49 protein-coding genes and 1 pseudogene are annotated in these 55,441 nt (G+C 70.4%); 27 read left to right on the forward strand and 23 right to left on the reverse strand.

Annotation, left to right across the window (positions count from 1 at the left end):
• Positions 1-226 precede the first annotated feature (226 nt).
• Positions 227-685 carry a hypothetical protein gene (locus tag VEB62_RS07975; RefSeq protein WP_324797782.1) on the reverse strand — a complete coding sequence of 153 codons (459 nt, stop codon included), beginning with the start codon at positions 683-685 and terminating at the stop codon, positions 227-229.
• 54 nt (positions 686-739) lie between these two features.
• On the reverse strand, positions 740-1,609 hold the full coding sequence (locus VEB62_RS07980; RefSeq protein ID WP_324797785.1) for a 50S ribosomal protein L11 methyltransferase: 870 nt from the start codon (positions 1,607-1,609) through the stop codon (positions 740-742).
• Positions 1,610-1,652: 43 nt separating this feature from the next.
• Here VEB62_RS07980 and VEB62_RS07985 point away from each other — a divergent pair, with 43 nt between their 5' ends.
• Positions 1,653-2,213 (forward strand): hypothetical protein, encoded by a 561-nt coding sequence (locus VEB62_RS07985; protein ID WP_324797788.1) that lies wholly within the window; start codon positions 1,653-1,655, stop codon positions 2,211-2,213.
• A gap of 85 nt (positions 2,214-2,298) precedes the next feature.
• Here VEB62_RS07985 and VEB62_RS07990 read toward each other — a convergent pair whose 3' ends face one another.
• The 3 genes from VEB62_RS07990 to VEB62_RS08000 all read right to left on the reverse strand — a co-directional run bounded on the left by VEB62_RS07990 (position 2,299) and on the right by VEB62_RS08000 (position 4,075).
• A complete protein-coding gene (locus VEB62_RS07990) occupies positions 2,299-2,511 on the reverse strand; it encodes a DUF3126 family protein (protein WP_298743451.1) in 213 nt (70 codons plus the stop codon).
• A 71-nt stretch (positions 2,512-2,582) separates the two neighbouring features.
• The gene (gene cysE / locus VEB62_RS07995) at positions 2,583-3,404 is read right to left on the reverse strand and encodes a serine O-acetyltransferase (protein ID WP_324797792.1); all 822 of its coding nucleotides are present in this window, start codon (positions 3,402-3,404) and stop codon (positions 2,583-2,585) included.
• 20 nt (positions 3,405-3,424) lie between these two features.
• Entirely contained in the window at positions 3,425-4,075 is a 651-nt protein-coding gene (locus VEB62_RS08000) for an NUDIX domain-containing protein (protein ID WP_324797795.1), read from the reverse strand.
• A gap of 45 nt (positions 4,076-4,120) precedes the next feature.
• On the opposite strand from VEB62_RS08000, the gene VEB62_RS08005 reads away from it, so the two are divergent.
• Positions 4,121-4,720, forward strand: coding sequence for a nitroreductase family protein (locus VEB62_RS08005; RefSeq protein WP_324797798.1), 600 nt, complete (start codon positions 4,121-4,123; stop codon positions 4,718-4,720).
• Between the two features lie 142 nt (positions 4,721-4,862).
• Here VEB62_RS08005 and hutI read toward each other — a convergent pair whose 3' ends face one another.
• Genes hutI through VEB62_RS08020 form a run of 3 tightly spaced genes read right to left on the reverse strand, consistent with a single transcriptional unit; the run spans position 4,863 to position 8,163 of the window.
• Complete coding sequence (gene hutI, locus VEB62_RS08010) at positions 4,863-6,077, reverse strand: imidazolonepropionase (RefSeq protein WP_324797801.1); 1,215 nt, start codon at positions 6,075-6,077, stop codon at positions 4,863-4,865.
• Positions 6,074-6,778, reverse strand: coding sequence for a histidine utilization transcriptional repressor HutC (hutC, locus tag VEB62_RS08015; RefSeq protein WP_324797804.1), 705 nt, complete (start codon positions 6,776-6,778; stop codon positions 6,074-6,076). The genes hutI and hutC overlap by 4 nt, the downstream gene beginning before the upstream one ends.
• The gene (locus VEB62_RS08020; RefSeq protein ID WP_324797807.1) at positions 6,775-8,163 is read right to left on the reverse strand and encodes a formimidoylglutamate deiminase; all 1,389 of its coding nucleotides are present in this window, start codon (positions 8,161-8,163) and stop codon (positions 6,775-6,777) included. Before VEB62_RS08020 ends, hutC begins: the two co-directional genes overlap by 4 nt.
• A gap of 76 nt (positions 8,164-8,239) precedes the next feature.
• Between VEB62_RS08020 and hutG the strand changes: the two genes are divergently transcribed.
• From hutG to hutH, 4 genes are read left to right on the forward strand one after another with little or no spacing between them, the layout of a single operon-like run.
• On the forward strand, positions 8,240-9,058 hold the full coding sequence (gene hutG / locus VEB62_RS08025) for an N-formylglutamate deformylase (RefSeq protein WP_324797808.1): 819 nt from the start codon (positions 8,240-8,242) through the stop codon (positions 9,056-9,058).
• A 2-nt stretch (positions 9,059-9,060) separates the two neighbouring features.
• Entirely contained in the window at positions 9,061-10,722 is a 1,662-nt protein-coding gene (gene hutU, locus VEB62_RS08030; RefSeq protein WP_324797811.1) for a urocanate hydratase, read from the forward strand.
• On the forward strand, positions 10,719-11,150 hold the full coding sequence (locus VEB62_RS08035; RefSeq protein WP_324797813.1) for a hypothetical protein: 432 nt from the start codon (positions 10,719-10,721) through the stop codon (positions 11,148-11,150). Before hutU ends, VEB62_RS08035 begins: the two co-directional genes overlap by 4 nt.
• Positions 11,147-12,676 (forward strand): histidine ammonia-lyase, encoded by a 1,530-nt coding sequence (hutH, locus tag VEB62_RS08040; RefSeq protein ID WP_324797816.1) that lies wholly within the window; start codon positions 11,147-11,149, stop codon positions 12,674-12,676. Before VEB62_RS08035 ends, hutH begins: the two co-directional genes overlap by 4 nt.
• On the opposite strand, the gene fni is transcribed toward hutH, so the two are convergent.
• Together fni and VEB62_RS08050 are read right to left on the reverse strand one after the other, a co-directional pair.
• Positions 12,637-13,695 carry a type 2 isopentenyl-diphosphate Delta-isomerase gene (gene fni / locus VEB62_RS08045; protein WP_324797819.1) on the reverse strand — a complete coding sequence of 353 codons (1,059 nt, stop codon included), beginning with the start codon at positions 13,693-13,695 and terminating at the stop codon, positions 12,637-12,639. The two genes, hutH and fni, sit on opposite strands and share 40 nt — an antisense overlap.
• A 27-nt stretch (positions 13,696-13,722) precedes the next feature.
• On the reverse strand, positions 13,723-15,552 hold the full coding sequence (locus VEB62_RS08050) for a PPC domain-containing protein (RefSeq protein ID WP_324797821.1): 1,830 nt from the start codon (positions 15,550-15,552) through the stop codon (positions 13,723-13,725).
• A gap of 96 nt (positions 15,553-15,648) precedes the next feature.
• On the opposite strand from VEB62_RS08050, the gene VEB62_RS08055 reads away from it, so the two are divergent.
• The 5 genes from VEB62_RS08055 (at position 15,649) to VEB62_RS08075 (ending at position 19,642) form a co-directional block, all read left to right on the forward strand.
• Entirely contained in the window at positions 15,649-16,572 is a 924-nt protein-coding gene (locus VEB62_RS08055) for a bifunctional methylenetetrahydrofolate dehydrogenase/methenyltetrahydrofolate cyclohydrolase (protein ID WP_324797823.1), read from the forward strand.
• A 61-nt stretch (positions 16,573-16,633) separates the two neighbouring features.
• Positions 16,634-17,305 carry a LemA family protein gene (locus VEB62_RS08060; RefSeq protein ID WP_324797826.1) on the forward strand — a complete coding sequence of 224 codons (672 nt, stop codon included), beginning with the start codon at positions 16,634-16,636 and terminating at the stop codon, positions 17,303-17,305.
• A gap of 38 nt (positions 17,306-17,343) precedes the next feature.
• Positions 17,344-18,126 carry a TPM domain-containing protein gene (locus VEB62_RS08065; RefSeq protein WP_324797829.1) on the forward strand — a complete coding sequence of 261 codons (783 nt, stop codon included), beginning with the start codon at positions 17,344-17,346 and terminating at the stop codon, positions 18,124-18,126.
• Positions 18,120-18,812 (forward strand): TPM domain-containing protein, encoded by a 693-nt coding sequence (locus tag VEB62_RS08070; protein WP_324797832.1) that lies wholly within the window; start codon positions 18,120-18,122, stop codon positions 18,810-18,812. Before VEB62_RS08065 ends, VEB62_RS08070 begins: the two co-directional genes overlap by 7 nt.
• A gap of 95 nt (positions 18,813-18,907) precedes the next feature.
• Complete coding sequence (locus tag VEB62_RS08075; RefSeq protein WP_324797835.1) at positions 18,908-19,642, forward strand: endonuclease/exonuclease/phosphatase family protein; 735 nt, start codon at positions 18,908-18,910, stop codon at positions 19,640-19,642.
• Here VEB62_RS08075 and VEB62_RS08080 read toward each other — a convergent pair.
• Positions 19,632-21,095 (reverse strand): phospholipase D-like domain-containing protein, encoded by a 1,464-nt coding sequence (locus VEB62_RS08080; protein WP_324797838.1) that lies wholly within the window; start codon positions 21,093-21,095, stop codon positions 19,632-19,634. The two genes, VEB62_RS08075 and VEB62_RS08080, sit on opposite strands and share 11 nt — an antisense overlap.
• Positions 21,096-21,274: 179 nt before the next feature.
• On the opposite strand from VEB62_RS08080, the gene VEB62_RS08085 reads away from it, so the two are divergent.
• The 3 genes from VEB62_RS08085 to VEB62_RS08095 all read left to right on the forward strand — a co-directional run bounded on the left by VEB62_RS08085 (position 21,275) and on the right by VEB62_RS08095 (position 24,806).
• Entirely contained in the window at positions 21,275-21,460 is a 186-nt protein-coding gene (locus tag VEB62_RS08085) for a hypothetical protein (protein ID WP_324797841.1), read from the forward strand.
• Positions 21,461-21,576: 116 nt separating this feature from the next.
• Positions 21,577-24,120, forward strand: coding sequence for a tipN (locus VEB62_RS08090; protein ID WP_324797844.1), 2,544 nt, complete (start codon positions 21,577-21,579; stop codon positions 24,118-24,120).
• 86 nt (positions 24,121-24,206) lie between these two features.
• Positions 24,207-24,806: a hypothetical protein gene (locus VEB62_RS08095; RefSeq protein WP_324797847.1), complete on the forward strand. Its 600-nt coding sequence runs from the start codon at positions 24,207-24,209 to the stop codon at positions 24,804-24,806.
• On the opposite strand, the gene VEB62_RS08100 is transcribed toward VEB62_RS08095, so the two are convergent.
• A complete protein-coding gene (locus VEB62_RS08100; protein ID WP_324797850.1) occupies positions 24,792-25,964 on the reverse strand; it encodes an MFS transporter in 1,173 nt (390 codons plus the stop codon). The two genes, VEB62_RS08095 and VEB62_RS08100, sit on opposite strands and share 15 nt — an antisense overlap.
• Before the next feature lie 145 nt (positions 25,965-26,109).
• Here VEB62_RS08100 and pip point away from each other — a divergent pair, with 145 nt between their 5' ends.
• Positions 26,110-27,084, forward strand: a complete 975-nt coding sequence (gene pip, locus VEB62_RS08105; protein ID WP_324797853.1) for a prolyl aminopeptidase — start codon at positions 26,110-26,112, stop codon at positions 27,082-27,084.
• Between the two features lie 92 nt (positions 27,085-27,176).
• On the forward strand, positions 27,177-27,626 hold the full coding sequence (locus VEB62_RS08110; RefSeq protein ID WP_324797856.1) for a cupin domain-containing protein: 450 nt from the start codon (positions 27,177-27,179) through the stop codon (positions 27,624-27,626).
• A 27-nt stretch (positions 27,627-27,653) separates the two neighbouring features.
• Here the strand turns inward: VEB62_RS08110 and VEB62_RS08115 are convergent, their stop codons facing one another.
• From VEB62_RS08115 to VEB62_RS08145, 7 genes are all read right to left on the reverse strand, one after another.
• Positions 27,654-28,148, reverse strand: a complete 495-nt coding sequence (locus tag VEB62_RS08115; RefSeq protein ID WP_324797859.1) for a DUF6173 family protein — start codon at positions 28,146-28,148, stop codon at positions 27,654-27,656.
• Positions 28,149-28,176: 28 nt separating this feature from the next.
• Positions 28,177-29,334 (reverse strand): rod shape-determining protein RodA, encoded by a 1,158-nt coding sequence (rodA, locus tag VEB62_RS08120; protein ID WP_324797862.1) that lies wholly within the window; start codon positions 29,332-29,334, stop codon positions 28,177-28,179.
• A complete protein-coding gene (gene mrdA, locus VEB62_RS08125; protein WP_324797865.1) occupies positions 29,331-31,406 on the reverse strand; it encodes a penicillin-binding protein 2 in 2,076 nt (691 codons plus the stop codon). The genes rodA and mrdA overlap by 4 nt, the downstream gene beginning before the upstream one ends.
• Positions 31,403-31,921, reverse strand: coding sequence for a hypothetical protein (locus VEB62_RS08130; protein WP_324797868.1), 519 nt, complete (start codon positions 31,919-31,921; stop codon positions 31,403-31,405). The genes mrdA and VEB62_RS08130 overlap by 4 nt, the downstream gene beginning before the upstream one ends.
• On the reverse strand, positions 31,918-32,970 hold the full coding sequence (gene mreC / locus VEB62_RS08135; protein WP_324797871.1) for a rod shape-determining protein MreC: 1,053 nt from the start codon (positions 32,968-32,970) through the stop codon (positions 31,918-31,920). The genes VEB62_RS08130 and mreC overlap by 4 nt, the downstream gene beginning before the upstream one ends.
• A 148-nt stretch (positions 32,971-33,118) precedes the next feature.
• Positions 33,119-34,159, reverse strand: coding sequence for a rod shape-determining protein (locus VEB62_RS08140; protein WP_056450471.1), 1,041 nt, complete (start codon positions 34,157-34,159; stop codon positions 33,119-33,121).
• A gap of 237 nt (positions 34,160-34,396) precedes the next feature.
• Complete coding sequence (locus VEB62_RS08145; RefSeq protein WP_324797876.1) at positions 34,397-35,116, reverse strand: TVP38/TMEM64 family protein; 720 nt, start codon at positions 35,114-35,116, stop codon at positions 34,397-34,399.
• Positions 35,117-35,319: 203 nt separating this feature from the next.
• Here VEB62_RS08145 and VEB62_RS08150 point away from each other — a divergent pair, with 203 nt between their 5' ends.
• The 3 genes from VEB62_RS08150 to VEB62_RS08160 all read left to right on the forward strand — a co-directional run bounded on the left by VEB62_RS08150 (position 35,320) and on the right by VEB62_RS08160 (position 39,247).
• Complete coding sequence (locus VEB62_RS08150; protein WP_324797878.1) at positions 35,320-35,772, forward strand: DUF2231 domain-containing protein; 453 nt, start codon at positions 35,320-35,322, stop codon at positions 35,770-35,772.
• A gap of 119 nt (positions 35,773-35,891) precedes the next feature.
• Positions 35,892-38,120 (forward strand): amylo-alpha-1,6-glucosidase, encoded by a 2,229-nt coding sequence (locus tag VEB62_RS08155; protein ID WP_324797881.1) that lies wholly within the window; start codon positions 35,892-35,894, stop codon positions 38,118-38,120.
• On the forward strand, positions 38,120-39,247 hold the full coding sequence (locus VEB62_RS08160; RefSeq protein ID WP_324797883.1) for an SDR family oxidoreductase: 1,128 nt from the start codon (positions 38,120-38,122) through the stop codon (positions 39,245-39,247). Before VEB62_RS08155 ends, VEB62_RS08160 begins: the two co-directional genes overlap by 1 nt.
• Positions 39,248-39,995: 748 nt before the next feature.
• Here VEB62_RS08160 and VEB62_RS08165 read toward each other — a convergent pair.
• A pseudogene (locus VEB62_RS08165) lies at positions 39,996-40,280 on the reverse strand (winged helix-turn-helix domain-containing protein); the annotation flags it as partial.
• Between the two features lie 270 nt (positions 40,281-40,550).
• On the opposite strand from VEB62_RS08165, the gene VEB62_RS08170 reads away from it, so the two are divergent.
• The gene (locus VEB62_RS08170) at positions 40,551-41,756 is read left to right on the forward strand and encodes a pyridoxal phosphate-dependent aminotransferase (RefSeq protein WP_324797885.1); all 1,206 of its coding nucleotides are present in this window, start codon (positions 40,551-40,553) and stop codon (positions 41,754-41,756) included.
• Here the strand turns inward: VEB62_RS08170 and VEB62_RS08175 are convergent.
• Complete coding sequence (locus tag VEB62_RS08175; RefSeq protein ID WP_414642001.1) at positions 41,753-42,769, reverse strand: polyprenyl synthetase family protein; 1,017 nt, start codon at positions 42,767-42,769, stop codon at positions 41,753-41,755. The two genes, VEB62_RS08170 and VEB62_RS08175, sit on opposite strands and share 4 nt — an antisense overlap.
• A gap of 114 nt (positions 42,770-42,883) precedes the next feature.
• Between VEB62_RS08175 and VEB62_RS08180 the strand changes: the two genes are divergently transcribed.
• Both VEB62_RS08180 and VEB62_RS08185 read left to right on the forward strand, forming a co-directional pair.
• Entirely contained in the window at positions 42,884-43,642 is a 759-nt protein-coding gene (locus tag VEB62_RS08180; RefSeq protein ID WP_324797887.1) for a tRNA1(Val) (adenine(37)-N6)-methyltransferase, read from the forward strand.
• 29 nt (positions 43,643-43,671) lie between these two features.
• Entirely contained in the window at positions 43,672-44,283 is a 612-nt protein-coding gene (locus tag VEB62_RS08185; RefSeq protein WP_324797889.1) for a TIGR02466 family protein, read from the forward strand.
• Positions 44,284-44,315: 32 nt separating this feature from the next.
• Here VEB62_RS08185 and VEB62_RS08190 read toward each other — a convergent pair whose 3' ends face one another.
• Positions 44,316-44,765, reverse strand: a complete 450-nt coding sequence (locus tag VEB62_RS08190) for a PA2169 family four-helix-bundle protein (RefSeq protein WP_324797893.1) — start codon at positions 44,763-44,765, stop codon at positions 44,316-44,318.
• Positions 44,766-44,988: 223 nt separating this feature from the next.
• Here VEB62_RS08190 and VEB62_RS08195 point away from each other — a divergent pair, with 223 nt between their 5' ends.
• Complete coding sequence (locus VEB62_RS08195; protein ID WP_324797896.1) at positions 44,989-47,589, forward strand: glucokinase; 2,601 nt, start codon at positions 44,989-44,991, stop codon at positions 47,587-47,589.
• A 104-nt stretch (positions 47,590-47,693) separates the two neighbouring features.
• The gene (locus VEB62_RS08200) at positions 47,694-48,599 is read left to right on the forward strand and encodes an alpha/beta hydrolase (protein WP_324797899.1); all 906 of its coding nucleotides are present in this window, start codon (positions 47,694-47,696) and stop codon (positions 48,597-48,599) included.
• A 17-nt stretch (positions 48,600-48,616) separates the two neighbouring features.
• On the opposite strand, the gene VEB62_RS08205 is transcribed toward VEB62_RS08200, so the two are convergent.
• A complete protein-coding gene (locus tag VEB62_RS08205; RefSeq protein WP_324797901.1) occupies positions 48,617-49,225 on the reverse strand; it encodes a TetR/AcrR family transcriptional regulator in 609 nt (202 codons plus the stop codon).
• Positions 49,226-49,335: 110 nt separating this feature from the next.
• On the opposite strand from VEB62_RS08205, the gene VEB62_RS08210 reads away from it, so the two are divergent.
• The 3 genes from VEB62_RS08210 to VEB62_RS08220 form a co-directional block, all read left to right on the forward strand.
• Complete coding sequence (locus tag VEB62_RS08210) at positions 49,336-50,085, forward strand: SDR family oxidoreductase (RefSeq protein WP_324797903.1); 750 nt, start codon at positions 49,336-49,338, stop codon at positions 50,083-50,085.
• A gap of 118 nt (positions 50,086-50,203) precedes the next feature.
• Complete coding sequence (ettA, locus tag VEB62_RS08215; protein WP_324797905.1) at positions 50,204-51,871, forward strand: energy-dependent translational throttle protein EttA; 1,668 nt, start codon at positions 50,204-50,206, stop codon at positions 51,869-51,871.
• Positions 51,872-52,129: 258 nt separating this feature from the next.
• Positions 52,130-55,441: beta strand repeat-containing protein (locus tag VEB62_RS08220; RefSeq protein ID WP_324797907.1), on the forward strand; the 3,312-nt coding region annotated here is incomplete at its 3' end.

Consider the following 55,441-nt stretch of genomic DNA (forward strand, 5'->3'; position numbering starts at 1 on the left):
ATGGGGAGGTGAGGACGGGTTTCACCTCCCCACCCCGTGGGGAGGTGGCCGGGCCGCGATCAGCGGGCCGGACGGAGGGGGCGGCGCGGGCGTCGACAAGCTGTTTGCTCATCACTTCCGGCCGGCGCCGCCCCCTCCACCACGCTTCGCGCGGTCCCCCTCCCCATCTGCGATGGGGAGGTGAGCGGCCTCTCCGGGGGCGACGCGGCCAGTCGAACCCGGAGACCTAGTTCTGCGGCGAGGTCGGCGACACCACCGGCGCGTCAGGCGACGGCGCGGGAACCTGGCGCTCGATCACCACCGGCGTCGAGGCCCGGGCCTCGGCCGCGCGGGCCTCGCTGGCGGCGCGGACCGCCTCGGCCTGCGACCGGGCCGCGTCGGCGCGGGCGATGTCGACGCTGGCCTGGGCTCCGGCGACCTGGCCCTGGACCAGGGCGGCGTCAGCCTGGGCCTGGGCCTCGGCGGCGTCGAGGCGGGCGTCGAGAATCTCCTCGTCGGTCTGCGCCCCGCCGCGGGCGAACAGGATCCACAGCACCGCCAGCAGCACCAGGCCGCCGAGAATGCCGGCGATCCACCAGCCGGAGTTGGATTCGCGCACCACCACGGTTTCGGTGGTGGTCTCGGTGTAGGTCGGTTCACCCGGACGCGGTCGGCTCGGATCGGTGTTCGGATCGTACTGGGTCACGGGCAGTCCTCCATTGAACTGCCGCAACGGTTGCGCCCGGCGTCCGTTCCGCCGTTAACCCACCCGGCGCAGCACCAGCGCGCTCCAGGCGTCGCGGCGGATGCGGCGCTCCAGCACGAATCCGCGCGACAGATAGGCGGCGGTCACGCGGCGTTCCTGGGTGCGCAGCAGGCCGGACAGGATGGCGACGCCGTCCAGCTTGAGCGCCTCCTTGATGTCCTGTGACAGGCTGACCAGCGGCGGGGCGAGAATGTTGGCGAACACGAGGTCGTAAGGCCCCTGTCCCCGCACCTTGCGGTCGTTGAGGCCGAAGGCGTGGACGAAGCGGGCGTCGGCCATGTTCAGCTTGGCGTTCTCGTTGGCGATACGCACCGAGGGCGCGTCGATGTCGGTGCCGAGCGCCACTCTCGATCCGGTCTTGGCCGCCGCGATCGCCAGCACGCCGGTGCCGCAGCCGACGTCCAGCACCCGCTCGAACCGCTCGCGCTTGAGCAGTTCGTCGAAGGCCAGCAGGCAGCCGACCGTGGTGCCGTGGTGGCCGGTGCCGAAGGCCGCGCCGGCGTCGATCTTCAGATTGACGGTGTTCCTCGGCACCACGCCCTGGTCGTGCGCGCCGTAGATGAAGAAGCGGCCCGCCCGCACCGGCGGCAGGCCGGACAGGGACATGGCCAGCCAGTCGGCGTCGGCCAGCTTCTCGACGAGGACGGTCAGACCCTCGTGCGCCCTGAGCCGCGCCTCGATGCCCCGGGCGTCGTCTTCATCATTGGGAAAGGCGTCGATCCGCCATATACCCCGGTCCTCGTCTTCCTCGAGGATCGAATAGGTGGCGCCCTCCAGCAGCGGGTCGGAATCCAGACACATCGCGGCGGCCTCCGCGATCGCGCGCGGGCCTCTCGCGATTATTTGAACTGCGGACTCGGACATTTCTCAAACACCGCTATCATGACGAATCGAGACACGCGCTGGCGTGCGCTCCACCGCCAGCATCAACCAACTGAACCGAGGGGTCGGGGAAACCATGGCTAAAGCACCGTCCAAGCCGAGTACCGCCAAACCGAAGGCGGCGTCCGCCGCTTCCAAGCCGAAACCGGCGGCAAAGTCGAGCGCCGCGAAGGCCGCGACGGCCAAGCCGGTGGTGAAGGCCGCCGCGCCGAAGCCGGCCGCCAAGCCCGCGGCCGCGAAGAAGCCCGCCGCCAAGGCCGCGGCTCCGAAGGCCGCCGCGTCCAAGGCCGCCCCGAAGGCCGCTCCGAAGGCCGCCGCCAAACCGGCCGCCAGGGCTGCCGCTCCGAAGGCCGCCGCCGCGAAGAAACCCGCCGCCGCGAAGAAGTCCGCCGCCAAGGCGGCGCCGAAGGCCGCGGCTCCGAAGGCCGCCCCGGCTGCGAAGCCGACCGCCGCCGCCGCGGCTCCGAAGCCCGCCGCCCCGGCTCCGGCCGCCGCTCCGGCCGCTGCCGCGCCCGCGGCCAAGCCCGCCGAGAAGAAGGGGTTCCTGACCGGACTCCTCGACGCGATCTTCGGCAAGACCAACTGATCGCCGCCAGAAACGCGGCCTGAAACGACGAAGCGCCGGAGGGGCGATCCTCCGGCGCTTTTTCGTGCGCGCTCGCTGACGCGGATCAGGCTTCCGGCAGGTCTTCCGCCAGGATGGCCATCTCGAACATGAAGCTCCCGGCCTCGTCCTCGTCCTCGAAGACCACGCCGATGAACTCGTCGCCGACATAGACCTCGGCCGAGTCGCTGGGCTTGCCGCGTGGCTTCAGAATGATGCCGCCGGTGTTGAAGGTGCGCTTCAGGTGCGTCTCGACGCGCTTCATGTCGGCGGTGTTCATGGTCGGCCTCAGGTCAGTCGTGAAGCGGCGGACCCTAGAGAAAGGCCCGCCGAAGGGAAACCCTCAACGCTTCAGATCACGAAGTCATAGACGATGTCGGCCAGCGTATGGTCCATGGTCCGGGCCGGCGCCGCCTCGGTGGGGCAGTTGACCAGCCGGGCCGGCACGCCCGCGACGGTGCAGCCCGGCGGCACCGGTTTCAGCACCACCGAACCGGACGCCACCTTGGCGTAGTCGCCGACGGTGATGTTGCCCAGCACCTTGGCCCCGGCCCCGAGCAGCACGCCCCGGCCGATCTTGGGGTGGCGGTCGCCGCGCTCGGCCCCGGTGCCGCCCAGGGTCACCGCGTGCAGCATCGACACCTCATCGCCGACCACCGCCGTCTCGCCGATGACGATGCCCGTGCCGTGATCGAGGAACAGGCCCGAGCCCAGCCGCGCGGCCGGGTGGATGTCGACCTGGAAGAGTTCGGACATGCGGCTCTGGAAATGGAAGGCCAGCGAGTCGCGGCCCTGCCTCCACAGCCAGTGCGCCACCCGGTGGCCCTGCAGCGCCTGGAAGCCCTTGAAATAGAGGAAGGGCTGCAACAGCGTCTTGATGGCGGGATCGCGCTCGGCCACGGCGCGCAGGTCGGCCTCGGCCGCCTCGACGATGCCCGGATCGGCCTCGAAGGCGTCGCGGCAGATCTCGCGCACCGACATCGGACCCAGCTCGGCGTCGCCGAGCTTGCGCGCGATCTGGAAGCCCAGCGCCGCGGCGAGGTTGGTGTGCGACAGGATCACCGCGTTCATCTGCGAGGCCAGGTGCGGCTCGGCGCGCGCGGTCTCGTCGGCGGCGAGGCGCAGCTGCGCCCAGGTGTCCGGACGGGCGGCGACGACTTCGAGCTTGGGCATCCGGGTCTCCTTCGGGAGCATCATACGCTCGCCAGCATGGCCTTCGCCAGTTCGGGCGGCAGATCGCCCTCGCGGGCCATATGGTAGGCCCTGAGCGTGGTCGCCACCGTGAACATGTCGCGCACCGAGCCGCGCCCGATCTCACGCAGCAGGTCGCCGAACGGCGCGCGGGCGACGCGGATGACCTCGGTCGGGTCCGGTTCCGACGGCACAGGCGACAGGTCCCAGGCGATCCACGCCAGCGCCCGCTCGTCGGTGATGGAGTTGGACATCTCGACCTTCAGCGCCTCGCGCCAGCAGGCCGCCCGCAGCCCCGCCTCCTCGGCCAGTTCGCGCCGCGCCCCCTCGATCGGGTCCTCGTCGAACGGGGCGCCGCCCTCGGGCATCTCCCACGACCAGTTCATCAGGGCGAAGCGCTGCTGGCCGACCAGGGTCACCGTCCCGTCCTCGTGGACCGGCAGCACCCCGACCGACAGGTTCCGCGGGCGCATCACCACATAGTCGCATTCCATCCCGGTCGGCGCCGTCGCCGGGTGCCGGGTCAGCCGCATCCACGGATTGTCGAAGATCACGCTCTCGCCGTCGCTGCGCCAGGGCGGCGGCCGTCCGGCCCCGTCGTCCCAGGCCGGGGTCGGACGGTCGGAGTCGAAGGGATCGCGCGAGTCTGTCATCGTCCGCATATGGCGCAGAGCCGCGCGGACGACTAGTCAGGCCGCATGACCGACGCCGACCTGGGCCAGCCCCTCCCCCTCCCCACGCCCTCGCCCGAATTTCAGGCCCGTCTGGCCACGCGCCGCTCCGCTCCGGCCCAGGCGCTCGCCGCCCCGGGCCCGTCCCGCGACGAGATCGGGCGCATCCTGACGCTGGGGGCTCGCTCGCCGGATCACGGCGCGCTGTTCCCGTGGCGCTTCGTGGTCATGGGGCCGCAAAGCCGCGCGGCCCTCGCCGACGCCCTGCTGCCGCACGCCGACCGCCAGCCCGATCCGGGCAAGGCCCGCAAGGTGCTGGCCAAGCTGACCGCCGCGCCCGTATCGATTCTGGTGGTCTCGGCGCCGGCGCCCAGCGCCAAGCCGGTCTGGGAGCAGCAGCTCTCGGCGGGGGCGGTGTGCATGAACCTCGAACACGCCGCCAACGCGCTCGGATATTCCAGCAGCTGGATCACGGACTGGTACAGCTATGACTCGCAAACGCTTGAACTATTGGGCGTAACGGAAGACGAACGGGTCGCCGGCTTCGTCCACATCGGCACGCTGGCCGAGCCGCCGCTGGAGCGCCAGCGGCCGGACCTGTCGCAGAAGGTAGTCTATCGATCCTAGGCGAAGGCCGCCTGGATCGAGAAGCCGACGGCCACGGCGAACAGCAGGGTCACCACGACCAGGGCGACGATCATCAGGTCTTCGGTGCGGTCGCGGGCGGGGCGCATGCCCGGAGACTGACGGGATTCGGCTGTCCGGACGATTACCCGCGCATGATCCCGCCCACATACCGCCGCGCCAGCAGGGGCTTGCCCAGCCAGTAGCAGAGCTCGGCCGGCCGCTCGATGTCCCACACCGCCAGATCGGCGGCCTTGTCGGCCTCGAGGGTACCGATCTCGTCCGCCAGGCCCACCGCCCTGGCCGCCACGCGGGTGGCCCCGGCCAAGGCCTCCTCCGGGGTCAGGCGGAATTGCACGCAGGCCAGGTTCAGCGCCGCCGTCATCGAGGCCACGGGCGAGGTGCCGGGATTGCAGTCCGTCGCCACCGCCATGGCCACCCCGTGCCGCCGGAACAGGTCTATCGGCGGCGGCGTGGTCTCGCGCAGCATCAGGAAGGCGCCGGGCAGCAGCACGGCCACCACACCCGCTTCGGCCATGGCGCGCACGCCCGCCTCACCGGTGTGCTCGACATGGTCCGCCGACAGCGCCCCGTAGCGCGAGGCCAGCGCCGCCCCGCCGCCGTCCGACAGCTGGTCGGCGTGCAGCTTGACCGGCAGGCCGAGGGCGCGGGCCTTTTCGAACAGCCGGGCCACCTCGTCGGCGGAGAAGGCGATGGGCTCGCAATAGGCGTCGACTGCGTCGACGAGACCTTCGGCGTGGGCGGCGGGCAGGATTTCATCCACAGCCTTGTCCACATAGACGGCCCGGTCCGCCCGATGCTCCGGCGGCACGGCGTGCAGGCCGAGATAGCTGGTCCGCACCCTCACGCCCGCCTCGCGCCCGATCCGCCGGGCGACGCGCAGCATCTTCAGCTCGCTGTCGCGGTCGAGGCCGTAGCCGGACTTGATCTCGATGGTGGTGACGCCGGTGGCGGTGAGACCCGCGAGGCGCGTCAGGGCGCTGGCGTAGAGGTCATCTTCCGACGCCGCCCGCGTCGCCGCGACCGACGAGACGATGCCGCCGCCAGCGCGGGCGATCTCCTCATAGGTGGCGCCGCCCAGCCGCTGTTCGAACTCGCCCGACCGGTCGCCGCCGAAGACCAGGTGGGTGTGGCAGTCGATCAGTCCCGGCGTGACCCAGCGGCCGTCCAGCCGGTCCGTTTCCGCCGCCTCGTGCGTCGGCAAAGCCGTGCGAGGCCCGGCCCAGACGATGCGGCCGTCGGCGATCAGGATCGCCCCGTCATCAATGGCCCCGTAGGGCTCGCCGCCCTCCACCATGGTCGCGAGGCGGCAGTCGATCAGAAGACGGTCGACGGTCATCGGGCCTCCGGACGGGCGGGCGAGAAGCGGGCGACCAGATCATAGACCTGACCCGGAAAGGTCTGCCATGCCCAGGTCACGCCCCGCCCGTCGGCCCAGGTGCGCCGTTCCAGCTTGAGGCAGGCCTCGCCCGGCGCCAGGTCCAGCCGCAGCGCCGTCTCGCGGTCGGCGGCCACGGCGGCGATCCTGTGCTCGGCCTCGGTCCACGGCGCCCGCTTCAGCAGCCAGCCCCCGGGTGAGACCTCGGTGAAGGGCTCGTCCGCCGCTTCGGGCGTGGCCGCCAGCCCGATCAGCCGCCGTTCCAGCGCGAACGGCGCCCCGTCGGCCCGATGCAGGCAGACGACCGACAGGACCCCCTGGTCGCCCAGCCACGCTTCGTCATCGGTCGCGTCGCGCACCCCCCGCTCGATCAGTTCATAGCCATAGGCCATCCCCCGCGCCGCGATCTCGGCGGCGATGTCGGGGATGTCGAGCACGGCGGAATGCACCGGCGGCCGCGCCACCACCGACCCCGCCCGCCGACGCCGCACGATCAGCCCCCGCGCGGACAGGTCCGTCAGCGCCCTGGACACCGTCATCCGTGCGCAGTCGTATTGGGTGGTCAGCTCGGCCTCCGTCGGCACCCGCGCTCCGGGCGGCCACTCTCCGGACAGGATGCGCCGCTCGATGTCCGCGCCGATCCGGCGGTGCAGCGAGCTCATCCGCCCAACACGGCGTCCAGCGCCGCACGATAGCGCGCCTCGATCGCGGCCCGGTGCACATGACGCCCGTTCTCGACGACCACCCGCCCGCGCCGCCAGACCGTCCGGATCGCCCGCTTCGGCCCGGCGAACACCAGGCTGTCCAGCAGGGCGTCGTCGCGACGGCCCGCATAGGCCAGGTCGTCGGTCTCCAGCGCCACCAGATCCGCCGCCTCCCCCACGGCGATGCCGGTCGTTCCACCGGTCGCCCGCGCGCCGCCCGCCAGCGCGCGCCGGTACAGCGTCCCGCCCGTGGAGGCGCCGGCGTCCGCCAGCACGGCCCGACCCCGACGCGTCAGCCGCTGACTGTATTCCAGCGCTCTCAGCTCACCGGCCGCATCGATCAGCACATTGGAGTCCGTGCCCACGCCGAAGGCCCCGCCCGCGCCCAGGAACTCCACCGCCGGAAAGACGCCGTCGCCCAGATTGGCCTCGGTCACCGGGCACAGCCCCGCCACCGCCCCGCTCGCCGCCATCCGCGCGGTCTCGTCCGGCGTCAGGTGGGTGGCGTGGATCAGGCACCAGCGCCGATCCAGCGCCGCGTTGTCCAGCAGCCACTGCACCGGCCGGGCGCCCGACCAGTCGAGGCAGTCCTGAACCTCTTTCGTCTGCTCGGCGGCGTGGATGTGCACCGGCCCGTCGCCGGCCATCGGGACGACCGCGGCCAGTTCCTCCGGCGTCACCGCCCGCAGGCTGTGCGGGGCCACGCCCACCACGGCGTCCGGCAGGGCCGCGGCGAGCCGCCGGCTCTCCTCCATCAGGCGCGAAAACCGGTCCACGTCGTTGATGAAGCGGCGCTGTCCCTGCGCCGGCGGCTGCCCTCCGAACCCGGCGTGGGCGTAGAAGACCGGCAGTAGCGTCAGGCCGATCCCGGTCCCGGCCGCCGCCGCCGCGATCCGCCCGGCCAGTTCGCCGGGATCGGCGTAGGGCCGGCCATCCGGGTCGTTATGCAGGTAGTGGAACTCCCCTACCCGGGTGAAGCCGCCCTCCAACATCTCGGCGAACGCCAGGGCGGTGATCGCCTCGATCTCATCAGGCCCGCCCCGGTCCAGAAAGCGGTACATCAACGCGCGCCAGGACCAGAAGTCGTCCCCGGCGGTCGGCCCGCGCTCCTCGGTGAGGCCGGCCATCGCGCGCTGAAAGGCGTGGCTGTGCACGTTGGACAGGCCCGGCAGGGCGACGCCCAGATCGGCCTCGCCCGCCCCGCGCGCGACGCCCGTCTCGACCTTCGCCAGCCGGCCGTCCGCGACGGTGATCCGCACGTCGCCCGCCCACCCGCCGGGCAGCAGGGCGCGGGCGAAGAACAGGCTGTGTGCGGCGGCTTCGGGCACTGGACAAACCTCCATCGGCCTGAATATGTCTATACATAATCGGCAGGCTGGCAAGACGGGCAGGCCAGGGCGGATGGTGAGGGAGGCGGTGATGACGGACTGGCTGACGGTGACGCCCGGCGACGCCCCGCTGATCGTCGCCATCCCCCATGCCGGCACCGACATTCCCGCCGCCATCGAGGCGCGCCTGGCCGACCCGTGGCGGGCCCGCAAGGACGCCGACTGGTGGATCGACCGCCTCTACGCCTTCGCCGGGGCGCTGGGGGCCACCACCGTCCGCACCGCCATCTCCCGCAGCGTCATCGACGTGAACCGCGACCCGTCGGGCCAGTCCCTCTATCCCGGCATGACCACCACCGGCCTGTGCCCCCTCGAGACCTTCGACGGCGAGCCCCTGTATCACCCCGGCGAAGAGCCCGGGGCGGTCGAGATCGAGGCCCGCCGCGCCGAATTCTTCGATCCCTATCACGCCGCCCTGACCGGCCAGATCGAGCGGCTGGCGGCCAACGGCCCGGTCGTCGTCTACGACGCCCACTCGATCCGCTCGCATGTGCCGCGCCTGTTCGACGGCCAGTTGCCGCAGTTCAACATCGGCGACAACGGCGGCGTCACCTGCGCCCCCGCCCTGACCGCCGCGGTCGAGGCGGCCTGCGTCGCCTCGGGCGACAGCCACGTCGTCAACGGCCGCTTCAAGGGCGGCTGGACCACGAGGCGTTACGGCCGGCCGGAGACGGGGGTTCACGCCATCCAGATGGAGTTGGCGGCCCGGGGCTATATCGACGAGCCGGCGACCGCGACCGCCGCGACCTGGCCCACGCCCTTCGACCCGGCCCGCGCCGCGCCGATCACGCGCACCCTGCGCGACGTCCTCACCGCCGCCCGCGACTTCGCACTCAGCCAGCGAGCCTGATCATGACCGCCTCCAACGCCCGCGTCGTCCGCGCCCCCCGCGGCCTCGAGATGACCGCGAAGACCTGGGCCGCCGAGGCCGCCCTGCGGATGCTGATGAACAACCTCGATCCCGAGGTGGCCGAGCGGCCCGAGGACCTGGTGGTCTACGGCGGCATCGGCAAGGCCGCGCGCGACTGGCCGTCGTTCGACCGCATCGTCGACGAATTGCGCGCGCTCGAGCCCGACCAGACGCTGCTGGTCCAGTCCGGCAAGCCGGTCGGCGTCTTCCGCACCCACGCCGACGCCCCGCGCGTGCTGATCGCCAACTCCAATCTCGTACCGAAGTGGGCGACCTGGGAGCATTTCAACGAGCTCGATCGCAAGGGCCTGATGATGTACGGCCAGATGACCGCCGGCTCGTGGATCTACATCGGCACCCAGGGCATCGTTCAGGGCACCTGGGAGACCTTCATGGAGGCCGGGCGCCAGCACCATGGCGGCGACTGGTCGGGCAAGTGGATCCTCACCGCCGGCCTCGGCGGCATGGGCGGGGCGCAACCCCTGGCCGCGACCATGGCCGGGGCGTCGTGCCTGGCTGTGGAATGCCAGCGAAGCCGGATCGAGATGCGGCTCAAGACCCGCTACCTCGACGTCATGGCCGAGACGCTGGACGAGGCCCTGACCCTGATCGAGAAAGCCAAGACGGACAAAAAACCGATATCCGTCGGCCTGTTGGGCAATGCGGCGGATGTATTGCCTGAACTGGTGAAGCGCGGCGTCCGGCCCGATCTGGTCACCGACCAGACCAGCGCCCACGACCTGGTCAACGGCTATCTGCCGCAGGGCTGGACGGTCGCGGAATGGGAGGACCGGCGCGTGTCCGATCCCGAGGCGGTGAAGGAGGCGGCGCGCCAGTCCTGCGCGGTCCACGTCCGGGCCATGCTCGATTTCCAGAAGGCAGGGGTTCCGGTCACCGACTACGGCAACAACATCCGCCAGGTCGCCTTCGACGAGGGGGTGACGAACGCCTTCGACTTCCCGGGATTCGTGCCAGCCTACATCCGCCCGCTATTCTGCCGCGGCGTGGGTCCGTTCCGCTGGGCCGCCCTGACCGGCGATCCGGACGACATCCGAAAGACCGACGCGGCGATGAAAAAGCTGTTCCCCGACAACGCCGGCCTGCACCGCTGGCTCGACATGGCCGGCGAGCGCATCGCCTTCCAGGGCCTGCCCGCCCGCATCTGCTGGATCGGCCTCGGCGACCGCCACCGCGCCGGCCTGATGTTCAACGACATGGTCGCCTCGGGCGAACTGTCGGGTCCGATCGTCATCGGCCGCGACCACCTCGACTCCGGCTCGGTGGCCAGCCCCAACCGCGAGACCGAGGCGATGATGGACGGCTCCGACGCCGTCTCCGACTGGCCGCTGCTCAACGCCCTGCTCAACACCGCCTCGGGCGCCAGCTGGGTGTCGCTGCACCACGGCGGCGGGGTCGGCATGGGCTATTCCCAGCACTCCGGCGTGGTCATCGTGGCGGACGGCACGCCGGAGGCGGCGAAACGGCTGGAGCGGGTGCTGTGGAACGACCCCGCCACCGGCGTCATGCGCCACGCCGACGCCGGCTATGAGATCGCGAAGGAGGCGGCCCGAGAGCACGGCCTCAACTTGCCGAGCCTGAAATGACCGCTAGAGATCTCCCGATCATCGCCGGCGCCCTGGTCGTCCTGTCGGCCTGCGCATCCCTGCCCGTCATCGCGAATCGGCCGCCACTGGACCTGAGCGTCGAACCCGGCGAAACCGCCTTCCGTCTCTCGCTCGCGAACCCCTCAGGCTACGACCGCTGCATCGCCTCGGACCTCTGGCCGACACGCGGGGGCCAGCTGGATTTTGCGTCGGAGCGAGTCTACGTCGAGGACGACGGCAGGCGTTTCTCGATCCGCGATGAGAACACCGGCTACTGCCCGGGCTGCCAGGTTCGAGTACCAGCCAACTCCAGCATTACAGCGGCGCTGCCCTATTCGGAGTTCCCGGGGCTGACGGAGTCTCCTCCCGGACCCCACGCCACCCTGACCTTACCGATCGCTGAAACGCCTTGCCGAGCCACAGCATGACCCATCTCACCCTCGGCCAATCTCCCCTCACTCTCGCCCAGCTGCGCGCGGTCCTCGACGCGCCCTGCACGGTCGAACTCGCCCCCGCCTCGTGGACCGCCGTCGACAAGGGCGCGGCCGTGGTCGCCGCCATCGTGGCCGAGGGCCGGACCGTCTATGGCGTCAACACCGGCTTCGGCCTGCTGGCCAACACCTCGATCGCCACCGCCGACCTCGAGACCCTGCAGAAGAACCTCGTGCTGAGCCACGCCTGCGGCGTCGGGCCACTGCTGGACGACCGCGTCGTCCGCCTGCTGATGGTGCTCAAGATCGCCTCGCTGTCGAAGGGCGCCTCGGGCATCCGCCGCGAGACGCTCCAGGCCCTGATCGCCATGGTCAACGGCGGCGTCCTGCCCTGCATCCCGTCCAAGGGCTCGGTCGGGGCCTCGGGCGACCTCGCCCCGCTGGCGCATATGAGCTGCGTCCTGATCGGCGTCGGCGAGGCGCGCGTGGGCGGCGAGACCCTGCCGGCCGAGGCCGCCCTCGCCACCGTGGGGCTGAAGCCCATCGTGCTGGGCCCGAAGGAAGGCCTCGCCCTGCTCAACGGCACCCAGTGCTCGACCGCGCTGGCGCTGGCCGGCCTGTTCGCCGCCGAGGCCGCCTTCGCGGCCGGCATCGCCGCCGGGGCGCTGTCCGTCGATGCGCTCAAGGGCTCCGACGCGCCGTTCGACCCGCGCATCCACGCCCTGCGCGGCCAGCCGGGCCAGATCGCCGTCGCCGCCCGCCTGCGCGAGTTGATGAGCGGTTCGGCCATCCGCGAGAGCCACCGCCACGACTGCGCCAAGGTGCAGGACCCGTATTCCCTGCGCTGCCAGCCGCAGGTCATGGGCGCGGTGCTCGACGTGCTCAACAACGCCGCCGCCACGCTGGCGCGGGAGGCCAACGCCGTGACCGATAATCCGCTGGTCTTCATCGACGAGGGCGACGTCATCTCGGGCGGAAACTTCCACGCCGAACCCGTGGCGTTCGCGGCGGATATGATCGCGATGGCGCTGTGCGAGATCGGCAATATCTCGGAGCGCCGGACCTCGATCCTCGTCGATCCGAAGATGAGCGACCTGCCCGCCTTCCTGGTGAAGGAAAGCGGACTGAACTCGGGCTTCATGATCGCCCAGGTCACCGCCGCCGCCCTCGTGGCCGAGAACCGGATGGTGGCGCACCCGTGCAGCATCGACACGGTGCCGACCAGCGCCAACCAGGAAGACCACGTCTCCATGGCCACCCATGGCGCGCGCCGCCTGCTCGACATGGCCGAGAACACCGCCGCCGTCGTGGCCATCGAACTGCTGGCGGCGGCGCAGGGGATCGAGTTCCACCGGCCGCTGACCTCATCGCCGGTGCTGGAACAGGTCTTCGCCGTGGTGCGCGAGGCGGCGGCGGCCTATGGCAGCGACCACTATTTCGCGCCGGACATCGCGCGGGCGACGGACGGGGTCAGAAGCGGTCGCTACCGCGCCTTCGCCGGAGACCTGCTCCCGTCGGCCTGATCCTGCAGCGGCGCGCGGCGCAGGGCGGTGAGGTTCGCCGAGCCGGTGCAGAAGCAGACGGTGCGCAGCTGGCGGATCACGGTCTGGAAATGCTCGACCACGGCTTCGGTCGAGACGGTGGCGGCGGCCAGCACGCCCGCCGCCTGACCGACCATGTCGGCGCCCAGCCGGATGGCTTTAGCGGCGTCGACGCCGTCGGCCACCCCGCCCGAGCCGATGATCGTCGTCTTTGGACAGGCGGCCCGGACCTCGGCGATGGCCCGCGCCGTCGGAATGCCCCAGTCGGCGAAGGCGGCGGCGTGGGCCTTGTCGCCGGCGTCCGTGGCCCGCTCGCCCTCGACGGTCGCCCAGTTCGAGCCGCCGGCCCCGGCCACGTCGATGCCCGCGACGCCCATCTCGACCAGCCGCTTCGCCGTCGCGGCGGAGATGCCGGCGCCGGTTTCCTTGACCAGCACCGGGGCGTCCAGCGCCTTGACCAGCGCCTCCAGCGCCGCCCCGACGCCCCACCAGTCGCGGTCGCCCTCGGGCTGGCAGGCCTCCTGCAGCGGGTTCAGATGCACGATCAGGGCGTCGGCGGCGATCATGTCCAGCACCCGCCGGGCCTCGTCGACGCCGAAGCCGCGGGTCAGCTGGGCCGCGCCGATATTGGCCAGGATGGGGGTGTCCGGCGCCTTGAGCCGCAGCGCCATGTCCAGCCCCGGCGTCGCGCCCTCCGTCTCCAGCGCCGCGCGCTGCGACCCGACCGCCAGGGCGATGCCGAGATGCTGCGCCGCCTCGGCCAGCCGGGCGTTGATGGCCTCGGCGCGGCTCGGCCCGCCGGTCATCGAACTGATCAGCAGGGGCGCCTTGAGCCGCCGGCCGAGGAAGTCCGCGCCGAGGTCGATCTTGCCGTGGTCGAGATCCGGCAGGGCCTCGTGCACGAACCGGATGTCGGCGAAACCGCTGTCCCGCCCGTGCCGGGCCTTCCCCGCCAGGATCACGTCGAGGTGCTGGTCCTTGCGGGCGGTGATGTCGGTCAAACGCTTACTCCGCCGGTCGCGGTGGGATCAGGGCTGTTTCTCGACCGTCAGGGCGTAGGCGCCCGTCTGGCCCTGCTGGTAGGCCCCGGCGCGGATCTCGAAGGTCCCGTCTTCCGGCGCGGTCCATTCCAGCTTGGCGTGGGTGTCGGTCAGGCCGTCGTCGTCGGACCCCAGCACCTCGAACTCGCCGTCCTCCTTCTCGCGCCCGACGGTCAGGAAGCTGTCGACGTCGTTCGAGACCATGGTGATGAGCAGCTTCTCGTCCTCGCGCAGGGTGACGCGGTAGGCGTCGTAGTGGCTGTTGCTGTCGGTGGTCGCGTCGGTCTCCGTCAGGGCGCCCCAGGCCGTCGCGCCGACCAAGACGCTGCCCGGCTGCGGCTGCGGACCGCGGTCGATCAGTTCGAGCGCGTAGAGCCCCTTCGCGTCCGACCCCAGGGGCGAAGCCCGCAACACATAGTCGCCGTCTTCCGGCAGGGTGAAGTTCAGGCGCGAGTCCGTGCCCTCCATCAGGCCGTCGTCGTCCGACGCCAGGGCGGAGAACTCGCCGTCGGCCTTGCCGACCTGCAGGAAGGTGTCGAAGTCGCCGGACCGCATGATCGCCTGGATCCTCTGGCCCTCGCGGCCGGAGAAGGTGAAGGCGTCGTAGCCGCGGTCCTCATCGTCGCGCGGGTCGCTCTCGCCGATCTCGCCCTGCAGGCTGGCGCCGAAGGGGATGCTGTCCGGCGCGCGGTCCGGCTCGACCTCCGTGATCGACAGGCTGTAGTCGCCCGTAGCCTCCGAGAAGGCCCGCGCCTCGACGATGTACGAGCCGGTGCGCGGCAGGGTGAAGGTCAGACGCGAATCCGTGCCTTCCGGCCCGCCGTCGTCGTCCTCGTCCAGGCTAACGCGGTTCTCGTCGAACAGCTCGACATAGGTGTCGAAATCCTCCGAGGTCATGTCGATGCGCACGCGCTGTCCTTCGCGGCCCTCGAACCGGTACGCGTCGGCCGGGGTGTCGCTCTCGCTCTTGCCGTCGCTCTCGGTCAGTTCGCCTTCGACGGTCGCTCCGACCGCGATCGACTGGGCCGCGACGGGCGGCGGTCCTTCCTGCAGGCCGAGGCTGTAGGCGCCGGCGTCGGCCGCATTGAGCGGCGTCACCCGGATCAGGTATTCGCCGTTGTCGGGCGCGGTGAAGATCAGCCGCGAGTTAAGGCCGCTGTCGGAGCCGTCATCGTTCTCCGCCAGCTGGACGAAGGCGCCGTCCTCCATCCGTCCGACGCGGAGCACCGGATCGAACGCCTCGCTGTCCAGGGCCATGGCGATGCGATCGCCCTGCCCGGCCCTGAAACTGAAGGCGTCGTACGGGAGCCCGTCGTCGGTTTCCGGATCGCGGTTCGACAGCTCCCCGTGCAGCGTCTGTCCGACGCGGATGCCGGACGGACGCGGGGCGCGGGGCGGCGGCGGCCGCTCAGCCAGGCTCAGGGTGTAGGCGCCGCCTTCCAGCCCGGAAAGCGGCCGGGCGCGCAGGATATAGGTTCCCGCCGTCGGGGCGGTGAAGCGGAGGCGGGAGTCCGTGCCCTCCCCCAGGCCGTCGTCGTCCGAGGCCAGGGCCTCCGCCGTCGCATCTTCGGGAAACACCTCCAGATAGGCGTCGAACGCCCCGGACCGCAGAATGGCCTCGAGCCGCTGACCAGCCCGGGCCCTGATCGCGTAGTCGTCGTAGCGCCAGGAGTCCTCGGCCTCGGTCAGGTCGCCCTCCCCGATCGATCCCTCGACCGTGGCGCCCACGGCCAGCGGCGCGGCCGACTGCGCCAGCGCGGGGCCGGCGGCCAGGACGAGCGCCAGACTGCTGGCGGCGAGAATGGTGTGACGGCGCATGCGGTCCCCCTGATTGCGGCCACGATCATAGACGCCGAACCGCGCCGTCTGTAAATCGCGCTCACCGCACGATTCCTGACGACCGGAGCCGAAACCATGACGGCCGAACCCGCCCGCGCGACCCTGATCGACGGCAAGGCCTTCGCGGCCGGCCTGGTGGAGCGCGTCGCCGCCGCGTCGGCCCGCCTTGAGGCGGCGCACCGGGTCAAGCCCGGCCTCGCCGTGGTCATCGTGGGCGACGATCCCGCCAGCCAGATCTACGTGCGCAACAAGGGCGAGACCACCCTGCGGGCCGGGCTGCGATCCGACACCCATCGCCTGCCCGCTGACACGGACCAGGAGACGCTGCTTGAGCTGATCGCCGCGCTGAACGCCGACACGGGCATCCACGGCATCCTCGTCCAGCTGCCCCTGCCCCGCCATATCGACGCCGCGGCGGTGCTCGGGGCCATCGACCCGGACAAGGACGTCGACGGCTTCCACGTCGTCAACGCCGGGCGGCTGGCGGTCGGCCTGCCGGGCCTCGTCCCCTGCACGCCGCTGGGCTGCCTGATGCTGCTGAAGCATGAGCTGGGCGACCTGTCCGGCCTCAACGCGGTCATCGTCGGGCGCTCCAACATCGTCGGCAAGCCGATGGCGCAACTGCTGCTGGGCGAGAGCTGCACGGTGACCATCGCCCATTCGCGCACCCGCGACCTGCCGGCCCTGTGCCGCACCGCCGACATCCTCGTCGCCGCCGTGGGCCGCCCCGAAATGATCCGCGGCGACTGGATCCGTCCCGGCGCGACGGTGATCGACGTCGGCATCAATCGGGTTCCGTCGCGCGATCCGGTGAAGGCGGCCGAGGGCAAGACCCGGGTCGTCGGCGACGTGGCGTTCGACGAGGCCGCGGCGGTGGCCGGACGCATCACCCCGGTGCCGGGCGGCGTCGGACCCATGACCATCGCCTGCCTGCTGGCCAACACCTACACCGCGGCCTGCCGCGCCGCCGGCGTGCCGCCGGAACCGCTGGACGCTTGAACGGCAGGGCCTAACCCCTGATAGTCATCCATTCAGGGCCGCAGCCTGTCAGGAGACGTCGATGATTCCCTTGAACCCCCGCATGGCGGCCATCGCGGCCGTGGTGGTCCTGGCCCCGGCCGCCGCCGGCTGCGGCGTCAACGCCATCCCGACCAAGGAAGAGACCGCCCAGGCCCGCTGGGCCGACGTGCAGTCGCAATACCAGCGCCGCTCGGACCTGATCCCCAACCTCGTCGCCACGGTGCAGGGCGCGGCGATCGCCGAGCGCACCACCCTGACCCAGGTCATCGAGGCCCGGGCCCGCGCCACCGGCGTCACGGTGACGCCCGAGACCCTCAACGATCCCGCCGCCTTCCAGCGCTACCAAGCCGCCCAGGGCGAACTGAGCCAGGCCCTGTCGCGCCTGATGCTGGTGGTCGAGCGCTATCCGGAAGTCCGGTCGAACCAGAATTTCATCGCCCTGCAATCGCAGCTGGAGGGCACCGAGAACCGCATCGCGGTGGCCCGGCGCGACTACAATGAGGCGGTGCGGGACTACAACACCTCGCTGCGCACCTTCCCGACGGTGATCTGGGCCAAGACGATCCACGCGGGGTCCGACCCGATGCAGCTGTTCACGGCGACGGAAGCCGCCCAGACCGCGCCCACCGTGAATTTCGACGCCATCAACCCGGCCCGGCCCGGCGGCGCCGCCGCGCCGACGACGCCCGGCGCGGCTCCGCCCGCGCAGTGAATTCGTCCACGTCCCCCTGGCCAGGCCGTCTTGCGGCGTTGCTGGTCGCCCTGCTGACCGGCGTCTGGCTGGCTTCCGCACAGATCGCGGTCGCTCAATCAGCGCGGGGGCCTGAATTCCCGACCCTGACCGGGCGGGTCGTCGACCAGGCGAGGCTTCTGACGCCCGAAAAGGAAGCGGCGCTGACCGCGAAGCTGGAAGCCCTCGAGCGGGATACCTCCGACCAGCTGGTCGTGGTGACGGTCAACAGCCTCGATGGCCGCGAAATCGAGGACTATGGCTATCAGCTCGGACGGGCCTGGGGCATCGGCCAGGCGGACGACGACAACGGCGTCCTGCTGATCATCGCGCCCGAGGAACGCAAGGTGCGGATCGAGGTCGGCTATGGCCTGGAGCCCGTGCTGACGGACGCGCTGTCGGCGCTGATCATCCACAACGAGATCCTTCCGTCCTTCCGCGAAGGCTATTTCGAGCGCGGCATCGAGCAGGGCGTTGACGCCATCGACCGGCAGCTGCGGCTCGATCCGGCGGAAGCGCAGGCGCGGGCCGCCGCCGCCGCCAGACCGAAGGCCGGCGTCCCGGCCGGGCCCGTGATCTTCATCGGCGTCATCTTCGGCCTGATGTTCATCTCCATGATCGGGGGACTGGCCCGGGGCGGTCGTCGCCGGCGCGGTTCCGGCCTGGCGCCGATCCTGATCTGGGCGGCGGCCGAAGCGATGCGCGGCGGCGGTCGCGGGGGCGGCGGTTTCGGGGGAGGCGGCGGCGGCTTCGGCGGCGGCGGCGGCAGCTTTGGCGGCGGGGGCGCGTCCGGCGGATGGTGACCGATCTCACACGTGAAGCCCATGACCGGATCGCGGCCGCCATCGCGGCGGCGGAAGCCCGCACATCGGGCGAAATCTTCTGCGTGCTGGCGCGGCGCGTGTCGTCGTATCGCGACGTCTCGCTGGGCTGGGCCGCGGCGGCGGCGCTGATCCTGCCGCTCGGCCTGATCCCCGTCGGCTTCGATCCGGCGTGGATACCCGGAATGGCCGACAGCTGGGAAGCGGCCCATCTGGCGGCGCGCGACGTCTCGGTCGGACAGGCCCTGGGCGCCTATGCCGTGATCCAGGCCGTCCTGTTCCTGGGCGTCTATCTGATCACCCGGCTGCCGGCGGTCACACGGTGGATCACGCCCCGCGCCATCCGGCGGGCTCGCGTCCGGGAGGCCGCCGTGCAGCAGTTTCTCGCCCATGGCCTGCACGTCACCGAGGCGCGCACCGGCGTGCTGATCTTCGCCGCTCTCGCCGACCATCAGGTGGAGGTCGTCGCCGACAAGGGCATTCACGACAAGGTGGATCAGTCGGTCTGGGGGGACGCGGCCGCGGCGCTTTCCCAGGGACTCAAGCGCGACGATCCGGCGGCCGGCTTCGAGGCCGCGATCGGGCTGTGCGGGGCGGTCCTGGCGGAGCATTTCCCCCCGCATCCCGCCAATCCCAACGAGGTTCCGGACCGGCTGGTCGTGATCTGACAGGCGACCGGAACGCGGTCCATGGGGGTCGCATTCCTGATTGAAATGGCCTAGCCCGACCGCCTCAGAGCGTTTCGGCCCGTTCCCAGGACCTCATGCCCCGCCTGCTGACCTACAATGTGCACCGTTGCGTCGGCGTCGACCGGAGGCTGGATGTCGGGCGGATCGCCGCGGTCATCGCCGAGCACGAACCGGATATCGTCTGCCTGCAGGAGCTCGACGTCGGCCGCGCCCGGACGGGGCTCGTGGACCAGGCCCGGGCGATCGCCGACCGCCTGGCCATGACCTTTCACTTTCACGCCGCCATGAAGGTCGAGGCCGAACAGTATGGCGACGCCATCCTGACATTGCGGCCGGAGCGGCTGGTGAAGTCGGGGGCGCTGCCGACGATCCGCGGCGTGCCGGGGCTGGAGCCGCGGGGCGCGCTGTGGGCGGCCATCGATTTCGACGGAGTGAACCTCAACGTCATCAACACCCATCTGGGCCTCGTGCCGCGCGAACAGCGGCTGCAGGCCGCCGCCCTGCTGGGCGAGGGGTGGCTGGGTCATCCGTCGTGCGTCGGCCCCACCCTGCTGACCGGCGACTTCAACGCCACCTCGATCACCCGGCCCTATCAGGCGCTGGCCCGGCGGCTGTCCGACTGTCAGCGCGCGCTGGGTCTGCGGCCCTCGGTGAAGACCTTCCCCTCCAGCTTTCCCGCCATCCGCATCGACCACTGCTTCACCAGCCCGGAGCTGGTGGTGACGGGCGTGATGGCGCCGTTCTCGCCCCTCGCCCGCATGGCGTCGGATCACCTGCCCCTGGTCGTGGACTTCGAGATCAGGAGCTGATCCGCGGCCGGTTTCGCTGCGACGGACTGCGCCGCTTCCACGGCCGGAAGGCGTCGGCGGGCGAGGTCGGGTCCCCAAGCTGGAACTCGGCGATGAACCGCTCGACCGCGGACGGAGGCGTCGCGCCCAGGGTCCGCATCCGGCCGGTGTCGAAGCGATGTATGGCCTCCCCGACCGATCCGACCAGGGCCTCGGCCGCCGCGAATTCCGCGGCGCTTTCGCCGATCCAGTGGCCGATGGTGCGGTGGCGGAACCGCCGGATGGCCGCGCGCCCCGCCTCGGTCCCCGGCGCGGCCGCCACGTCGCATTCGGTGTCGAAGCCGAAGGAGCGGTTGTTCAGATTGGTCGAGCCGATCCGCAGCACCTCGTCGTCATAGATCGACACCTTGGCGTGCACGATGATCCGCTCGCCGCCCCGCGTGTGCGGCGCGAAGGCGAAGAAGCGGTTGTTGGTGTCCGCCTGTTCCAGCCGGAACAGGACCTCCGAGCGCGCGGTGTCCATGGTGATCTGGTCGAACCAGCTGGGGCTGCCCCCGGTCGAGACCAGCACGACCTCGGGGCTGTCAGGCCCGGACAGGCGCTCGGCCAGGGCCGCCGCGATCCTCGGCGAGGTGAAATACTGGTTCTCCAGATAGATCAGGTGACGCGCCCGGCGAATGGCGTCGAGGTGCAGGGTCTCGTTCTCGCGCACCTCGGCCCGTCCGGCCCAGGCCGGTTCGGTTCGGGCGATGGCGACCGGCGTGTCGAACAGATCGGGCTCCACGCCCTCCGGCCACGGGTCTTCCCCGGGCTCGTCCGCGACGATCCGCTCGGACGTCGCGCGGAACCAGCGCTCCCGCGCCAGATCGCCCAGGGCGCGGGCCGCCGGCCCGTCCATGACGCACATGACCTCGTGCCGCGGCGACGGGATCAGGCCCGACGGCTGGCAGCGACGCGGGTCGCCGTCCAGATGCTCGGCGGAATCCCAGCGGTCCGTGGCGATGTCGCCCCCGCCGCAGAACGCCACCGCGTCGTCGATGATGACCACCTTCTGATGGTGGCAGGCGCCCGGGGGGCCGGGATTGTCGAGACGAAACTCCACCGTCCGCCTGCGGAACCAGCTCTGGGCCCGATGGGGATAGAAGCCCTGCGACGCGGCGATGAGCAGCGGCGATTTCCAGATCAGCAGCCTGACGTCCAGCTCCGGCCGGGATTTCACCAGCATGCGCAACTGGTGTCCGACCTGGGCCTGATGGTCGTCGGGGAGGGTTTCCGGGTCCAGCCGCGTGCGGGGATCGAACTGCCAGCCCAGCATGACGACCGAACGCCGCGCCTTGCCCAGGGCGGAGCGGAGCGCCTCGAAATAGGCGGCGTTCTCCATCAGCACGGCGAACCGGCCGGCGGTTTCCACCCGCCAGCAGTTCCGCCCCGGCGTCAGCCAGGGCCCGATCCGTTCGTCCGCCGAAAGGCTCATGACACCAGCCTGACCGATTCGCATGACGGCGGCATGCGCCCCAAGCTTTACAGGACGCGCACCGGCGTGTTCCGTTCCATGCTCATCCATGCCGACCCGCCGCGTAATACGCTCCCGATTGCCGGAACACCGTTTCGGGGGCATAAGGCACCGGTAACTCTGGATGGGGGAGGTCGGCGATGCAGGCGCTGATCGAAATGATCATCGGCTTCGTCGCCATGCTCGCCGCCGCGGCGCTGTCGCAGTTCGGCCTGCAGCTCGACGCCCCGCAGGAATCCCAGCGGGAGATCCACCGCGTCCGCGACTGCGACGAGACACCGGCCGCCACGGCGTTCACCGCGACCGAACACAAGCAGGACTGCTGACGCTTGCGCCGGATTTGTCCGTGCTCGCCTTTGCGCGCCGCGAATGAGCCGCTAGGGTCCTGACGGGTCGCGCGCCCCGGCTGCGCGACGTCGCATCCTGACGAGATCGCCGCCTCATGAAGTCCCGCCAACGGCCGCCGCTGAACCTGACCGACCCCGAACCGGAGGCCGCGGCCCTGGCCGAGTTCGAAGCCGTGCCGGACCTCCCGCCCGAACCCATGCCCGAGCCAGCGCCGGCGCCGGCGCCCGAGCCGGCGGCCGAGCGCCCCATGTCCGAACGCCGTCGCCGCCGCCTCGCCGAGGAGCGCCGCCAGGCCGAGCAGCGGGCCGCCGAGGCGGCAAGGCGCGAGGCCGTCGTACTGGCCCCCGCCCTCACGCCCGAACCGGGCCAGTCCGCGGATGCGCCGCCGGTCGCCTATGATCCGCCCCCGGCGCCCGCGCCGCCCCGGCGCCCGGCCGAACCGGCGCCGTCCGGGCGACACGCCTATCTGCTGGCCGGCGTCTCGGCGGCTCTGTGGATCGGCGGCGTGGCGGCGTGGCTGGCCTTCGAAGTCGGTTCGGGCGCGGTCAATCTCGACCCTCTGCGCATAGCGGTCTACGCCCTGATCGCCTTGGCCCCGGCCGGCCTCGCCATCATGCTGGCCCACGCGGTGCGGCTGGGCGCCGGGCTGGCGGCGGAAACCCGCCGGGCGCGGAGCCTTTCCGAGGCGCTGATCGCCCCGACGGCGCTGGCGGCCCAGCAGACCGGCGAGGTCCTGCATTCGCTGCGCAACGACATCGACCAGGCCTCGCTCGCCGCCGAGCGGGCGCGGAACGACATGACGCTGCTGCGCGAGGCCTTGGCGCAGGAGACCACGCGACTGAACGAGGCCGCTGAAACGGCCGGCCGCACGGCGCGCCGGCTGACCGAACAGCTCGGTCACGAACGCGATCAGATGCAGACGCTGGGCGTCCAGCTGGACAGCCAGGCCAGCGGCGTGATCGACGCGGTCGAACGGCAGTCGCGCATGGTGGTCGACGCCTCCGACCTGGCCCAGACGCAGCTGCGCGAGGCCGAGGCCGCCCTCGCCGCCCGCGCCGCCGACCTGGCCGCCGCCGCCGGCGAGGCCCAGGACGCGGCCCGCGTCGCCGCCGACGATCTGGCCCGCCAGACCCTGCGGCTGGAGAACGCCGGCTCCGGCGTCGCCGAACAGATCCAGTCGGTCGAGGAAGGCCTCGGCCAGCAGCGCGCCGCCCTCGTCACCGCCGCCTACGCCCTGCGCACCGATCAGGAGGACTTCTCGGCCCAGGTCGAGAGCCAGCGCGCCCAGCTGACCGAGCAGCTGTCCGCCACCCGCGCCGTCACCGACGAACTGGGCCAGACCTCGGCCCGGACGACCGAAAGCATCAAGGACCTCGTCGAGGCCGCCACCGACCAGTTCCGCGCCCTGGTCGAGATGTCCGCGCGCGAGGCCGACGGGTTCGACAGCGCGACCAAGCTGGCGCTCGACAAGTTCGAGACGCTGGCGGCCGAGGCGCGCGACGCCCTGGTCGAGGAGACCCGCCGCGCGCTGGCCGCGCTGCAGGCCACGGCCGAGGACTCGCGCCTCGCCGCCGCGGAAGCCGCCGAACAGGCCCAGGTTCGCGCCGACCGCCTCGGCGAGGCCCTGTTCGACGCGGCGCAGAAGGCCGATCAGGCCGCTGACGCGCGGGTCGACAGCGCCCGACGCATCGTCACCGAAACCAGCGGCCTGGTCGACGAGGCCGGCCAGCACGCGATCGAGCGACTCGAGAGCACCGTCGAGCGTATGAACGCCGCCCTGGCCCGCATCGACGAGGCGATGGAGGACCTGGACGCGCGGGCCGCCCGCCTGCCCGAGGAAGCCCAGAAGCGGGTCGAGGCCGTGCGCGCCTCGGTCGAGGAAGGTCTCGCCGCCCTGTCGGCCGCCTCGCAAAAGGCCGCCGCCGACACCGAGGCGCTGGACGCGGGCTTCCAGGAGCGGGTGCGGCGCAACTACGACATGCTGACCGAGGCCGTCCGGCTGATGGGCGTGGTCTCCGGCGACAGCCCGACGACCCGCCGCCGCGAGGCCCTGGCCGCGAGCACGCCTCCCGAGCCGGAGCCCCCGCAACGCACGCGGCCCGAGCGGTCCGAGGAGGCGCGCGGATTTGGCCTTCGCGGGCGGCTGAAACTGGAGCCCATGCCCGGGGCGGCCGTTCCGAACCAGCCGGAGAAGGACCGGCTGGGCTGGAGCGACCTGGAAGACCAGGGCGCTGCCGAACCGCCGCTGGATCTCGACACGCCGGTCATGCCGGCGTCCGACAACGAGGCGCTGGGCGACCGGATCACGGCCGCCATCCGCCGGATGGGCGTGGATCCGAACGCCCTCCTGCCCCGCTCCCGCGTCGAGGAGGCCGCCCAGGCCGTCGCGGGCGGCGATCCCGAGCGGGCTCGCCAGATCGTGCGGCGGGTCGCGCCGGCGGCGGTGCGCAGCGTGTCCCGCCGGGTGCTGACCGACTCCGACCTGCGCACGGACGCCGAGACCTATGTGCGGGCCTTCTCGCGCGAGCTGGCCGCACGGGCGGCGGCCAACGACGGCCCGGGGGTTCTGGGACGGCTGACGTCGGACGGCGGCCGGGCCTTCATGCTGCTGGACGCGGCGATCGGCGATCTGGCCTGACCGGCGCCGACCAATAAGGCTTGACGGATCGGTCGCCCTGTCGACACGGTTCGACGTCACGCTTTTGTCACGGACAGGCACGGTCAATGGTCGATATCACGGACCCAACGTCGTCGGACCACCGGCCGGCGATCGTCATCTGCGCCTGGGACGCGAAAGAGGCGGCGTGGGACCCGATCGAGGACCTGTCGGGTCAGCCGTGGAGCCCGGCCGGAGCGCGCACCGTGGCGGTGCCGGCGGCGGACCCCGACATCCTGGCCTCGACCCTGTCGGCCCACCTGAGCGACGGGCGGACGCGGGCGCTGCTGCTGGTGGGCCGGACGCGGCGCAGCGACGGCTTCCGGGTGCAGATTCGCGCGGAGAACCGGACCCTGGACGGCGCCGGACGGATGAACCGGGTCGGACCGAGCGTGGCCAGGGCCACGGCCCCCGTCGCCGATATGGTGCGAGCCCTGAACGAGGCCGGACTGATCGCGGACGCTTCGTCCGACGCCGAGGACGACGTCGGCAGCTATCTGCTCTACAGCGTGCTGGCCAATCTTGAGGAGGGGGTGGATACTCCGGCCATCGGCCTGCTGCGGGCGCCGGAAGGCGAGGGCGACGCGGCGGTGACGCGGGCGGTGAAGACCGCCGCCCAGGCTATGGCCCGCCACCTGTCGCCCCTGCCCCGTTCACGCGCCGGCTAGAGCGGATCCCAGTCTTCGTCGCAACGGCAGGGCGACGATCAGGCCGGCGGCGGCCATCGCGGCCATGGCCCAGTAGCCGCCGGCGCCGAAGCGATCGTAGAGCGGGCCCGACGCGGCCGTGGCCAGGCCGATCAGCAATCCCGCGGACAGCACCGAGCCCAGCGTCTGCGCGGCGGTCTGGCTGTCGCGCGGGGCCAGCCGCTCGACGATCTGCACCCCGGCCAGGAAGGTGGCGGCGAAAGTCAGGGCGTGCAGCGCCTGCAACGGCCAGAGCAGCCAGAGCGGAGGAGCGAGGGCCATGGCGCTCCAGCGCAGCACCGCGGCGGCCGACCCGACCATCAGCAGGCTCCACGGCCCGACGCCGACGCGACGGCGCCACGGTTCGAACAGCCACATCAGCCCGATCTCGACGATGACGCCGAAGGCCCAGAGCTGGCCGGTCACCGCCTCGCTTATCCCCTGGGTTTTCCACAGGATGGCCGAGAAACCGTACTGGAAGGCGTGGGCCGCCTGCACCGCGCCGACGGCGAAGATGGCGGTCATGAACACCGGATCGGCGATCAGGCGCCCGACGCCGCGGAACCGCTCCAGTCCCGCCAGGACCTCCCCGTCGGCGACCGGCTCGGGCGGCAGGGCGAAGGCCGCGACGGCGGCGGCGCCGAGGGCGGTCAGGGCCGTCCAGAGGATGATGACGTTGACCGGGGCGGTCAGCAGCAAGGCGCCCATGCCGACGTTGGCGGCGACAAAGGCGGCCGAGCCGCAGCCGCGCGGCACGGAGAAGCTGAAACCGTCACGCGCCGCCAGCCGCAGGGTCAGGACGTCGGTCAGCGGGATCAGGGCGGCGGCGGCCGTCGCGCCGAGAAACCAGCAGGCGGCCCAGGCCGCGAATCCCTCGACCAGGCCGGCGCCGCCATAGCCGAGGGCCATGGCCAGGCCGAGCAGGGCGATCGGCGTGCGACGGCGGCGGAAGCCGTCCGCCCACACCGCCAGCAAGGGACCGGTGACGACGCGGGCCAGCATCGGAGCCGCCAGCAGGGTCCCGATCTCGGCTCCGCTCAACCCCTGCGCGCGAAACCAAAGGCCTGCAAACGGGAGGGACACACCACTGGCGCCGAAGAGCAACACATACTGCAAAGCTACGCGCTGGGCGGCGGTCATGGCGGCCGAATAGCAGACGTGCAAGATTCTGTCGGCTAGCCTTCCTCGATCTGACGTCGATCCGGCTTGGCTTTTGATTGCTCTTGCCGCATTGCCGACACAAACGACCCACGCCTGACAGCCACGAAACGAGACCGAGTACCGTATGGCCTTCCCCGTGCCCGAGACGTCCCGCCGCGACCTGTTCCCCGAGATCGAACCCTACGCCACAGGCTTCATGCCGACCGGCGGCGTTCACGAGATCTATTACGAGGAATGCGGCAACCCCCAGGGTCTGCCGGTCGTGGTGTTGCACGGCGGACCCGGCGGCGCGGTGAATCCGGGCATGCGGCGCTATTTCGACCCGTCGAAATACCGCATCGTGCTGTTCGACCAGCGCGGCTGCGGCAACAGCCGGCCAAACGCGTCGCTGGAAGAGAACACCACCTGGACCCTGATCGAGGATATCGAGCGGCTGCGCGAGCTGCTGGGCGTCGACAAATGGGTGGTGTTCGGCGGCAGCTGGGGTTCGACCCTGGCCATGGCGTACGCCATCACCCATCCCGAGCGGGCGGCGGCGCTGGTGCTGCGCGGCATCTTCCTGCTGACCCGGCCCGAGTTGCACTGGTTCTATCAGGAAGGGGCCTCGAACCTCTTCCCCGACGCCTGGGAGCGGTTCGTCGCGCCGATTCCGGAGGACGAGCGGCACGACCTGATGGGCGCCTATTACAAGCGGCTGATCGGTGACGATCAGGCGGAGCGGGAACGCTGCGCCATCGCCTGGTCGAGCTGGGAGGGTGAGACGGTCAGCGTCGAGGGGCCCGAGGCGCGGCCCGACAAGTTCGCCGAACCCGATTTCGCCGTGGCCTTCGCGCGGATCGAGAATTGGTATTTCACCAACGGCGGCTTCTTCCCCGAGGAAGGCTGGCTGCTGAAGAACATCGGCCGCATCCGGCATATCCCGTGCTGGATCGCGCAGGGCCGGTTCGACGTGGTGACCCCGCTCTCGGGGGCCTGGGCGCTGCACCGCGCCTGGCCCGAGGCGAAGCTGGACATCGTCAAGGACGCCGGCCACGCCTCGACCGAGCCGGGCATCGTCGACAGCCTGGTGCGGGCGACGGACTGGGCGGCCGGGCTCTAGCGGACGACCGACGTCGGTTCAGTTCCTGAACTATTCCCGACCTGTCCTTCGACGGACAGTCGTCGCGCGGATCAGTTCGAGGAGGAACACCGATGATCGCCCCCCAAAGATACCTGCTCATCACGGCGGCCCTGCTGGCGACCGGATCGTCGGCGACGCCGGAGAGGCCGCTGGCCGTGGCGCCGGACGACGCGGCTGTTCACTGGTCGCCATGCCCTCCGATCTTCGCCGGGGGATGCGAACTGGCGGTCCTGCATGGTGATCCGGGGCAGCCGAACGCCGATGTCTTCCTGCGCGTGCCCGCCGGCGTCGCCCTGCCCGCCCACACCCACTCCAGCGCCGAGCGCATGGTCCTCGCCGCCGGTCGGATGACGGTCAAATACCGGGACGCGCCAGAGACCATCCCGAGGGCGGGCTCCTACGCCTACGGGCCCGCGGGAGCGCCGCATCGGGCCGCCTGCGTCGGCAGCGAAGCCTGCGTGCTGTTCATCGCGTTCGAGGGGCCGGTGGACGCCCTGCCGTATGCCGGGTCGCTCGACTGAAGCGACGGACCCGATCGGAGGAGCCGCCTACTTCGGATTGGTTTTCTCGACCATTTCGGAGAGCTGGAAGCCGATGCGGCGGGCGGGGCGTTCCTCGGGCTTCTTGCGCACGTCGAGCAGGACGTTGATCTGGGCGTAGTGCTGGATCAGGCGGACCGGACGGCCGTCGGCGTTCCTGCCGAGAAACAGGATGAAGTCCGGGCCCCAGAAGCCGATGTCGTCGATCGACATCGTGCCGTCGCCGGGCAGGCCGACGATGCGGGCGCCGACCTCCTCGTCCCGGTCGAGGCCCTTCTCGAAATCCTCGATCAATTTGGACAGGCGGACGAAGGCCCATTCGGCCGGGTTCTCGCGCATGCGCACGCCGTCGGTCAGGGCGGCGGTCTGTTCGGGCGAGGCGGCCGGGAGGACCGGCTCGGGGCATGGGGCGTCGCCGCAATCGGAGAACAGCGAGGCGGGCGCGACGACGGGCGCGTCGGGGCTCGCAGCGGCGGAATCGGCTTTGGCTTTGGCTTTGGTCATGACCGAACCTAACGCCTGAAAACGCCGATCAGAACAGGCCGTGGCCTTTGGGCAGTTCGGCGTAGCGATGCACCCGGGTGGACAGAACCAGGCCGAAGCCGATCATCACCGTCATCATCGACGACCCCCCGTAGGACAGCAGCGGCATCGGCACGCCCACCACCGGCGCCAGGCCCATGACCATGGCGCCGTTTATCAGCACGAACAGAGCGAAGAAGGCCGTCATCCCGGCGGCGGCGATGCGGCCGAAATGGCTGTGGGCCAGCGAGGCGATACGCAGGGCGATCAGGATCACCGCAACGTAGCAGGCCAGAACCGTGAAGGAGCCGACGAAGCCGAATTCCTCGGCCACCGTCGAGAAGATGAAGTCCGTATGCCGTTCGGGCAGGAATTCGAGCTGGCTCTGGCTGCCGAGGCCATAGCCCTTGCCCAGCAATCCGCCAGACCCGAGGGCGATCTTGGACTGGATGATGTTGTAGCCCGTGCCCGACGGGTCATTCTCGGGGCTGAGGAAGGTCAGCACCCGGTTGCGCTGGTATTCATGCATGCCGAACATCACGAACGGCGGGATGATGGCCGCGGCCGCGATCGCCCCGGCGGCGATCACGCGCCAGCTGAGGCCGGCCACGAACATGACGGCGGCGCCGGTCAGGCCGATGACCATCGCCGATCCGAGGTCGGGCTGCTTGGCCACCAGCAGGAAGGGGACGCCGATCATCCCGGCCGGGATCAGCAGCTTCCACGACCAGCGGGCGTCCTGGGCCGAATGATTGTGGTACCAGCGGGCCAGCGCCAGAACGAGGCCGAGCTTGACGAACTCGGCGGGCTGGATGCGCATGAAGCCCAGGTTGAGCCAGTTCCGGGCGCCCCCGGCCGTATAGCCGAGCGGGGTGAACTCGATCATCAGGACGAGAACGAGCAGCAGGCCGTAAAGCGGATAGGCGGCGCGGAACCACCATTTCGGGTGCACCATCGCCAGCGCCAGCATCGCCACCAGCAGCGCGCCGAAGCGCAGCAGGTGCTTGGCCGCCCACGGCTGCCAGTCGCCGCCGGTGATCGAGTAAAGCATCGCCGCGCCGACGCCCGCGATCGCGCACAGCAGGCCGACCAGCCGCCAGTCCAGCTCGGCGATCTTGGTCGAGAGCCGGTCGCGCTCGCCGGGACGGGTCAGGGCGGAAGCGGTCATCGGCGCGGCTCCGGCAGGTAGGGACGCGGGCCGGTCGCGGCGGTCGGCGCGGGTTGCGGCGCGGGCGGGGCGATTTCCGCAGCGGCGGCGCCGGTGACCTCCCCGCCGGGCGCGGCGCCGGCCTCGCCCTCGTCGGCGCCGATGGGCGCGACGGCTTCGGGCGGCAGGGGCCGTTCGATCCGGGCGCGCATGTCGGGGTCCTTGAGCAGGACCGTCTTCATGATCTCGCGCGCCTTGGGCGCGGCGTCGGCGGCCCCCCCGGACGGGGCGTGCTGAATGATCAGGGCGATGGCGTAGCGCGGCGCGTCGTGCGGCGCGAAGGCGACGAACAGGGCGTGGTCGCGGCGCGTCCAGACGGCGTCGCGCGGCCCGCGCGCTCCGGAGCCGTAGTCGCGGGACTGGGCGGTGCCGGTCTTGCCCGCCATCTGGATGTCGCCGAGGCCGAGCTGGGAGGCCCGGTAGGCGGTGCCGGTGACGTCGTTGGCCACCGCCGCCATGCCGCCGCGAACGATGTCGAGGTGCTCCTTGCTGAACGGCAGATCGGCGAAGGCCGGCGCGGCCGCGCGCTCCCTGCCGCCGACGGCCTTGACCAGACGTGGCTGCACCGCCTTGCGGCCGTTGGCGATGCGCGAGGTCATGACGGCGAGTTGCAGGGCGTTGACCTCGAGGGCCCCCTGCCCGATCGACACCGACAGGGTTTCACCCGGATACCAGGTTCCATCGTCGTCCCATTTGGTGCGGGCGGTGTAGTCACGTTTCCATTTCGTCGAGGGGACGGTGCCGCTGGACTGGCCGGCGATGCCGATCTCATAGGCCTGGCCGAAGCCGAGATCCTCGGCCACCCGGGCGATCCGGTCGATGCCGGCGCGGTTGCACATGTGGTAGAAATAGGTGTCGCACGAGTTCTTGATGGCGTTGTGCATGTCCATCGAGCCGTGACCGCCGCGCCGCCAGCAGCGGAAGGTGCGGTTGCCGTAGCGATAGCCGCCGGTGCAGGTCACCCGCTCGGTCGGGTCGATGCCCGCGTCGAGAATGGCCAGGGCCGTGGTCATCTTGAAGGTCGAGCCCGGCGGGAAGGTGCCGTAGATGGCCTTGTCCAGCAGCGGCTTGCGTTCGTAGTCGCGCAGGGCGTTGTAGATCTTGCCGGGCACGCCGCCGACGAACAGGTTGGGGTCGAACGACGGGGCCGAGACCATGCACAGGATGTCGCCGTTGCGGACGTCCATGACCACGCAGCCGCCCGACTCCTCGCCATAGACCTCCAGCGCCCGGTTCTGCACGTCGGCGTCGAGCGTCAGGGTGACGTCCTTGCCGGGGATCGCCGGCTTCGAACCGCCGATGTCCTCGGCCACCACGCGGCCGCGGGCGTCGACCTCGACCCGGTTGCCGCCGGCCTCGCCGCGCAGGTCGGTGTCGAAGGCCTTCTCCACGCCCTGGCGCCCGATGCGGAAGCCCGGGTTGAAGAGAATCTCGGGGACCTTTTCGCCGCGCTCCTCGATGGCCTTGATGTCGCGGTCGTTGGGCTTGGCGACATAGCCGATGACATGGGCGAACGAACCGCCGAACGGGTAGTAGCGGGCCTCGTTCATGTCGGCCATCACGCCGGGAAGCTCGTTGGCGTAGAGGTTGACCCGGGCGAACTCCTCCCAGGTCAGGTCGCTCTTGACCGGGACCGGGCTGAAGCGCGGGGCGGCGTTCACATCGCGGATGATGGCGCGGCGGCGTTCCAGGGTGTCCGGCAGCAGGCGGCCGAGCAGGTCGAGGGTCTGGTCGAGGTCCTTGGTCTCGTCGCGGACGACCAGAACCCGGAAGCTGGGGCGGTTGCCGGCGATGACCACGCCGTTGCGGTCGAGGATGCGGCCGCGCGGCGGCGGCACGAGGCGGAAGTTGAACTGGTTGTTCGTCGCCAGGGTGGCGTATTCACCCGCCTGGATCACCTGGAGCTGGGCCAGTCGGGCGGTCAGGGCGACGCCGCCGAGCGTGGTCAGCCCGCCGAGCACGAAGGTGCGGCGCAGGAAGGAGCCCTGCCGCTCGTTGGTGTCGGAAAAGAAGATGGAGGGTTCCGAGCTCATCGGAACCTCACGTCGCCGTCCTCGAACCGCTCGATCAGGCGATGCGCGAACGGGAAGAGCAGCAGGGTCGGCAGCAACTGCAGGAAAACGGAGATCAGGCTGGCCGGCGTCGGGGCGATGAACGCCATGACCACATAGGCCAGCAGGAAGGCCAGGGCGCAGCAGGCGGCGTACCAGACGAACAGCACCGCTGTGTCCTGGCCTGCCAGAAAGCTGCGCGACGCCAGCACGATGCTGTAGATGGCCAGAAAGGTCAGGCCCCACAGGCCGAGCGGGCCGTAGGTCAGAATATCGAGAGCCAGGCCCAGGGTGACGAGCACCATGGGCGCGAGCACCGATGGCCGGATCAAGGGCCAGGCGAAGGCCAGCACCATGGGGATGACCGGCTCGGGCAGGTGCAGGCCGAACAGCTCGACGGGAGTCTGGAGGACGATGGTGGCCGCGACGGAGATCAGCGCCGGATAGACGATCCACTGCATCGGCCCGACGACGCGGACCGCGACGGGGCGTCTCATTCGGTCCCTCCCGGCGCCGGCTGGGCCGGCGGCTGGACGGGCTGGGCCGTCGACGGAGCTGGGGTCGCGGCCGGGGGAGTCGCGGCGGCCTCGCGCGCGGCGGCGCGGCGGGCGGCGGAGTCGGTGATGGCCGTGGTCTGGGCGGCGGTGGCCTCGGCCAGGGTGTCGAGCGCGGCCAGGGGCGGGGCGTTCAGGTCGTCGGCGCCGATCAGCTGGCCGAAATCCTCGAACAGCATGACACGGACGTAGTCGATGGCTCCGCGGTCGCTGAACAGCTTGACCCGCCACGACCCGTCGATGCCCCTGGCCGCGACCCCGATCGGCACGCCGCGCGGGAAGCCGCCGCCGTCTCCGGAGGACAGGATACGATCACCGGCCTGGACCGAGCCGACCCCGCGCACGAACTCGAGCCGCGGATTGCCCGAGCCGTCGCCGGTCAGCAGGGCGCGGGCGTCGGTGCGGTCGACCAGCACCGGGGTGCGGCTGGCCACGTCGGTCAGCAGCAACATGCGGCTGACGTTGGATGAGGTCCCGACGATGCGGCCGACGAGCCCGTGCTCGTTGATCACCGGATTGCCGACCTTGACGCCCCTGGCCGCGCCGACGTCGAGCAGGCGGGCGTTGGAGAACGGGCCGCGGGTGTCGGAGATGGAGCGGGCCGTGCGCATGGCCACCGGCGGCTCGGGCCGGATGCCCAGCATGGCCTCGTAACGGGCGTTGACGTTCTTCAGGGCGATGGCCTGGTCGCGCCACGGCTGCAGCTCGGCCAGCTCGCGCTTGAGCCGGCGGTTCTCGGACACGGCGAAGAAATAGCCGCCGACATAGTCCGAGGCGTGGCCGAACCAGCGCACCGGGGCCGCGAACACGCCGCCGACCGGACCCGAGACGCTTTCGACGCCGGCGCGCACCGGCTGGTAGGGCGAATTCTGGGCCCGGGCGTCGCTGATCAGCAGGAGCACGCAGCCGATGGCGGCGATCACGACCGTGACCGCCGCGGTCCAGACCAGCGGCACCTTGATGTTTTCGAACGGTCCGTCGCGAAACGCCACGGCGCGCCTTCCTCAGAAAAAGGGAATCAGCGGGACGCCCCCTGCCGATGTGCCGAGCCTATCGCAAAATCCGGGCCGTTTGGAAACCGCCGCATCCCCGATGACGCCAAGGATGACAGCGATTTGAGGCGGTGTTGAGAACTGAGCCTTAAAGGGCCGAGTCGAGCACGCCCTTCATCCAGCGCGGATGCTCGAGCACCCGGCCGCAGCCGATGGCGACACAGGACAGCGGATCGTCCGCCACCGAGACCGGCAGGCCCGTGTGATCGCGGATCTCGGCGTCCAGGCCGCGCAGCAGGGCGCCGCCGCCGGTCAGCATGATGCCCTTGTCGGCGATGTCGGCCGCCAGTTCCGGCGGAGTGGCCTCCAGGGCGACCTTCACAGCCTCGACGATCTGGGTCACCGGCTCGGCCAGCGCCTCGGCGGCCTGGCGCTCGGAGATGCGGACCTCGCGCGGCACGCCCTGCATCAGGTCGCGGCCCTTGACGTCGATCGACAGGCCTTCGCCGTCGGCGGGGATGCGGGCGGTGCCGATGTCCTTCTTGATGCGTTCGGCGGTGGTCTCGCCGATCAGCAGGTTATGGTTGCGGCGCATGTAGGAGATGATCGCCTCGTCCATCTTGTCGCCGCCGACGCGGACCGAACGCGAATAGACGATGCCCGACAGCGACAGCACGGCCACCTCGGTGGTGCCGCCGCCGATGTCGACGACCATGGAGCCGGTCGGCTCGTGGATCGGCAGGCCGGCGCCGATCGCCGCGGCCATCGGCTCGTCGATCAGGCCGACGCGGCGGGCCGAGGCGTTGAGGCAGGAATCATTGATGGCGCGGCGCTCGACGGCGGTAGCGCCCGACGGCACGCAGACGATGACCTTGGGGTTCACGAAGCCCTTGCGGTTGTGAACCTTGCGGATGAAGTGCTTGATCATCTCTTCCGCGACTTCGAAGTCGGCGATGACCCCGTCGCGCATCGGACGGATGGCTTCCATGTGACCGGGGGTGCGGCCCAGCATCTGCTTGGCCTCGATGCCCACGGCGTGGACGATCTTGCGGCCGCCGACATTGCGGAGCGCGACCACCGAGGGCTCATTCAGCACGATGCCCTTGCCCTTCATGTAGATCAGGGTGTTGGCGGTGCCGAGGTCGATGGCGATATCGTTGGAGATCGCGCCGAAAATGCTGGAGAACATGGGTTCGGGATACCGTTCGTTCGGGCCTGGAATGGGCGTTCGCTGTCTCGATCCGCTTCGGCGACGCCCGGCCGCGCGTATCCCCACACGCGCCGCCTCCTGATCGTTATCGCCTGACCGACCTTCCGGCCCGTTTGCCCTTGTGCGGGGGGGATTACAAGCCCCATGCGAGCCGTCGAAGCCCGCCGCCGCCGCTATCCGCGCCGGGACCGTTCACGTTCCCGTCAGCCACGCTTTTCAGTCCGGCGCCCCGGCCGCGCGCTCGCGTCGCCTGACCAGTTCGCGGACGCCCAGCATCAGGCCCAGCCAGACCACCGCGACGCCGGCCAGGATCAGTGAAGTCCAGACGCCGTCTCCGCTCACGGCCGCCGCCACCGCCCCGCCGAAGAAGGCCACCAGCGCGGTCTTGGGCAGCACGCCGAGCGCGCATCCGAACAGGTAGGCCGGGAAGGAGGCGCGGGTGGCGCCGAAGGCCATGTTGACGACGATAAACGGGGCCGACGGCACGTTGCGGATCATGAAACTGGCGTAGAAGGCGTTCTTGCCGACGAAGCCCTTGAGGCGGTGAAGCGTGCGGCCGCCGAAGCGATCCAGCATTCGCGCCGTCGGGCCTCGCCCAAGCCAGTAGGTCACGCCCGCCGAGGCGATGGTCGCCGCCCAGCTGTAGAGGAAGCCGGACCACGGTCCGAAGGCGACCACGCAGGCGGCGATCAGGATGAACTGCGGCGCGCCGATGAAGGCGGCGGCGATGAACAGGATGACGGTGGCCGCGAAGGCCCACGGACTGCCGGCGTAGCCTTGCAGCCAGGCCTCCAGCTTCTCCTCGGCCGCCAGCCCGAGCTGGCTCTTGCCGATCATCAACAGGGCGACCGTGGCGCCGAGCAACAGCGCCGTCGCCAGCGCCGCCCGCCAGCGGCGGCCTTCCATGTTGAGGATGAAGTCGAGGATGCGGCCCATGAGGTCGCGATTAACATCCCGCGGCCAAGTCGGCGAGGGCGAGGGCCGGCCGTGGCTCACCGTGACCGCGACCGCGGCCCCGGAACAGCCGGGCTTTCCGGGCGTTGCCGCCATGACGCAAACGGACTGCGCGCGTCGCCCATTCTGCTTGGGTCGAGGATGGCGCCGACTGTCTTCATCGCAGTCACTGAAGAGACGAACCGATGTCCCTGGAAAACCCCAAGACGACCGCGAAGATCGCGGGCCACCCGATCCACCCGATGCTTATCCCCTTCCCCATTGCCTTCTTTGTCGGAGCGTTCGCGGCGGACGTCGCCTACTGGCAAACCGGCAATGCGTTCTTCGCCAGCGGCGCTGCGTGGCTGATCGGGGCCGGCCTGGTCATGGCGGCGCTTGCGGCTCTGGCGGGACTGGCGGACTTTCTGGGCAGCCGCGCGATCCGCGCGCTGCGTCCGGCCTGGCTTCACCTGGTGGGCAATGTCACGGCCGTGCTGCTCGAACTGTGGAACCTGATCCTGCGGCTGGGCGACCCTGCCGCCGCGGTCGTGCCGATGGGCCTCGGCCTCTCGCTGGTGGTGACCCTGCTGCTGCTGTTCAACGGCTGGATGGGCTGGGAGATGGTGTACCGCGGCCGTGTCGGCGTCGCCGATCGGTGAGCCGCCGGCGAAAAATCGCTGCTGATCCAGGGCAGACCCCGCGTGCGGATCTGCCCGACCGTTCCCTGATCCGCCTGCGCGTCCGTCCGGGCACGAACCATGTCAGCAGCGGCCGCACGGTGCTGGCCACCGACGACAACGGCGTGCTGGCTCCCCAGCTCGACCGGGGCCTGTTCGTCCACGAGACCCGGCTGCTGTCCCGCTACCGATACCTGATCGACGGAGTCGAACCCCAGGCCGTCTCGGCTTCGAACGTCGATCAGCGCTCCTGGCTGGGCTATTTCATCGTTCCGGCACCGGGGGGCGAGATCGAGAAGGAGCGCGACCCGATCTCCGGAGCGGCCCAGGAGGCGGTGGAACTCAGGCTCTCGCGCTATCTGGGCGACGGCATGCATGAGGACGTCGACCTGACGAATTTCGCGCGCTGGCCGGTCAGGCTGGAGCTGACGCTCGAACTGGAGTCCGACTTCGCCGACTCCTCGGAAACCGGCGGCGACCGCCGGCAGACGGGCCGGAAGTCCTCCGTCTGGGCCGCGGGGGACCAGACCTGGGAGCTGACGACGACCTATGAGGCCAGGCGCCGCTACGCCCACCAGGGCGAGGCGGGAGAGGCCCGCATCCGGCGCGGGCTCGGGATACGCTTCTCCAACGCCACGACGCCGCCGCGCCGCAAGGGCGGCCGTATCCGGTTTTCCATCCACCTCGAGCCCCGCGAGCGCTGGCATTGCTGCGTGGACCTGACGCCGCGGATCGAGGACCAGGCCTTGCCGCCGATGTACGGATGCCGGTCATTCGTCGCGCCGGACAACGAGTACGAACGCCGCACGGCCGTGTTTCTCGACGAGGCCACGAGGTTCTCGAGCGGCGAGAGCGGCACCCTGGCCCCGGTGGTGGTCGGCGCCCTCGATCAGGGCAAACGCGACCTCGCCGCCTTGCGCCTGTTCGATCTCGATGTCGGGGACCATGCCTGGACGGTGGCGGCCGGCCTTCCCCTCTATGTCGCGCTGTTCGGCCGGGACACCCTGACCGCCGCCTGGGAGGCCGCGCCGGTGTCCACAAGCCTGATGCGCGGAACCTTGCCGGTGCTCGCGGCGCGTCAGGGCCGGGCGCGGGACGACTGGCGCGACGAGCAGCCGGGGCGGATGCTGCATGAGGCTCATACAGGACCGTTGGCGGCCCTCAACTTCACGCCGCAGGGGCGCAGCTACGGCTCCCTGACCACCTCGGGCTTCTATCCGTTCGTGGTCGCCCAGCTCTGGCACTGGACCGGCGACAAGGCGCAGGTCGAGCCGTTCCTCGAACCGGCCATCTCCGCGCTGAAATGGCTCGACGACTGCAGCGACCGGGATGGCGACGGCTTCTTCGACTACCGGACCCGCTCGATCATGGGGACGGAGAACCAGGGCTGGAAGGACTCCGGCGACGCGCTGGTGCATGCCGACGGCTCGGAGGCGGTAAAGCCGATCGCCACCTGCGAGGAACAGGGCGTCGCCTACGCCGCCAAGCTGAACCTGGCCGAGGTCCTGTGGTGGTTCGGCCGCCGGGACGAGGCGAAACGCCTTGCCGACGAGGCGACGGAGCTCAAGAAGCGGTTCAACGCGGCCTTCTGGATGGAAGACGAGGGCAGCTTCGCCATGGCCCTCGACGCCGACGGACGCCAGGTCCGGTCGATCGGCTCGAACGCGCTGCATTGCGTGGCGACGGGGATCGCCGACACGTCGCTGGTGACACGTACGCTGGATCGCCTGTTCGCCGACGACATGTTCAGCGGATGGGGGGTTCGCACCCTGTCCTCCGATCATCCGTCGTACAATCCGTACGCCTATCATCGCGGAACGGTCTGGCCGGTGGAGCACGGCCCGTTCGCGGTCGGGGCCTATCGCTACGGCTGCCACAATCGTGTGGAGCAGATCTGCCGCGCACAGTTCGAGACCGCGGCGCTGTTCGACCACTACCGGCTGCCGGAGTGCATCTGCGGACATGCGCGGGATGCGGACCATCCCTTCCCGGCGGTCTATCCGGCCGCCAACGCGCCCCAGGCCTGGTCGGCGACGACCCCCTACACCCTGCTCCAGGCCCTGCTCGGGCTGCAGCCCTATGCGCCCCTGAAGATGCTGTTCATCGACCCGCAGCTGCCGCCATGGCTGCCGGAGATCACCCTCTCGAGGATGCGCGTCGCCGAGGCCGTGGTCAGCCTTCGCTTCTTCCGCCGACCGGACGGACGCAGCGACTACGAGGTGCTCGACAAACAGGGCTCCCTGCACGTTGTCCGGCAGCCGAGCCCGTGGTCGTTGACCGCGGACTTCGGCGAACGCGCCCGGGACATCCTGGCGGGGCTGACGCACTGATGTCCCGCACGGCGCCCACGGACAGGCCGGCGGGGAACGGTCAGGACGACCGCTCGGTCGTGATCACCGGAGGCTCGGCCGGCGTGGGACGGGCCATCGCCCTGCGGTTCGCCCGGGGCGGCGCCCGCGTGGCCGTGCTCGGGAGGTCCCGCGACGGCGTGGACTCTGCGGCGCGCGAGATCGAGGCGGCGGGCGGCCAGGCCCTCGCCCTTGTGGCCGATGTCAGCGACGCCGCGGCGGTCTCCGCGGCCGCGGACGAGGTGGCGCGGCGGTGGGGCGGCATCGACGTGTGGGTGAACAACGCCATGGTGACCATGTACGCGCCGGTCTCGCGGATGTCGGCGGAGGAATTCCGGCGCGTCACCGAAGTGACCTATCTGGGCTGCGTCCACGGGACGATGGCGGCGCTGACCCACATGCGGCCTCGCGACGCCGGCGTGATCATCCAGATCGGGTCGGCCCTCAGCTACCGCGCCATTCCGCTGCAGTCGGCCTATTGCGGCGCCAAGTTCGCGGTCCGCGGGTTCACCGACGCCCTGCGCAGCGAACTGCGTCGCGAGACGTCGGGCGTCCGCATCACCATGCTGCAGTTGCCGGCGGTGAACACGCCCCAGTTCGACTGGGCCCGGACCGTCTTCCCGCGCCGCCCACAGCCGGTGGCGCCGATCTTCCAGCCCGAGGCCATCGCCGACATCGTCTGGCGGGCCTCGCGGGACGTTCCGCGCGAGGTGTGGATCGGGTGGCCGACGCTGAAGCTGATCGCCGGCGCCGCACTGGCGCCGGGGTATCTCGACCGCTACCTGGCCAGGGAGGGCTACGACGCCCAGCTCAGCCAGGAGGTCCAGCCACCGGGCCAGGAGGACAATCTGTTCGGGCCCGCCGAGGGCGGTCATACCGTCCACGGACGGTTCTCGGCGCGAGCCAGGCCGTCGGTGGCGGCGTTCGATCCGCTGGTGGCGCGGCTTGCGGCCCTGGGCGTCACCGCGGCGTTGGCGGGACTGGCGGCGCTGGCGTTGCGCCGTATGCCCGATGATCGCCGGCAGCCGTCCAGCCCTGCAGGGTCGGCGCATCGCTCCCGGTCAGGCTGCGCCGGGCGAGGATCATCGCGCCCACAACGCAGGCGCTGAACAGCATCCCCTCCAGTCCCCCGGTCACCACCTGGCTGACCGGCCCGAAGCCGCTCTCGCCGAACAGGCCGCCGATCGGATCGAGCCGGAGGCGCGAGTCCGGGAAACGGCGGGCGAGCAGATCAAGGCTGCCGGCCATCAGCCGGCCTCCCAGCAAGGGGATGAGGGCGCCCGCCGCGCCGCCGGCCAGACCCGCGGCGGCCATGCCGCGCCGGAGCGACGGCGCGCCCGCAGCGAGGCTTCCCAGCCAGGCCCCGAGGCCGACCGCGCCGCCGAGCAACAGGCCCTCGGGGCCCCCGGTGATCTCGCCCGGCGACTGGCCGAACAGGAGGTTGAACGCGTCGAGGCCGAGCAGCTTGGTGAAGCCGCCCACGAGCAGCCCTCCGACAGCGCCGCCGGCTATGGGCCAGACCGCGGAGCGACCGGGCGCGAAGCCCGCGGCCGCGATCCCGAAGCCGACCCCGGCGCCCCCCATCAGCCCGACCAGTATGGTGAGGCAGACGAGGACGAGAAGCACCGAGATCTCGCCCATGCCCGGCTGCAGCGGCTGCGACGCCCCGGCGAAACCATAGAACAGGCCGCCGAAGACGCCGGCGAACCCGCCCCCGATCATCCCCGCTCCGCCAAGCAGGAGAAACCGCCGCCAGGAATAGCGCGGCGGGAGGTCCGGCGCCGGGCGGGTTGCTGCGATCGCCCGGGGACCCGGTTCATCGTCGAGACGTTCGACGGGCGCGATAAAGCGGTAGCCGTGCTTGGGCACCGTCTCGATGAAGCGCGGATTGGCGGCGTCGTCGCCCAGCCGGCGCCGGAGCGTCTTGATGCACTGGGTGAGCGCCTCGTCCGTGACCGGCACGCCGCGCCAGACCTCCTCGAGAAAGCGGTCCTTCGAGACCAGCGCGCCCTGCTCGCGCACCAGCAGGACCAGAGCGTCGAGATAACGGGCGTTCAGCTCCACCGGCACGTCATCCCGCCTGAGCTGGCGGTCGCGGGGATCGAGACAAAAGCGTTCGAAGCGAAAGCCGCCGGGCGCCATTTTTCAGCAGGACCTCAGGAGTTGCTCATGCCGCTCAGCCGCCGCACAGGCCAGGCTGCGAGCCTCACCCACGTCACGAGGCATGGCAATGGCGGAAAACGCGGAAGACCGGGCCGGGCGGCGCCGGCGCCATTGGATTATAGCCGCCTGGGCTGCTGTCGCGGCGCTGATCGTGCTGCCGCTGGTCGTTCTCTGGTTGACGACGGCCATCGGGATTTGATCGCTCTTTCGCAACTGCGTAAGGATTGCGGATCCTTCCCCGGAGTCGCCATGTCCAGCCTGCAGTCCGCCGCCCTCGCCCGCGTCAAGCCCTCGGCCACCCTGGCCGTGACCGCCCGGGCGCGGGAACTCAAGCGCGAGGGGCGCGACGTGATCGGACTGGGCGCCGGCGAGCCGGACTTCGACACGCCGGACAACATCAAGGACGCGGCGATCGCCGCCATCCGCCGCGGCGAGACCAAATACACCGATGTCGACGGCATCCCCGAGCTGAAGGCGGCCGTGGCGGCCAAGTTCGCGCGCGAGAACGGCCTGAAGTACGAGACGAACCAGATCCATGTCGCCCCGGGCGGCAAGACGGTGATCTACAACGCCCTGGTGGCGACCCTGTCGCCGGGCGACGAGGTGATCGTGCCGGCGCCCTACTGGGTGTCCTATCCCGACATGGTGCTGCTGGCCGGGGGCGAGCCGGTGACGGTGGTCGGGCACGAGGCCGACGGCTTCAAGCTCAGGCCGGAGGCGCTGGAGGGCGCGATCACGCCGCGAACGAAGTGGCTGATCCTGAACTCGCCGTCCAACCCGACCGGCGCGGCCTATACGGGCGCGGAACTGGAAGCGCTGGCCGCCGTGCTGCGCCGCCACCCGCAGGTCTGGGTGATGACCGACGACATGTACGAGCACCTGATCTACGGGGACTTCGACTACCGGACCATCGCCGAGGTGGCGCCGGACCTGTACGACCGAACGCTGACGGTGAACGGGGTGTCCAAGGCCTACGCCATGACCGGCTGGCGCATCGGCTACGGCGCCGGGCCGAAGCCGCTGATCGACCTGATGCGCAAGGTGGCGGGCCAGACGACGTCCAATCCGTCGGCGATCAGCCAGTGGGCGGCGGTCGAGGCGCTGAACGGGCCGCAGGACTTCATCGCCGAGCGGGCCAAGCATTTCGAGGCGCGGCGCGACCTGGTGGTGTCGATGCTGAATCAGGCGACGGGCATCCGCTGCGCCGTCCCGGAAGGGGCCTTCTACGTCTATCCCTCGATCGAGGGACTGATCGGCAAGACGACCGAAGGCGGGGCGGTGATCGACGGCGACGACGCCTTCACCGCCGAACTTCTGGACGCCGAGGGCGTCGCCGTGGTGCAGGGCTCGGCGTTCGGGCTGAGCCCCTATTTCCGCATCAGCTATGCGACCTCGGAGAGCGTGCTGGAGGAGGCCTGCCGGCGCATCCAGCGGTTCTGCGCGAGCCTGCGCTAGGCCGCCCGGCTGACCGCGAAGTCGGCCAACTGCTCCAGCGCATCCCGCCATTCGCCGGCGGGCAGCGGCTTCAGCGCCGTCTGGGCGGCGGCGGCGTAGTCCCAGGCGGTGTCGAGCGTGGCGCCGATCGCGCCCGTGCCGATGATCAGTTCGCGGGCGCGGCGGAAGTCGTCGTCGGTGCGCTGTCCCTGGTTGATGGTGCGGTCCCAGAAGGCGTCCTCGCGGCCGCGCGTGCGGGCGGCGGCGAGCAACAGGGGCATGGTCACCTTGCCCTCGTGGAAGTCGTCGCCGGCGTTCTTGCCCAGGGTCGCGGAGGCGCCGCCGTAATCCAGAGCGTCATCCGCCAGCTGGAAGGCGATGCCGAGATTCAGTCCGTAGGCGCGCAGGGCCTGCACCGCCGTCTCGTCGGCCCCGGCCCCCACCGCCCCGGCCTCGGCGGCGGCGGCGAACAGTTCGGCGGTCTTGGCCGAAATGATGCGCAGATAGGTGTCCTGGTCGAGGTTCAGGTCGTGGGCGCGGGTCAACTGCAGCACCTCGCCCTCGGCGATGACGCTGGAGGCTGTGGCGAGAATGCCGAGGGCGCGCATCTGGCCGGTCTCGACCATCAGCTCGAAGGCGCGGGCGAACAGGAAGTCGCCGACCAGCACGCTGGACGGCGCACCCCAGATCAGATGGGCGGCGGTCTTGCCGCGGCGCAGGTTGGAGCCGTCGACCACGTCGTCGTGCAGCAGGGTGGCGGTGTGGATGAACTCGACCGCCGCCGCCAGCTTGCGAGAGGCGTCGATGTCGTCGACCGCGCCCGACGCCCGAGCGGCGGCCACGGTCAGCAACGGGCGCAGGCGCTTGCCGCCCGCCGAGACCAGATGCTCGGCCAGCAGGGGAATCACCGGCACCTGCGACTGCATCCGCTCGACGATCAGGGCGTCCACGGCGGCCATGTCGCGCTTCGCCAACCGCACCAGCGGTTCAACGTCTCCCTTGGGGCGGGACTCGGCGACGGTGACAGCGTCCAACGGAGAACTCATGGGCACGGCGCGGGGGGAGGATCACGCCTGAAAATCCAGCCGCCGCTTGCAGGGCGGCGTCGCGGCGCACAATGGTGATCGGGCCATGAAGGGTCAAGCTGCGTGACCGTCGCACCGTTCGTTCCGCAAGGCGGAGACATCGTCGAGAACGCCCTTCTGGGCGGACGCGTCCGGCTGCGCCAGCCCGCCAAGGGATATCGCGCCGGCATGGATGCGGCGCTGCTGGCGGCGGCGGTCGACGCGCGCCCGGGAGAGCGGGTGCTCGAGGCGGGATGCGGGGCCGGCGCGGTGCTGATGCAGGTCGCGGCGCGCGCGCCGGGGGTGATTCTGACCGGGGTCGAACGCGACCCGGCCATGGCGGCGCTGGCGCGGGAGAACGCGGCGCTGAACGGGGTCGAGGCGGACATCGTCGCCGGCGACGTGGCGGCCGGGTTCCGCGCGCTGGGGCTGGAGCCGTTCGACCGGGTATTCAGCAATCCGCCCTTCTTCGATGATCCAGGCGCGCTTCGGGCGCCGGCGGCGGGCAAGCACGGCGCGTGGATGGCCGACGACGGGCTGGGGGCGTGGACGCGGTTCCTGCTGAAGGCGGTACGAGAGGGCGGGCGAATTGTCGTCATTCATCGCGCCGACCGGCTGGCCGACCTGCTGGCCCTGCTGGGCGAGACGGCGGGATCGTTCTCGGTGCGTCCGGTGCATCCCTATGCCGACGAGCCGGCCAAGCGGGTGCTGGTGCAGGCCATCAAAACCGGCAGGGCGCCGCTCCGGCTGCTGCCGCCGCTGGTGCTTCACGACCGGTCGGGCGGCAAGCATGCGGCGGAGGCGGAAGCGGTGCTGCGTGGAGAAGCCGCCCTGCCCTTCTGATCCCCCGCGCCTTGGGCTAGACAGCCGCCATGTCCCTGCGCCCGTTGTTCGTCACCCAGATCTATGAAGCGTCTCTGGCGTCCGCGCCCGGCTTCCCCGCCTTCAACGCGGCCCTCGCCGACGCCTGCCGCATGCTGGCCGCGGAAGACCAGGCGGGGCGGATGTGGTGCCGTGAGCATGGCTATCGCGGCTATACCTCGTACGGCTCGCTGAGCGACCTGCCGCAGCGCCTGCCCGAATTCGCCGAGCTGAAGCGGCGTCTGGACCGGCACGCCGCGGCCTATGCCAAGGCGCTGAACTTCAGCCTCGCCCGCAAGCCGCGACTGGACAGCCTGTGGGTCAATATCCTCAAGCCCGGCGGCGGCCACAGCGGCCATATCCATCCGCACGCCTTCCTCAGCGGCACCGTCTATGTCGAGGTGCCCGACGGCGCCTCGGCCCTGAAGCTGGAGGACCCGCGCCTGCCGATGATGATGGCCCGCCCGGCCGTCCACGCCGACGCGCCGGAGGCCGAGCGGCCCTTCGTCTACCTGGCGCCGCAGGCCGGCACGGTGCTGATCTGGGAAAGCTGGCTGCGCCACGAGGTGCCCCCGAACGCCGCCCGGAGCGAGCGGATTTCGGTGAGCTTCAACTACGCCTGAGCCCGAAACGCGGCCGATGACCCGCTACCCGGCTAGTGCATCCCGGACTTCATCCGCTTCATTTCCTCGTGATCCGTGCGGATCGCGGCGCATTCGGATTCAATCAGCCGCCGCACATGCTCGGGCAGGTCCGTATCCCGTGAAGCCTCCTCGAATTTCTTCTCGATGAAGCTCTCGCCGCGATCGACCTCGGCGAGCACGGCGTCGTCGTCGCGTCCCATGATCTTGCCCTTCAACTCGGTGAAGATGTTGTGAGCCTTGCCCATGGCGGACTGGTCGGTCTCCGGCTCGGCGCCGAAGCTGCGGACCTCGGACTGCAGCCGGCGCGACAGCTCCTCGCGGGTGGAGGCCTTGCGCGACAGGAGAGAGCGGATCGGCGGGCTTTCCGCGCCTTCGGCGGCGTCGCGATAGCCGTTGGCGCTGTCCAGCGTGGTCTCAATCAGGCCGTTGAGGACCTTTACGGTGTGATCGTGAGTTTGCATGGGGAGTCTCCTTTCGCAGAGGGGGAAAGCCGACAAACCGTTCCGGACGCCGGGCGTTCCCGACTTCCGCCGATATCGCGGCGCCCCGCCCGGCGCCGTTCCTCCGACGCCGCGGAGGCCAGTGCTCCACTCACGGCGAGGTTGCCTATGTTAGCGGTAACCATTTCTTATCCATGCCCGTGACCATCTATTCGCATCACGGCGCTATTCGGGAGAGGCGTCATTGGCCTACGGCCTGCTTGCGGAAATCAATGCAGACTCGTGCAGGTTCGCCCTGCTGGACGTGGACGCCTCCGGCGCGCCCGTGATGTCCGCCTGGTTCGAACTGGCCGTGGCCGACGTGGCCGGTCCGGTGGAAGCCTTCGAACGCTACCTGTCGGATCTGGCGGGCGGTCCGCCTCCGCTGCTCGGCCTTTCGGTGGCCGCGCCGGTCTCGGGCGACGCCTTCGTCGTCACCCAGTCTGGCTGGACGGTGTCGATCCCGGAGTTGAAGGCCGCGTTCGGGTTCACCGAAATCGTGGTCGTGAATGACGCGGTGGCCTCGGCGCTGTCGCTCGAGTGGTTGTCTGCCGACGATTTCATGGCGATCACCACGACGCCGGGCGGGCCCTGCCGGTTGCAGCCGGGCCGTTACGCGGTGGTCAGCTGCGATGACGGACTGGGCGTCTCGGCGGTCGAGATCAGCGAGACGGGATGCCGGGTGATCGATACCGAGGCGGGCCACCTGGCCTTCGCCCCGGCCGACGCCGAAGAGATCGCCATTCTCAATGAAATGGCCAAAACCTACGGCCGGGTGTCCTACGAACGGCTGCTGTCGTGGCCCGGGCTGGCCCAGGTGAACGACGCCCTGATCACCGCCGACGGCGGCGCCGCGCCCGGCCTGTCGCCGCTGGAGGTGGTTCTGTACGCCCGCACCGGAGCGGATCCCCGCTGCGTGAAGGCGGTCCGGCGCTTCTTCGGCGTGATGGGCGACTTCGCCGGGCAGGTCGCCCTGGCCGTCGGCGCCACCCAAGGGGTGGTCCTGGTGGGACGGGCGGTCCTTGAGGCGCATGACCTGATCGACGCCGAATCCTTCCGCGGCCGGTTCGCGGCCAAGGGCCGGTTGTCGGGCGTGGTCGACGCCCTGCCGACCTGGGCGGTTGTGAACCGCGGCGGCGTGCTGACCGGCGTGGCGCGCCAGCTGCTCCAGCGCGACAGCGCCGGGGCTGTTCCCTCCCCGTCCCGACGTCGCGCAGCCGAGCATGCGCCGGCCGCCGGCTGCGCCGCCACCGATCTGCCGCCGCCCTTGCTGGAAGCGATCGGCGCGGGCGTCCTGATCCTCGACGCGGATCGGCGGATCGTCGCCAGCAACGGCCGGTTCTGGGAGGGGTCGTCGACGCCACGGGGGCTCACCCTTCCAGGGTCAGACTCCGAAGCCTGTATGCAGGCGATGATCGACGGCGGCGACTGGTCGGGTGAGGCGGCGGCCATCGTTCGGGAGCATTTCAGCACCCGGACGCCCTTCACCGTCGAGCGCACCGCCTTTGGCGGCCGGCTGATCTGCGACGAAGGCCAGCCCCTTGCGGACGGCGGCTGGATCATCACGGCCCACGACGTCACCGCCGTCGAGCGGCGGGCGCGGGAATTGGAGCGGATCGCCGCCGACCTGCGCGACGCCAAGGCCGAGGCGGACGCCGCCAACAGCGCCAAGTCCAATTTCCTCGCCACGATGAGCCACGAGATTCGCACGCCGCTGAACGGTGTGCTGGGCATGGTCCAGGCCATGGGCATGGACCGGTTGTCCGGCCCGCAACAGGAACGGCTGGAGGTTATCAAGGAGTCCGGCGAGAACCTGCTGGCGATCCTCAACGACATCCTCGACCTGTCGAAGATCGAGGCCGGCAAGCTGGAGCTGGAGGAGGTCGCCTTCGACCTGGGCCGCCTCGTGCAAGGAGCCCATTCCGGATTTACCGCCATCGCCAACAAGAAGGGTCTGTCGTTCGCCCTGACGGTCGCGCCGGACGCCGCGGGCGTCTATCGGGGCGATCCGACCCGGGTGCGCCAGATTCTCTACAACCTGATCGCCAATGCGCTGAAATTCACCGAATCCGGCGAGGTCCGGGTGGACGCCTCGCGTCAGGACGGGGCCTTGCGGATCAGCGTCAGCGACACCGGCATCGGCATCCCCGAGGACCGGCTGGCGGCCCTGTTCGACAAATTCACCCAGGTCGACGCCTCCACGACCCGCCGCTACGGCGGCACCGGCCTGGGGCTGGCGATCACCCGCGACCTCGTCACGCTGATGGGCGGCGACCTGTCTGTGGTCAGCGAGTCGGGCGGCGGCAGCCGGTTCACGGTCAGTCTGCCGTTGCGCCGCCTCTCGGATGTCGAGACCGTCGCTCCGGCCTCCCAGGCCGCACGGCCGGTCACCGCCGGCGCTTCGGGCCTGCGAGTGCTGGCCGCCGAGGACAACCGGGTGAACCAGCTGGTGCTCAAGACCCTGTTGCACCAGCTGGGCGTCGACCTTCGGGTGGTAGACGACGGCGTGGAGGCTTTGGAGGCGTGGGAACATGACGTCTGGGATCTGATCCTGATGGACGTGCAGATGCCGCGTATGGATGGACCGACCGCCACGCGCCGCCTGCGCGAACTCGAGATCGAAACCGGCCGTCCCCGCACGCCGGTCATCGCGCTGACGGCCAATGTGATGTCCTATCAGGTCGCTGAATACCTGAAGGCCGGCATGGACGCCTGCGTGGCCAAGCCGTTGCAACTCACCGAGTTGCTGGAGGCGATGCGGTCCGTGCTCCAGCCCGATGACCAGCCCCTGTCCGCCACGGGCTGAGCCGCCGCCTCCGCCGGGCGCTCGGCCGCAAAAGAGACGCTGCGCCGTTTGCTCGCCACAAACCCCGCTAGGGTCCCACCGTAAAGCTTCAGCGGGAGTCGGGTATGAAGGCGTTCGGTCTGGTCGGAATCTTCGCGGCGGCGACTGCGGTCGCGGCCTGCACGGACCGCGCCGACGCGCAATCCTCTTCGCCGATCCCCGCTCGCGCCGATGGCGCGCCCTATGTGCTGGGCGGCACCCAGGTCTGGAGCGTGCCCGACCCGGTCTCCGGTCGCGACTACGAGGTCTTCGTCAGTCTTCCCGCCGGCTACGAAGCCGCGACCGGACGGCGCTATCCGGTGCTCTATGTGACCGACGCCGACTATGCGTTTCCCGTCATCCGCAGCATCGCCCGGCGGGTGAACCTCGACGGGCCCGTGCTCGAGGACTTCATCCTGGTGGGTCTGTCCTATTCCCGGGGCGACAGCGGCGCCGACAGCCGACGACGCGACTACACGCCCGTTCCGCGCCGGCCCGGCGACGCCGCGCACGGCCAGGGCCCGGCCTATCAGGCCTATTTGAAAGCCCACGCCCTGCCCTTCATCGAGGGTCGGTTCCGCGCCGATCCGGCCCGGCGCATCCTTCTGGGCCACTCCTACGGCGCCCTGCTCGGGTCGCAGATCCTGCTGACCGAGCCCGGGTTGTTCGACGCCTACATCCTCGGCAGCCCGTCGTTCTGGTTCGGCGACCACCGGATGATGAAGATGGAGGCGGACTACGCCCGGACACACAGCGATCTGCCCGCGGACGTCTTCATGTACGTCGGCGGCTTCGAGACCGTCGGCGACGGACCGCGCTACAACCGCACCACCGATATGGTCGGCGACATGGCCGTGTTCCAGCGCCGGCTCGAGTCCCGCGACTATCCCGGACTGAAGATCCAGTCCGTGGTGCTGGAGGGCGAAGACCATCTGACCGTCGCCCCCGTCGGCTTCACCCGGGCCCTGAGGGCAGTCCTGCCTGCGGGCTGAGGGCTCTCGATCCGGCTTCAGCCAGGCATGAGGCCGGCCAGACCGTCCCAGGCCAGCATGGCCGCACGCGCCGTGCCGCGCAGTTCATCGGTCGTCGCGCCCTCGCGGGCGCGGAAGGTCATCCCCTGCTGGACCGTGGTGTAGAAGGCGGCGATGGCGGCAGGGTCGGCGTCGGAGGCGATCTCCCCCGCCGTCTGACCGTCCCGCAGCCGCGCCGCCATCGCCGCCAACGCGTCCTCGCGGATCTTCGACAGTTCGCCGCAGGCGCCATCCGGCAGGGCGTCGGGATGAGCGCCCGACAGGACAAGCAGGCAACCCCTGGGCCGGTCGCAATGCCCGCTGGCCTCGGCCGTCGCCAGCAGCAGCCCCTCGATCGCTTCCCGCGCCGTCGCGGCGTCCCGCATCGAAGCCCACAGGACGGAGCCTTCGGTTTCGGTATAGAGCCGCACCGCCTCGCGGAAGAGGTCCTCCTTGCTGCCGAAGGCGGCGTAGAGGCTGGGCGAGTTGATCCCCATCGCCTGTGTCAGGTCCGTCATGGACGCGTCCGCGTAGCCCTTGCTCCAGAACACCGACAGGGCGCGGGACAGGGCTTCATCTCGATCGAAACTGCGTGGGCGACCGGCCATGGCGGCTTCCGGACCTCATTTTCTACCGATTGATACATAATCCCTTGACGCCGGCAGGCAAGCTTTCCATCTGCCATTCTGTGTCAATTGATACAGAAAGAAAGCACATCATGACCGTCTCTCTCCCCCTCTCCGGAAAACGCGCCCTGGTGACCGGCGCCAGCCGCGGCATCGGCGCCGCCATCGCCCGCCATCTGGCCGCCGACGGCGCCGACGTCGCCCTCACCTACGAGAAATCCGCCGACCGCGCCGAGGCGCTGGCCGCCGAACTCCGCGCCCTGGGCCGCAAGGCCGTCGCCATCCAGGCCGACGCCGGCTCCAGCGACGGACCGGGCAAGGCGGTAGAGGGCGCGGTGGCCGCGCTGGGCGGCCTCGACATCGTCGTCAACAACGCCGGAATCGGCGGCGGGACCCTGTTCGCCGACCAGTCCATCGATGAGATCGACGCCCTGCTGAACGTCAACATCCGCGGCGTCATGCTGACCACACAGGCCGCCCTGCCTCATCTGGGCGACGGCGGTCGGATCATCTCGATCAGCAGCGTTCTCGCCGATCGGGTGCCCTTCCCCGGCGTGACCGTCTACTCCGCCACCAAGTCGGCGCTGCAGGCCTTCACACTCGGTCTTTCGCGGGAGCTGGGCCCGCGGGGAATCACGGTCAACCTGGTCAAGCCGGGCGCCACCGACACCGATATGAATCCCGCAGACGGCCCCAACGCCGCCGGCCAGCTCGCCGCCACCTCGCTGGGCCGTTTCGGCCAGCCGACCGACATCGCCTCGGCGGTGGCCTTCCTCGCCGGTCCGGGGGCCGGCTACATCACCGGGACCAGCCTCCTGGTCGACGGCGGCGTCGGCGCCTGAACCCTGCCGCCTTCAATCCGCCGCGTCCGGGGGCTAGTTATTTGCTCTTGGGCGCGGCGGTCGCTACATCCCGCGCCAACCTCCCCCCACTCCCGGACGACAGGGCGCACCGCACCTCATGGCGCAGCAATATATTTTCCAGATGCAGGGTCTGACCAAGACCTTCCCCGGCGGCAAGAAGATCTTCGAGAACATCTGGCTGAGCTTCTACAACGACGCCAAGATCGGCGTGGTCGGCGTCAACGGCTCCGGCAAGTCCACCCTGCTGAAGATCATGGCCGGCCTGGACAGCGAGTTCACGGGCGAGGCCCGGGCCGCGGACGGCGTCAAGCGCGGCTATCTGGAGCAGGAGCCGCAGCTCGATCCGGCCCTGAACGTGCGCGAGAACGTCGAGGCCTGGTGCGAGGAGAAGCAGTGGGTCACCCGCTTCAACGCCATCGCCATGGAAATGGCCGAGGAATACACCGACGAGCTGATGGCCGAGATGACGGCCCTGCAGGAAAAGATCGACGCCGGCGACGTCTGGGATATCGACAGCCGTATCGAGATGGCCATGGACGCCCTGCGTTGCCCGCCGGACGACTGGGAGGTCACCAACCTGTCCGGCGGCGAGAAGCGCCGCGTCGCCCTGGCCCGGCTGCTGCTGTCGAAGCCTGACATGCTGCTGCTCGACGAACCGACCAACCACCTCGACGCCGAGTCGGTGGCCTGGCTGCAGCATCACCTCGAGGCCTTCCCGGGCTGCGTCATCCTGGTGACCCACGACCGCTACTTCCTCGACCTCGTCACCAAGTGGACGCTGGAGCTGGACCGCGGCAAGGGACACCCGCACGAGGGCAACTATTCCTCGTGGCTGGAAGCCAAGACCAAGCGGGTGGTGCAGGAGCAGTCGGAATCCGAAGCCCGCCAGCGCGCCCTGACCCGCGAACTGGAATGGGTGCGGTCCGGCGCCAAGGCCCGTCAGGCCAAGTCGAAGGCCCGCCTGGCCGCCTATGAGCGGATGGTCGACGAACAGGAGAGCATGCGTGGGGCCCAGACCCATGCCGTCATCCAGATCCCGCCCGGCCCGCGCCTCGGCAACGTCGTGCTGGAAGTCGAGAACCTCGAGAAGGAATACGGCGACAAGATCCTGTTCAAGGGCCTGTCGTTCAAGCTGCCGCCCAACGGCATCGTCGGCGTCATCGGCCCCAACGGGGCCGGCAAGTCGACCCTGTTCCGCCTGATCACCGGACAGGAAAAGCCGGACGCCGGGACGATCAAGGTCGGCGAGACGGTCAAGCTGGCCTATGTCGACCAGAGCCGCGACGACCTCGAACCCAACAAGACCATCTGGGAAGTCATCTCGGGCGGCACCGACGTGATGATGGTCGGCAAGCGCGAGATCAACACCCGCGCCTATGTCGGCAGCTTCAACTTCAAGGGCGGCGACCAGCAGAAGAAGGTCGGGCAGCTGTCGGGCGGCGAACGCAACCGCGTGCACCTGGCCCGGACCCTGGCCACGGGCGGCAACCTGCTGCTGCTCGACGAACCGACCAACGACCTCGACATCGAGACGCTGCAAAACCTCGAGGAGGCGCTGGAAGGCTTCGCCGGCTGCGCCGTGGTCATCTCCCACGACCGTTGGTTCCTCGACCGCCTGGCCACCCACATCCTCGCCTTCGAGGGCGACAGCCACGTCGAATGGTTCGAAGGCAACTTCGAGGCCTATGAGGAAGACAAGAAGCGCCGGCTGGGCGTGGAGAGCCTGATCCCGCACCGGATCAAGTTCCAGAAATTCGGGCGGTAGCAGGGCCGTCCGACCCGCGGCAGCGTGATCGGCGAGGCCAGGGCTGCGGCCTCGCCGCCACACGCCGGGGTAAAAAGTCACTCGCCTTCCGGGCGAACAGGGCGGCGGCGTGGGGACGGGAGCCGGCGCCCGCCCTCAATCTTGGGTAACCGACCCGGACAACGGGCGGACGGGCTTGCGAAATAGAGAATCCAGTGGTTTGTCCGGCGCGCGCCCGGCGCGGGGATCCGGACGCTTCTCTTCCAGCAAGGATCACGCATGCCCATCATCAACGGCACGTCCGGCGACGACGTCCTGCTCGACACCAACGACCAGGACACCATCAACGGCGGCGAAGGCAACGACACCATCACCGCGCGTGGCCCGGCCTATGACGCGACGGATGGCGGCCCCGGCGACGACCTGCTGATCCTCGACTTCTCCACCGCCACCGGCAATGTCATCACCGGCCAGTATTTCCCCTCGAGCGGCGACACGACGGGCTATTTCTACGAGGTCCCCACCCGCCAGGTCGACTTCGCCAATTTCGAGCGCTTCGACATCCGCACCGGCTCGGGCGCCGACGTGATCGTCACCGGCGGCGGCGCCGACATCGTCAGCACGGCGGGCGGCGACGACGACATCGACACCTGGCGAGGGGCCGCGACCGTCAACGGCGGCGCCGGAACCGACCTGTGGCGCGCCGACTTCAGCAACAACGCGACCGGCATCAACCTGAACCTCAACGCGGCCATCGGCGGTTTCGTCGCCCTTGGGAACGGCTCCAGCGTGACCGGGGTCGAGCGTCTGCTGCTGACCCTGGGCGCCGGAAACGACACCGTGGTCGGGCGCACGGGCGCCTACAACGACACCCTGGACACGGGCGCCGGCGACGACACCGTGACCTTCACCGGCGGCAACGACAGCTACGTCTTCGGCGTGGGCAACGACACCCTGGTGGCGGACTTCTCGTCCGAGACCTCCGCCGTCCTGCTGCAGATGCCCTACGACAACGAGTATGGCTTCCTGCGCAACGCCAGCAACAGCCAGCGCGTCAACTTCAAGGGCGCCGAGAATTTCAACATCCGCCTCGGCGCGGGCGACGACAGCATCACGACCGACGCGGGCTTGGACACCCTGTATGGCGGCGACGGCCGTGACACGCTGAATACGCTCGCCGGTGCGGCGGTGATCGACGGGGGCGCCGGGATGGACACCTGGCATGCCGACCTGAGCTACTTCTCGGGCGGCATGACCATGGATCTGAACGCGGGCATGACCGGCGTCAACGTCATGGGCGGCGGCTCGTCGGTGGCCAACATCGAACGCACCCACCTGACCTTCGGTTCGGGCGCCGACGTCATCACCACCCTGTACGGTGTGAACAACACCGGCACGGATCTGCAGACCGGCGGCACGGGCTATATGGACGTCATCCACGCCGGCGCCGGCGACGACGTCGTCACCTCGGGCGGCGGCGGCTTCGGCGGCGGCCTCGGCGACGAACTCTACGGCGACGCCGGGATCGACACCCTGATCATCGAGATGTCGGACCGGACCACGACCCTGAGCATCTTCGAAAGCAGCGGCGAAGGCGCCGGCGTGTTCGGCAACAACCATTTCTACGGCATGGAGCGGATGATCATCCGCTCCGGCTCGGGCGACGACGACCTGCAAACGATATCCGGCGCCTGGGAGGACACGGTCAGCAGCGGCGCCGGCGACGACTTCATCGCCACCTTCCAGGGCCGCGCCCACATCGACGGCGGCTCGGGCGTCGACCGCTGGATCGGAGACTACACCGACGTGGCGGTCGATCTCGCGATCGACCTCAATCTGTCGGGCGTGCAGCAACTGGGCGACGGCAGCGACATCGTCGGCATCGAGCAGTTGCACTTCCAGGCCGGCGCCGGCGATGACGTCATCACCACCCGCACCGGCAACACCGAGGACGGCCTGGCCGATTACATCTGGGGCGGCGAGGGCAACGACATCATCACCGTCGGCGGCGGCGCCGACGAGGTCGACGGCGGCGAGGGCGAGGACATCCTGGTCGTCGACTGGTCGGGCGAGACCGTCGGCATCCAGTCCTTCGGCGGCCTGTTCCGCGACGGCCCGTCGGGCAATACGACGGTCGGCTACGCCAACTTCGAGCACCTGCACGTCACCGGCGGTTCGGGCGCCGACAACATTTTCGACCTGTACGGCGGCGACGACCGCTTCAGCGGCGGCGCCGGCGCCGACTGGCTGAGCGGCGCGAACGGGGACGACTGGCTCGACGGCGGAGCCGGGGCCGACACCCTCAGCGGGGTGAACGGCTTCGACACCGCCAGCTATATATCGGCCGGCGCGGGTCTGACGCTCAACCTGGCCAACAACGCCGCCAGCACCGGCGACGCGGCGGGCGACCAGTACGTCGACATCGAGCGCTACGAGCTGACCAACCACGGTGACGTCCTGGTCGGCTCGACCGCCGCCGATCAGGTCGCGGGCATGGCCGGCGACGACATCCTGACCGGCGGCCTGGGCGACGACGTCCTGGACGGCGGCGACGGGCAGGATACGGCCGTCTTCTCGGGCGCCTACGCCGCCTATTCGATCGGCATCGTCGATGGCGTGGTCACTGTCACCGGCGCTGATGGCGTCGACGTCCTGATCCAGGTCGAGAAGCTCCAATTCTCGGACCGGACCATGACGGTGGGCGTCGCCCTGGCCGGCACGCCGAACGGCGAGCTCCTGATCGGCACCGACGGCGACGACACCCTCAACGGCATGGCCGGCGACGACCGCCTGAGCGGCGGCCAGGGCTACGACAGCCTGATCGGGGGGGCCGACATCGACGCCGCCGACTACAGCACCGCCATCGGCGCGGTCGTCGCAAGTCTGACGACCGGCGTGGCTTCCAACGATGGCGAAGGCGGCTCGGACACCTTCTCGGGGATCGAGAACCTGATCGGCTCGGCCCTCGGCGACAGCCTGACCGGCGATGCCAACGCCAACCTGCTGACAGGCAACGCCGGCGCCGACCAGCTCGCCGGCGCGGACGGCAATGACACCCTTCGGGGCGGTGCGGGCGCGGATGTGCTCACGGGCGGCGCGGGCATCGACACCGCCGACTATTCCGCCGCCGCGGCCGGCATGCGGGCCCAGCTGAACACCAACGCCTCGTCCAACGACGGCGATGGCGGCACGGATACGTTCTCAGGCATCGAGAACCTGACCGGCTCGGCCTTCAACGACGTGCTGATAGGCGACGGCGGCGCCAACACGCTGCGCGGCGGGACCGGGGCGGACACCCTGCTGGGGCTGGCCGGCGCCGATGTGTTGTGGGGCGGCTCCGGCGCGCTGAACACCCTGCAGGGCGGGCTGGGCGACGACCGCTATGTGCTGGAGGCTGCCGATTCGATCACCGAACTGGCCGGCGAGGGAACCGACACCGTCGAGGCGCGGATCAACACCTACACCCTGGCCAACCACGTCGAGAACCTGATCTTCGGCGGGACCGGGGCCTTCGCCGGCACGGGCAATGCCCTGGCCAATGTGATCACCGGCGGGGCGGGGAACGACGCCCTGCGCGGCCGCGGCGGCGTC

Origin of the sequence: Brevundimonas sp., assembly GCF_035626975.1 — a bacterium.
GTDB lineage: Bacteria > Pseudomonadota > Alphaproteobacteria > Caulobacterales > Caulobacteraceae > Brevundimonas.

What these genes read in the sequence shown, in the direction of transcription:
- VEB62_RS08005 (WP_324797798.1), top strand. Translation starts at nt 4,121, where the DNA reads ATGACCGACGCCGACCTGGGCCAGCCCCTCCCCCTCCCCACGCCCTCG.
- VEB62_RS08055 (WP_324797823.1), top strand. Translation starts at nt 15,649, where the DNA reads ATGACGGCCGAACCCGCCCGCGCGACCCTGATCGACGGCAAGGCCTTC.
- VEB62_RS08140 (WP_056450471.1), bottom strand. Translation starts at nt 34,159, where the DNA reads ATGTTCTCCAGCATTTTCGGCGCGATCTCCAACGATATCGCCATCGAC.
- pip (WP_324797853.1), top strand. Translation starts at nt 26,110, where the DNA reads ATGGCCTTCCCCGTGCCCGAGACGTCCCGCCGCGACCTGTTCCCCGAG.
- rodA (WP_324797862.1), bottom strand. Translation starts at nt 29,334, where the DNA reads ATGACCGCTTCCGCCCTGACCCGTCCCGGCGAGCGCGACCGGCTCTCG.
- VEB62_RS08205 (WP_324797901.1), bottom strand. Translation starts at nt 49,225, where the DNA reads ATGGCCGGTCGCCCACGCAGTTTCGATCGAGATGAAGCCCTGTCCCGC.
- hutI (WP_324797801.1), bottom strand. Translation starts at nt 6,077, where the DNA reads ATGACCGTCGACCGTCTTCTGATCGACTGCCGCCTCGCGACCATGGTG.
- ettA (WP_324797905.1), top strand. Translation starts at nt 50,204, where the DNA reads ATGGCGCAGCAATATATTTTCCAGATGCAGGGTCTGACCAAGACCTTC.
- VEB62_RS08050 (WP_324797821.1), bottom strand. Translation starts at nt 15,552, where the DNA reads ATGCGCCGTCACACCATTCTCGCCGCCAGCAGTCTGGCGCTCGTCCTG.
- VEB62_RS08110 (WP_324797856.1), top strand. Translation starts at nt 27,177, where the DNA reads ATGATCGCCCCCCAAAGATACCTGCTCATCACGGCGGCCCTGCTGGCG.
- VEB62_RS08000 (WP_324797795.1), bottom strand. Translation starts at nt 4,075, where the DNA reads ATGACAGACTCGCGCGATCCCTTCGACTCCGACCGTCCGACCCCGGCC.
- VEB62_RS07980 (WP_324797785.1), bottom strand. Translation starts at nt 1,609, where the DNA reads ATGTCCGAGTCCGCAGTTCAAATAATCGCGAGAGGCCCGCGCGCGATC.
- VEB62_RS08190 (WP_324797893.1), bottom strand. Translation starts at nt 44,765, where the DNA reads ATGCAAACTCACGATCACACCGTAAAGGTCCTCAACGGCCTGATTGAG.
- VEB62_RS08150 (WP_324797878.1), top strand. Translation starts at nt 35,320, where the DNA reads ATGTCCCTGGAAAACCCCAAGACGACCGCGAAGATCGCGGGCCACCCG.
- cysE (WP_324797792.1), bottom strand. Translation starts at nt 3,404, where the DNA reads ATGCCCAAGCTCGAAGTCGTCGCCGCCCGTCCGGACACCTGGGCGCAG.
- hutU (WP_324797811.1), top strand. Translation starts at nt 9,061, where the DNA reads ATGACCGCCTCCAACGCCCGCGTCGTCCGCGCCCCCCGCGGCCTCGAG.
- VEB62_RS08200 (WP_324797899.1), top strand. Translation starts at nt 47,694, where the DNA reads ATGAAGGCGTTCGGTCTGGTCGGAATCTTCGCGGCGGCGACTGCGGTC.
- VEB62_RS08210 (WP_324797903.1), top strand. Translation starts at nt 49,336, where the DNA reads ATGACCGTCTCTCTCCCCCTCTCCGGAAAACGCGCCCTGGTGACCGGC.
- VEB62_RS08170 (WP_324797885.1), top strand. Translation starts at nt 40,551, where the DNA reads ATGTCCAGCCTGCAGTCCGCCGCCCTCGCCCGCGTCAAGCCCTCGGCC.
- VEB62_RS08090 (WP_324797844.1), top strand. Translation starts at nt 21,577, where the DNA reads ATGAAGTCCCGCCAACGGCCGCCGCTGAACCTGACCGACCCCGAACCG.
- VEB62_RS08080 (WP_324797838.1), bottom strand. Translation starts at nt 21,095, where the DNA reads ATGAGCCTTTCGGCGGACGAACGGATCGGGCCCTGGCTGACGCCGGGG.
- VEB62_RS08130 (WP_324797868.1), bottom strand. Translation starts at nt 31,921, where the DNA reads ATGAGACGCCCCGTCGCGGTCCGCGTCGTCGGGCCGATGCAGTGGATC.
- mrdA (WP_324797865.1), bottom strand. Translation starts at nt 31,406, where the DNA reads ATGAGCTCGGAACCCTCCATCTTCTTTTCCGACACCAACGAGCGGCAG.
- VEB62_RS08075 (WP_324797835.1), top strand. Translation starts at nt 18,908, where the DNA reads ATGCCCCGCCTGCTGACCTACAATGTGCACCGTTGCGTCGGCGTCGAC.
- VEB62_RS08100 (WP_324797850.1), bottom strand. Translation starts at nt 25,964, where the DNA reads ATGACCGCCGCCCAGCGCGTAGCTTTGCAGTATGTGTTGCTCTTCGGC.
- VEB62_RS08070 (WP_324797832.1), top strand. Translation starts at nt 18,120, where the DNA reads ATGGTGACCGATCTCACACGTGAAGCCCATGACCGGATCGCGGCCGCC.
- VEB62_RS08085 (WP_324797841.1), top strand. Translation starts at nt 21,275, where the DNA reads ATGCAGGCGCTGATCGAAATGATCATCGGCTTCGTCGCCATGCTCGCC.
- hutC (WP_324797804.1), bottom strand. Translation starts at nt 6,778, where the DNA reads ATGAGCTCGCTGCACCGCCGGATCGGCGCGGACATCGAGCGGCGCATC.
- VEB62_RS08020 (WP_324797807.1), bottom strand. Translation starts at nt 8,163, where the DNA reads ATGGAGGTTTGTCCAGTGCCCGAAGCCGCCGCACACAGCCTGTTCTTC.
- VEB62_RS08145 (WP_324797876.1), bottom strand. Translation starts at nt 35,116, where the DNA reads ATGGGCCGCATCCTCGACTTCATCCTCAACATGGAAGGCCGCCGCTGG.
- VEB62_RS08060 (WP_324797826.1), top strand. Translation starts at nt 16,634, where the DNA reads ATGATTCCCTTGAACCCCCGCATGGCGGCCATCGCGGCCGTGGTGGTC.
- VEB62_RS08160 (WP_324797883.1), top strand. Translation starts at nt 38,120, where the DNA reads ATGTCCCGCACGGCGCCCACGGACAGGCCGGCGGGGAACGGTCAGGAC.
- VEB62_RS08095 (WP_324797847.1), top strand. Translation starts at nt 24,207, where the DNA reads ATGGTCGATATCACGGACCCAACGTCGTCGGACCACCGGCCGGCGATC.
- hutG (WP_324797808.1), top strand. Translation starts at nt 8,240, where the DNA reads ATGACGGACTGGCTGACGGTGACGCCCGGCGACGCCCCGCTGATCGTC.
- VEB62_RS07990 (WP_298743451.1), bottom strand. Translation starts at nt 2,511, where the DNA reads ATGAACACCGCCGACATGAAGCGCGTCGAGACGCACCTGAAGCGCACC.
- VEB62_RS08115 (WP_324797859.1), bottom strand. Translation starts at nt 28,148, where the DNA reads ATGACCAAAGCCAAAGCCAAAGCCGATTCCGCCGCTGCGAGCCCCGAC.
- hutH (WP_324797816.1), top strand. Translation starts at nt 11,147, where the DNA reads ATGACCCATCTCACCCTCGGCCAATCTCCCCTCACTCTCGCCCAGCTG.
- VEB62_RS08035 (WP_324797813.1), top strand. Translation starts at nt 10,719, where the DNA reads ATGACCGCTAGAGATCTCCCGATCATCGCCGGCGCCCTGGTCGTCCTG.
- VEB62_RS08185 (WP_324797889.1), top strand. Translation starts at nt 43,672, where the DNA reads ATGTCCCTGCGCCCGTTGTTCGTCACCCAGATCTATGAAGCGTCTCTG.